The sequence below is a fragment of the Paraburkholderia sp. Tr-20389 genome, assembly GCF_017104565.1.
Taxonomy (GTDB): Bacteria; Pseudomonadota; Gammaproteobacteria; order Burkholderiales; family Burkholderiaceae; genus Paraburkholderia.
On record NZ_JAAGPD010000042.1, the window covers coordinates 1 to 56563 of the forward strand.

Below are 56563 nucleotides of genomic sequence, written 5' to 3' on the forward strand. Positions count from 1 at the left end.
GCGGGATATCGTGCAGCGCCTCCTCCATCGCCGGGTCCGAGAGGCTGAACCACTGTTGCATGAAGTGAATGCGCAACATCGTCGCGACTGGAAACGGCGGGCGCCCGGTCTTGCCTTTGGGGTAGTGCGGCTCGATGAGTGCAATCAGTTTCTGCCACGGCACCACGCGGTTCATCTCATCGAGAAACTCGCGCTTGCGCGTGCGCTTCGTCGACAGATCCAGACCAAGACCGAGCTGTGTCATCGCGCCACTCCTTGAATTCGACTGATCCCAGGATACTCCACCCGCGCGCTAACGCCAGGACTTTTGCAGAGATTCCTTAGCATCTTGTCAAACAAATGAAACGTGATCGACGACTTCTTTTAAAACAGGCGCTAGACAAGTGCCGGGCGCTCTTAGCCAAATATCCGGATAGTCGTGCACTTAGGTCTTCATCCAAGGGTTCTACCTCGCGAGCCGTCAAGACGCCGATCGCTTATAGGGCTTGGCTTGTGGTTTCGCGTTCAGCAGAACCGGATAGGTAAGCTTCATGGCAAGCTCCGTCACGGACAACTACCATGAACTTTACCTGCAATTTACCTGCAGAACCGATGGAAGCTGGCGGATTTTCTTGGCAGCGAGCGGATCTGCTGCCAGCCACTGGATGCGCCACCACAGTGAGACCATATCGCGTGAGCCATTCGCTGTAACCCTTGACTAGAAAGCCTCCAGAGCGTTTAGCATACTGCTGGCGGGAAGCCTCGTAGACTCTCCGAATTGCAAACCACGGCACATGCGGCAGGTCGTGATGCACGAGGTGATAGTTGTTGTTCAGAAACAGCAGACGCCAGAACCAGGCGGCCTCGTTGATGACGGAACGCTGTTCGTGCGAACCGGCCGCGCGATGTTCATGAAACGAGCGCACGGCGCTCAACGCCAGCGCCGGATATCCGACTCCCGCGATGAACAGCCACGGCGCAATCCCGCATACGCGATCGAGCCACACCATCAGCACGGCGAGCGCGGCGAAATGCGCGAGCCACGCGGGAACGTCCGACCAGTCGCCACGCAGCGGTTTGCGCAGCGCCTGAGTCGCCGTCGCCGCAATCGAAAACGCGGGGCCGAGCAGCAGGCGTCCGAAGAACGTGTTGCGCGCGACGAGCAACGCGCGCGTCAGCGGTCCCGCCTGCCGCCATGCGTCACTGCTGACGAAGTAGCTCTCGGGATCGATCTCGGGATGCGTCAGATGCGGGTCGTCGTGATGCTGCAAATGCAGGTCGCGATAGACGCGGTACGGAAACCACACGGCCAGCGGCGCAAAGCCGATCAGGCCGTTGACGAACGCGAAGCGCGTCGGGTGTCCATGCAGCAGTTCGTGCTGGAGCGACATGTACCATGCGCTGAACACGGCGAGCAGCGCAATCGCGACGCTCAGCCCGAGCACCCGCGCATGGCTCGCGACAAAAAACCATCCGCCGTAGATCGTGCCGATCAACAGCCACGTCGGCCATTCGGTGCACCAGGTGAAGCTCTTGCGTCGTCGGGCGAGCGTCTGACGCTGTGCGTCGTCGAGATAGAAGGACATCGGCGGATCGGTCGTATTGCAGTCCAACCGATCCTAAAGGCGAGCCCGCCGCCGCCGAACCAATTTGTTCGGCAAAGCATGTGAGCAAAGCGGATTTAGCCTGCGTTATGCGCGAAGCCTGAACAAATGCCCAGCGCCTTTACCGATGCATGCCGATTTCGCACGCGTGATCGAGCAGTGGCTCGGCCGAGCCGCTGCCGTCGTCGAGCTCCAGACCGCTGTTGACGACCAGCCAGCCGGCTTTGTCGGTGGGCCCGGCGCCTGTCACGAGAATGGTCTGTTGCGCCATCGCGTCGCTGCCCTGACGGTCGCGCGCGACGATCCGGAACGGGTCGTCGGCGCCCGTCAGCGACAGCACGCGCATCACGCGGTACCGGTTGCCGTCGAGCGTGGTCCAGTGCCATTGTCCCGGCTCGATCGTGCCGAAGCGCGCGAGGTCCTTGATGACGCTGTCGTGCATGCAGTCCATATGAATATGCAACTGCTGCTGCGAGCGGCGATACGCCGAATTGATTTCGAGGCCGAGCTGATTCGGCGGAAACGTCAGGCCGATGCGCGAGCCCACGTATTGCCGCGCGGCCCACGCGTCGGCCCAGTAATCGGGTGCGTTCGCGTCGAGCACGCTCGGGCTTTCGATGCCCGTCACGCGGTCGGTCGGAATCAGCAGAAATTGCGTGTTGCCGTTGATGTCCTTGAGGATCGCGTAGCGTTTCTGCAGATCGACGGACGTGCAGAAGCCGGGGCTGCCAGAGTCCCGCGCGGCGGGCACACATTGGTGGTCGACGATTTTCCAGAGAGCGTTGGGATCGGCTGTCGCGATGAGCGCACAGCCGGACGTCCACAGCGCGACGGCAAGCGCCGCCAGGTGCCTGATGCGTGGTCGGATCATGAAAGTTGTCAGATAGTCGGAGCGGGTACCGTGCCGAGCAGCGCTTCGAACGCGATGCCGATGGCGAGCAGCCGGCGGTCGCTGCCGAGCGGCCCATCCAGTTCAATCCCCACGGGCAGGCCTTCCTGCGTGAGCCCCGCGGGCAGCGAAAGGCCCGGAATACCCGCGTTGCTGGCGGGGTCGGTATTGCGCAGATAGGCCGTCATTTCTTCGATGGCAGGCGCACCGTCGATCGACACGATCGACGAGCCGTTCACTTCGTCGATGGGGACGGCGACGAGACGCGTCGTCGGGAACAACAGGGCGTCGAGCTGTTCGGCCGCGAACGTGTCCGCATAGTGCTGCTGCAATTGCGGACGCCAGCTATGCAGGGCGTTGGGATACTGCTGCGCTAGCGCGTCCGCCAGCACGACGTCGTAGATCTCGCGCACGTCGGGGCTCGCGATGCGCGCCGCGATCTCGCCGACCGTCTTGACGGGCGCATCGTTCGCGACGAGGTAATCGCGCACGTCTTCGAGCGCTTCGTGGATTGCGATCGGGCCGCCCGTCTGTTCATTCAGCCGCAGCAAGTCGGGCATCGCGACGGGTACGAAGGTGACGCCCGCTGCTTCGAGCTTCGCGAGCGCGCCGCGCGCGACATCTTCCGTCGCGCGTTCGAGTTCCGCCCACAGCGGTTCGGGCAAGCCGATGCGCAGCGCGGACAGTTGCACGTCGGGCAGCGCCGCATCGCCCGTGATCACGCCGTCGAGCAGCGCGACATCGGCGACGGTGCGCGCCATTGGCCCGACGGTATCGCGAGTATGGCTGATCGGGACGACCGCGTGCGGGTCGTGATAGCGGCGCTCGGCGCCGCCGTTGCCCACGGACGGCCGGAAGCCCGCGATGCCGGTCAGCGCGGCGGGAATGCGCGTCGAACCGCCCGTGTCGCTGCCGAGCCCGGCGGGCGAGACGCGCGCGGCGACGGCGACGGCCGTGCCGCCCGACGAGCCGCCCGCGATCAGCGACGGATCGTACGGATTGCGCACCGGACCCGCGTGCGGGGCCAGATTGGCGCTCGTGATGCCGAACGCGAGTTCGTGCATGTTCGTCTTGCCGAGCACGATCGCGCCCGCGGCGATGAGCTTGCGCACGGAGGGCGCGTCCGTCTTCGGCTTGAAGCCGTCGAGCGCGGGTGTGCCTGCCGAAGTGAGCAGGCCGGCCGTGTTGATGTTGTCCTTGATGACGACGGGCAGGCCCGCGAGCGGCAGACGGGCTCGTTCGTCGGGCGGCAGGGCGTCGATGCGTTTCGCGGCGGCGAGCGCGCCTTCCATGTCGATCGCCGTGAAGGCGTTGAGCGTGGCGAGTGCGGCGGCGCGCGCGAGCAAGGTCGCGACGTAGTCGGTGGCGCTGAGGCGTCCCGACTGGACAGCGGCGACGGCCTGGGTTGCTGTCAGCGCGAGTTGCTCATCGACGGTCCATTGCATGTGATCTGTCTCCCTCGATCAAAACGTGTCTTGAAAACGCCCGCGGGCGCGGCGTGCGGCACGTTCATGGGCGCTTTCAGCGGCGTGACCGGTTGCGTGGCAGGTCGCGTTACTGGGCGCGCATGAGCCGCAGCGCGAGGCGCGCGAGCTTCGGAACGAGTATCGGACGTACGAGCCGTTTGTCGTAGCCGGCCATCCGTTGGTCGTTTTCCTGAAGACAGAGTTCGATTAGTTGACGCGTCGAGAGTGCCTGGCCAATGGTCGCACTGTTGGCGGGCAGGAAGTTCGAGTCGTGTGCGACGCCGTTCGAGTCGATGCCCTTCGCGATTGCGACGCGGTCCCAGATCAGCTTGACCCAGATCGCGCCGACCCGCAACGAGTGCCACGGACGCCGCCACCACGGCATCGTGCGGCGGTACCACGTGACCCAGTTGATTAAAAAGAGGATATGGCGTGCTTCTTCCTGGATGACGGGCTCGAAGGTTTCGACGAGTTCTTCGGGGAAATAGCCCGACAGTTGCGCGGAGCGAAACAGGCCGAACGCGAAGAAGCTGTCGATGCACTCGCTGTAGCCCGTGAACATCCACGCCCATTCCGGGTCGCGCGGTGCCGGGTATTCGGGTTCGGGCGCGAGTTCGATGCCGTATGCGGCGACGAGGCGCGACAGAACGTGCTTGTGGCGCGCTTCTTCAGCGGCATCCATTTCGATCGCTTCGCGCACCAGCGGATCTCGAAGCTGTGCGGCGTAGGTGGAGACGCGGATCGACGCGCGGCCTTCCGTCTGCACGGCGATATCCCAGATGGGCAGCGACGTGATGCGCTTCAGCGCGTCGGGCTGCAGCCGGGGCCAGTCGATGACAGCGGGCTTGTACGGGTTATGCGTTTCGAGCAGCATCCGGCAGAACATCTGCTTGTGTTCTTCGGAGCCGATCCGCATGCGCGTGTGGCCATCGAAGGTCCAGTGGCGCATCGCATGATCATGAGCGGCTTCTGCTTCTGTGATCAGGGTGTCTGACATGTCAGGCGGAATCTTTGGCTAGTTGTTCCGGCTATTCTGTCATACCCCGTTATTTTGTGACGTCGAGCGGGCATGCGCCATGCTGACGCGCGCGTTTTAGGCGCGGTGCGGCGTCAAGAATTGCAATGCGTCCGGGCGCTTACTGATGGCTGTCGATCCACAGACGTCCCCATCGGTACGCATAGGCGAGCGCGTGTTCTTCGTCGAAGAAGTAGTCGAGCGCGTCGAACGAGTACGCATGGGCACCGCTGGCGGAGGTCGTTTTTTCGATGGTGAGGTTCGCGGCAAACAGACCGTTTGGCAGGCGCTGCGCAGCAGGCGCGACTTCGTAGCCTTTGTAGCGGAGATGCCGGTTCCCGCGCAAAGCCTTCTCTGGCTTCGGGTGTTCGGAACTTGTCCGGAAGTTGTTTGGATTTTTCATCGCACTGCTCCCTGCTGCTGATCGTCCCGCCAAGCGTAAGCGACCCCGTTCGACGACTGAACCAACGATTCGTCGGAAGCAAATCAGGCCGGGGAAGCTTTGAGTTTTCGCGAGGGATCTGTTCTGCTCAGGGAACCGCTAGTTACGGCTCGATTCTGACGCGCATCGGTGCGGTTGCCCGTGCGGTTTCGTACAGTGCGGAGAAGGTTCCGGAGAGATGGGCGGATGGCCGATGGCGCGAGTCCGCTAAGGTATGCGAAAGACCCGTCGCGGCCGTCACGCGATATCAGCCGCACACAAAAACGCCACGCGCCGCATCGAAGCAGCGCATGGCATTTGAATCGTCGTGAGAAATCTGCCGGTCAGTTCGCCAGCGCGAGCACCCGCGAGCCGCGCGCATCGTCGGCGTCATCCGATGCAGCGTGCGCAGCAGCGTGACCCGCATGATGCGAGCGAAATGCGAGCGCGAATTGCGCGGCCTGTTGCCCGACCGTCGCGAGCTGATCGACCACCTTCGGATCCGAGCAGGTGTCGGCCGTTTCGAAGCGCGTTTCGAGCGTGTTGATGCCCGCGCCGAACGGTGTCGGCCAGCCGCGCAGCGCGTGCACGATCGAGCGCAGCGACGTCAGCACTGAACCTGCCGCCTGCCATCCATACGCGGTAACGATGCAGCCGACCGCGCGGCCGTCCAGATAAGGGCGTTCGTCGGCACGCAGCTCTTCGAGCGTATCGAGTGCGTTCTTCACGAGGCCCGATACGCCGCCGTGATAACCGGGTGTCGCGATGATCAGCGCATCGGCGTGACGCACGGCCTCGATCAGTTCGCGTTGTTCGTCGGTGCGCTGCGCGCTTTCGGGTGCGTAGTGCGGCAGGCTATGCAGGAATGCGCCGCCGAACAGCCGCGTGCGCGCGCCCGCCTGTTCGGCGCCGCGCAGCGCGAAGCCGAGCGCGCGTTCAGTGGACGAGGCAGCGCGCGTGGTGCCGCCGATGCCGATCACGAGAGGGCGGCGGTTCTTGTCGAAACGGGTCAACGTCAAGCTCCTTGCTGCGGTGGCGGCCGGCCGGATGCATGTTCGTGCCATGCGGCATGTCTGTCATGCGAACGGGCGATGGGCCTGAAACGCCATGTTAGTGACCGATGGTAGCAGCGGGAAACGACTTTTTGTTCTAACGATATAACGGCGTCAGGGTTATCGGCTGCGTGCGCCGGCGTGGATTGCTTGTGCAAAAGGCTTCGTTGGAACGCACGCGGGATGGTGCCAGGATGGAACCGTCTCCTCCATGAGAACGCCTTGACATGGGATTAGCCCCGGTTTCGCAAGAATCCGGGGCTTTTTTTGCCTGCGGGAAGCGGAAGCGCGCGCCTGCTTACTGGGGCATGGCTACGATCCGTCTTGGGCCGAGTGTGTTGTCGTTGGCCGTCATGTCCCGCGATTCGGGCGTCACGCACACGACGTCGCCATCGAAGGCATTACGCCAGACGAAACCTGTCTTGCAGGTGTCTGGGCCATAGACGCCGCCATTGGGCGAGCGGTTTTCGCTTGCCGCCCGGTTTTCAGCGAGGATGCGCGTTTGCGTTTCCGGCGTCACGCACACCTTGTCGCCGGGTTGCGCCTGACGCCAGATAAAGGGCTTCACGCACGCGCCGCGCAAATGGGCGGACCGTTGCAACTCCTTCCTCGACACCATCTGGTCGCCGTTGCTCGCCGGTTTGGTCGGCTGAGCGGGTGCGATCTGCACGGGCTCCGACGCGGGCGGCGTATCCGCCTTCGCTTCGTGGCCGGGACCCGACAGCTTCAGCACGACAGCGCCCATCAGCGCGACGGCGGCGACGGCGCCGCCGATCGTCCAGATGTGCTTGCTGCCGCTACCACCGCTGCCGCGTTTGCCTTTGTTGCGGCCGTTGCCGCCCATCGCCTCCGTGGTGTGCGATGTGTCCGTCTCCGTGGAGTCTGACGTGTCATTGTCCGCGTGCTCACGCAATGCGTTGATCAGCAATTGCAGGTCGCTGTCCCAGCGCGCGTGCGTCAGTTCGACGGAATTGCGGTAAGCGAGATCCTTGATGTCGGCGGGCAAGTCCGCTTCCTGCGGCATCGTCGCGCCTTGCACCAGAACGGGTATCACCGTCACGCCGCGCTTGAGCGCCGAAGCGGTTTCGATGCGCACGAAGTCGCCCGGATTGTCGAGACGGCGTTTGCCTTCGCGATCGGTGATGGTGAGCCACGTCCGGCCGATCAGCGAAAGCAGCACGGCGCACTTGTCGATGTTCGTTTCGATCGCGCGCCGGAAATCGGCGCCGGGCTCGATCGTCGCGACGTCCATGAACACCGTGTGCTCGCCGAATACTTCGCGCAGCGATTCGAACAGGCGTCCCGCCTGGCCTTCCGAATCTTCGCGCCGGTAACTGATGAAAATGGGCCGCATCGAACGATTCCTCCCTCATCGGGTTGAACGGCGAGCCAATCCTGCAATTCAAACGCTCTTTCATTAAAGCAGAGCAAAGCGCGTCCTGTTAGCCTTGCGTGGCGGGCGACGATAGTCGAATGTGCGGAGGCACGACAGACCGTGCCCCATGGAGCCTGTACCCGTACCATCGCGGCGCGTGGACTCGACGGAAAGCGCCGCAAAACACGAGGTGAAGCATGATGACGGCCGACGCTGCAGACCAGGTCGTGCTCTTTAGCGGTCACATGATCGATGCGCCGGAGCGCGCCGTCGAACGCTTTCCTGCGCGGCTCGAAGCGGGCGTCGCGCGCGCGATTGCGGCCGAACTGGACGCGCTTGGCGCGGGCACGAACGATATCGGCGTGTGCGGCGCCGCGTGCGGCAGCGACCTGCTGTTTGCGAGCGCCGCGCTCGACCGCCGGATGACGCTGCGCATCTACCTGCCTTTCGACGAACCGACCTTCATCGAGCGGTCGGTCGCGACGGGCGGCCCACGCTGGATCGCGCTGTATCGCCGCGTGATCGAAGCGGCGGCGGAGTGCGTGCTTGCGGAAGATCGATGCGGTCCTTTGAAGCCGGGCGAAGATCCGTTCACCCGCAACAATCTGCTGATGCTGTCGGAGGCGCAAATGATCCGCGCACGCGCATTGCGGCTGCTGTGCGTGTGGGACGGCGAGCGCGGCGACGGGCCGGGCGGCACCTACGATCTCGTGAAAGCCGTGCGGGCGCGGCATGGCGAAGTGCGCAGAATCGACACGCGGGCGCTGCTGCGCGCAGCCGGCGCGTAAAAGCGGCTTTCGTCATGCCGCACGAAACGGTCGCACCCGATTGAGAACGTAATCGTTGACGGCCAACACGTTACGGCCACACACGCCCGACACCTCAACACCGACGCAAACCGGCTTCTGTTCGGCAGCGCTCAGAACGCACAATCTGGCCTTGGCAATGCGGCTTGCTTTGCTATTCTCGTTGAAGCCTCGACGAACCGGCCGATCTGTCAGGCACACATCCGCTGGCGCACACGCGCCTCATTGTTCGTGCTTGTCCGGAGTTCCCCCATGAGTGCTTTCGACACATTGCTCGCGCAAACCATCCAGTCTGCCGAACTGCTTTCCGACACGGGTTCAAACGAAGAACGCAAGACTTACGACGAGACCAACCCCACGCCGGTGCCCACCCGCCGCGCGGCGTTGCCACCCATTTCCGATAAAGCTGTCGAGTTGATCGTCACGTTCGAGGTCACGAGCGAGTCCGCATACAACCGGCTCTATACGCACCCCGTGTGGCCGCAAGGGCAGTCCGGCTGCACGATCGGCATCGGCTACGACCTCGGCTACGTCGACGCGCAGCACATGTCGACAGACTGGAGCGCTGCGCAGCTCGCCCCCGCCGACATTTCGACGCTCGGCGGCGTGTGCGGCCTGAAGGGTCCTGCCGCGCAACAGGCGCTGCCGCGCGTGAAGGCGGTGAGCGTGCCGTTCGCAGCGGCCAACACCGTATTCAGACAGGTCACGCTGCAACGCACGATCGCGCAAACCATCGCAAAGCTGCCGAACGCGGCAACGCTCTCGCCCGATTGTCTGGGCGCGCTGGTGTCGCTCGTCTATAACCGCGGGCCGTCGTTCGGCGCACCGGGCGACCGCTACACCGAAATGCGCGCAATCGCCGCCGATGTGGCGAACGGCAATCTCAGCGACATCCCCCAACAGCTCCGTTCGATGAAGCGGCTCTGGGAAAACCAGCCGAACATGCAGGGTCTCGTGCGCCGCCGCGAACTCGAAGCGCTGCTGTTCGAAGAAGGGCTCGGCTGATTCGTCCTCTATGGTGGGCTCACCGCCGGAGCCCGCCACCGGCGTGTCGGCTCGGGCGTCACGCCGACCCGCCGACCCGCCGGGCCGACCCAACGGAGTGAAGCGTGCAAAGCATCGAAACATCCGTGCCGCCCCAGGTGCTCGCGGCGCTTCCGCAGCCGCCGCAAGCATCCGCCACTGATCAGGGCAAGCGCCTGAAGATCAGCGTCGTCAACGGCAACATTCAGTTCGTCGAGGAAGCGCTGCTGCTCGGGCACTATCGCGATGCGACGCTGACGGGTGTGGAGCGTGTCGGCGACGAGCTGATCGGCGGCACGCTCAGCACTTCGATCCGGCTCGGGCGCTATCCGCAGCATATCGGCACGCAGCAGGTGTTCGTCAACGCGGGCTTCCGTTCGCCGCATCCGTTCCAGTTGCCGCGTCCCGCCGGCCTGATCGTGGTCGGACTGGGCAACGAAGGGCAACTGCGCGCCAGCGATCTCATCACGACCGTGCGGCTCGGCGTGATCGCGTGGTCGCAGCGGCTCGCGGAAAGCGCGGAGGGCCGCGCCGAATCATTCGTGCTCGCGGCGACGCTGATCGGCAGCGGCGGCTCGGGCATGGCGGCCGGCCAGTCGGCGCGGCTCGTCGCGGAGGGCGTGCGCGACGCCAACCTGCAACTCGCGGTGACCGACTGGCCGTCCGTCGGCCACTTGCGGCTGATCGAGCTGTACATGGATCGCTCGACGGACGCATGGCGTTCGCTGAAGCTGCTCGAACAGGCGAGTCCCGACTGCTACGACATCGACGAATGCGTGAGCGACGGCACGGGCGGTCTGAAGCGTCCGCTCGACAGCAGCTATCGCGGCGCGGACTACGACCTGATCAGCGCCGTCACGCAGATCGACGCGGCGGGTGAGACGAACATCGTCTATACGCTCGACACGCGCCGCGCACGCACCGAGGTTCGCGCCACGGCCACGCAAGGGCGTCTGCTCACGCAAATGGTGAAGGCGGCATCGAACGCGGACAACAACGACGCGAACATCGGCCAGGTGCTCTATCAATTGATCGTGCCGCGCGAAATGCAGCCGTTCCTCGCAGGCGGCTCGGAGATGCAGATCGAAGTCGACGGCGGTACGGCGGGCATTCCGTGGGAAATGCTCGACAGCGCCACGAATGCCTCGCTGCGCAGCGCCGAATCGCCGCGACCGTGGGCGATTCGCGCGAAGCTGTTGCGCAAGCTGCGCGTCGGCGATTTCCGTCAGCGCGTCGACGACGCGTCCCGTGAGGCGCAGATTCTGGTGATCGGCGAGCCGTATGTGAACGATCCGCGCTATCCCGCCTTGCCGGGCGCGCGGGCGGAGGCCGACGCCGTCGCGGGGATGCTGCGCGAGCGCGTCGGCGTCGCGGGCGTCACCGGGCTGGTCGCGCACACGGATGGCGAGCGCGGTCCCGACGCGCGCATGATCGTCAGCACGCTGCTCGAGCACGACTGGCGCGTGCTGCACATTTCGGGGCACGGCGAGCCGCCCGCCGACGAAGCCAATACAGTCGGCGACGGTGAAGATCGCTTGCGCGGCGTGGTGCTGTCGGACGGCATCTATCTCGGGCCGCGCGAGATCGGCATGTTGAAACGCACGCCGGCCCTCGTGTTCGTGAACTGCTGCTATCTGGCGGCACGCAGCGGCGATCAATTGCTGGCGCAGGCGGACGTGCCCGCGTACGACCGGCCGCGCTATGCCGCGAACGTCGCCGAGTCGCTGATCCGTATCGGTGTGAAGTGCGTGATTGCAGCGGGCTGGGCCGTCGACGACGAGCCCGCGCAGAAGTTCGCGACCACCTTCTATCGGCGGCTGCTCGACGGCGAACGCTTCCTCGACGCGGTGGCCGCCGCGCGCGACGCAGCCTGGCTGTGCGGCGGCAATACGTGGGCCGCGTATCAATGCTATGGCGACGCCAACTGGACGCTGGAACCCGCAGCGGGCAGCACGGGCGTGCGCGAACGTTCGCCCGACGAGCGCTATGCGGGCATCGCATCGGCGGTATCGCTCGTGCTCGCGCTCGAAGAACTCGAAACGGCCGCGCGCTTCGAAGCGCTGGAATCGACGGAGCGCCTGCAATACCTCGACGAACGGTTCGGCGAACGCTGGGGCGCGCGCGGCAACGTCGCCGAAGCGTACGGCCGCGCGTGGGCTGCCGCGAAGAACGACGACAAGGCCGTCGCGTGGTTCGCGCGGGCGGTGAGCGTCGGCGACGGCCTCGCTACCTTTTCCGCGACCGATCAGCTCGCGAGCCTGCAGGCCAAACTCGCTTGGACCGCGCTGAAAGCGAAGACGGCGCAGCCGGGCGGCGCGTCGGCGGCCGATATCGACGCGGCGCGCAGTCAGATCGACGCCACCTTGGTGCTGCTGCAGTCGCTGCTGGCCGTGCAGCGCACGGTCGATCGTCTGAGCATCTGCGCGGCGGCGCACAAGCGAATCGCGCTGATCGAGCGCGTCGCGGGAAATGCGGCGGCGGAGTGCGCAGCGATCGGCACGATGCTCGACCTGTACCGCGAGGCCGAGCAGCTCGGCGACGCGCGCAGCGACTCGGCGACGTTCTATCCGTTGATGAACCGGCTCGCGGCCGAATTGATGGCCGGCATGGGCGCGGACAGCGTGAGCGGCTTCGATGCGGATTCCGTCGCCAGGTTGAGACGCCTGATCGAACAGCAGGCGCGCGACGACCCGGGCTTCTGGAACATTTCGGCGGGCACGGAGTTGCGCATTTACGAAAGCCTCGCTGCGCGGCAACTCGAATGCAGTCTTCCCGCGATCCGCGACGATTTCGACGATCTGCACACGCGTGTGCCGGCGCGAAGCTACTGGAGTTCGGTGTTCGATCAGTGCGATTTCGTGCTGACCCGCTACGTGAATCAGGCTGCGGCGAGCGATGCCGAAAAGGCGGCCGGCGTGCAGTTGCTGGCGATGCTCAGGAAGTGGGGCGATTGACGAGTGACTGAGCCGGGCAGACAGCGTGCCCGGCGCGCACTGAAGCGCGCGCGGCCGGGCAGATGCGTTACGACAGATCGGGCAGTGCGCTCAGATAGCTGCTCGTGAAGCTCGCCACCTTTTGTTGCAGCGTGCCTTGCACGGCGTCGAGCACGGACAGGTTGATCTGTGCCGTCGTTGAAAAGCGCTTCAGACTGGCGTCGTTGTTGGTCACCTTGACGAACAGCACTTGCGTGACGGTGGTGCTCGCGGACAGCGAGAAAGCCATCAGCGACACGGTGAGGTTGCCGTCGGCGTCGGGCTCGGCGAGCGCGATCTGGAAGCTCGCCGTGTTCGCGCGCCGGCTCTCGCGATTGAAGAGCGTGATCCAGGGTGTCGACGTGTCCATCGACTGCAAGGCCTTGAGCGTCGCTTCGATCAGCGGCGCGGCGGCGACGGCGCCCGGGCCGAGCAGCACGGCCGCGACGGCCATGATCGCTTCGTGCACGTCGAGGCCCGCTTCGCCGGACACGTAGTCGGTCAGCTCGCAGGTCTGGACGAGCCAGCCGAGGTTCGCGAGCACGCTGCCGTAGCCGTGATACCAGTTCTGCGTGTCGTCGGGCGAGACGCCCTTGTTTTTGAGGATCAGTTGCGCGAGCAGCAGCGAGTCGGCGACGGCCTGCCGACGCGCGGCGGGAATTCCCGCCTTGAACGACACGACGCCCGAGCCGGCCACGACGGCCTGGTCCTTCGACGCATCGAAGACGGGCGGCGGGGCGTCGGGCTCGGCGCCGCGGCGGCGATGCGGCGCGGGCAGTTCGGCATCGTTCACGAAGGCAGTCGCTTGCGCGGCGGTTGGAGTGCTCATGGTGAAACTCCCATGCGGAATGAGAACGGTCGGGGGGAATGATTCGGCGTGGGGGGCGCGGGCGGACGCTGGCAGCAGCGGCGACGGGCGCATGGATCGGCCATCGGCTGCGGCCGCTGTGCCTGTGTCGGCACGTTCAATCAGGGTAGGTCAAGTGCGATCGATGTTTAGGCATTTTTCCGCGAAGCGTTCGGCAACCCACACTGACTGCGGCTCGCCGCGAGCGGGAACGCAGCGGCGCGGAGCGTCACGCGGAGGCGATGGAGGAAGTCATGTCGACCCAGATGAAAGTGTTTTCCTCGCAGCAGATGGGCACGCAGCACGCGCCCGATCTCAGTCCGTTCAACTGGCAGTTTCTCGCGCAGGGCGATTCGTGGTTTTCGATCAGCACGCTCAAGCCGTGGGCCGCGTCGCGGCTGCTCGATCACATGCAGTTTCCACAGCGCACGGTCACGGTGAATTGCGCCGATCCCGGCGACACGCTCGCGCATATGGTCGACATGCGGCGCGACCCGATGTTTTTCGCGTTGCTCGCGGGGCCGAGGGAGCAGCCATGGAACGCGATCCTGCTGTCGGCGGGCGGCAACGATCTGATCGACGCCGTGCAGGTGCCGCCCGTCGACGCGGACCAGGTGCCCGTCGCGCCGCACGAGCGTCTGCTGTTGACGCAGGAGGAATGGGATGGGCCGCTTTCCATCAATCGATACATCTCCCGTGACGGCTGGGCGAACTTCGCGAACCATCTGACGCTGCAGTTCAAGGCGCTGGATTTCATGCGCTCGAAGAGCCAGGGCAACCGCAACACGCCCATCTTCACGCACACGTACGACTACGCGACGCCGCGTCCGAGTCCCGCGATTCCGGGACTCGGTCCGTGGCTGATGCCCGCGCTGGTGACCTACAGGATTCCCGTGCAGGACTGGGACACGCTCGCCGACGCGTTCATCGACAAACTCGCCGACATCACGCTGAACCTCGGTTTGCCAAATGTGTACGTGATCGACACGCGCAAGTCGCTGACCCGCGCCCTCGACGATTCGACCGGCGTCAGCAACGACTGGGAAAACGAAATCCATCCGACGGGCGACGGCTACGACAAGATGGCGCCGCGTTATGTCGAACGGATCTGCTCCGTGCTCGGGATTGCGTAGACCCTTGCCCGTTTGTCCGCGTCTACGGTGCGCCTTGACATGTCCGCGTTCGTCCCCGTCGATCCGCTTTTGTTATCACCCCATCCAACAGTCGAATTGTTCCCGTATCGGTCACCGATTTATATTGCGTACACCGAGGGCCGTGCATCAGCCACGGTCCATAGAAAACGAATGCGCGGCAGCCACGCGCATCAGGAGCACAGGAGCGCAAGCATGAATCGAATCGATCTGGAGGGGCGTGTCGTCGTCATTACGGGCGGCGCGCGGGGCATCGGCTATGCGGTTGCGCAGCGCGCGCTGCGCTCGGGTGCCGCCGTCGCACTATGGGATCTCGACGCGGAGCGGCTCGCGCGCAGCGAGCGCGAACTCGCCGAACTCGGCAAGGTCTGCGCCGTCACCGTCGATCAAACGCAAGAGGCGCAGATCGAAGCCGCCGTCGGCAAGACGCTCGCCGCGTTCGGCGCGATCGACGTGCTGATCAACTGCGCGGGCATCACGGGTGGCAACGGCACGACATGGGAACTCGCACCGGACGTGTGGCGGCAGGTGATCGACGTGAATCTGATCGGCCCGTATCTCGTGTGCCGCGCGGTCGTGCCGCAGATGCTGAAGCAGGGTTACGGACGCATCGTCAATATCGCCTCGGTGGCGGGCAAGGAAGGCAATCCGAACGCGTCGCACTACAGCGCGTCGAAGGCGGGTCTGATCGGCCTGACCAAATCGCTCGGCAAGGAACTCGCGACGAAGAACATCCTCGTCAACGCCGTCACGCCGGCCGCGGCGAAGACCGAAATCTTCGATTCGATGAAGCAGGAACACATCGACTACATGCTGTCCAAAATACCGATGAACCGCTTCCTGCTGCCCGACGAAGCTGCGTCGCTGATTCTGTGGCTTGGTTCGGAAGACTGCGCGTTCAGCACGGGTTCGGTGTTCGATCTGTCGGGCGGACGCGCGACTTACTAGGCCGCTGAGCAGCGATCACGACGCGATCACGACAATGGCGGCACATGCATGCCGCCGGGGCCTTCGCATGAAGGCCACTGGAGACTCGATGAACCGGACCCTATCCGCGACGACGCTCGACGCCACCGTCAGCCAGGTCATGCGGCGCCTGCTGCCGTTCCTGCTGCTCATGTACGTGCTGGCGTTCCTCGATCGCGCGAACATCGGCTTTGCGCAGAAGGCCTTGCAGCACGACACGGGCATTTCGAACGCGGCGTTCGCGTTCGGCGCCGGCGTGTTCTTCGTCGGCTATGCGCTCTTCGAAGTGCCGAGCAACCTGCTGCTGCATCGCGTCGGCGCGCGGCTCTGGATGTGCCGGATCATGGTGACGTGGGGCCTCGTGTCGGCGGCGATGAGCCTCGCGCATACGGCGACCAGCTTCTATGCGCTGCGCTTTCTGCTCGGCGTCGCCGAGGCCGGCTTCTTCCCCGGCGTCATCTATTACCTCACGCGCTGGTTTCCGCAATCGGCTCGTGCGCGTGCCGTCGGCGTGTTCTATTTCGGCGCGCCGCTCGCGTTCATGTTCGGCAGTCCGCTGTCGGGCTTGCTGCTCGACCTGCATGGCGCGTTCGATCTGGCGGGCTGGCAGTGGCTGTTTCTGATCGAAGGCGGGTTGGCGTCGGTGGTCGGCGTGTGGGCGTTCTTCTATCTCGACGATCGTCCCGAGGATGCGCGCTGGCTCACGCCCGATGCACGCAAGACTTTGAGCGCCGCACTCGACGACGACGCGCGTGCTGCCGCCGCGCACGGCCCGCACAACCTGCTTGCGGCGCTGGTCGACCGGCGCGTGCTGCAGTTGTCGGCGATCTATCTGCTGATCCAGATGAGCGTGTACGGCGTGATCTTCTATCTGCCGCAGCAGGTGGCCGCGCTGATGGGCGTGTCGGTCGGTCTGCGCGTCGGTCTCGTTGCCGCCGTGCCGTGGATTTGCGCGCTCGCGCTGACGTGGTACGTGCCGCGCCGCGCGGACGCGGCGGGCACGCACCGGCGCTGGGCCGTCTTGCTGCTGGTGCTGGCGGGATGCGGCATCGGCGTGTCGGGTGTCGCGCATAGCCCGCTCGCCGCGTTGCTGGCGTTGTGCTGTGCGGCGAGCGGGTTCATCGCGGCGCAACCGCTCTTCTGGACATTCCCGACGCGCTATCTGACGGGCGCGGCGGCGGCAGGCGGTATCGCGTTGATCAACTCGCTCGGCAGCCTGGGCGGCTTCATCGCGCCGACGCTGCGCACGAGCGCGGAGCACGCGTTCCAGTCGGGCTCGGCGGGCCTGTTGCTGCTCGGTGCGGCGAGCCTGCTGGCCGCGCTGCTGATCGGCACGCTGATGCGCCGCGACGCGAGCCGCGATACCTCGGCATTCCCGCAACCCATTCATCGCGCCCGCTGACACGCGCGGCGCACGCAACCCACGAACGGAGCTTTAGAACATGGCGATGCCCACTATCCGGCACGTGCGTGCCTTCGTCGTCCGCGGCGGCGGCGCGGACTATCACGATCAGGCCGACGGACACTGGATCGACGATCACATCTCGACGCCGATGGCGCGTTACCCCGAATACCGGCAAAGCCGGCAGTCGTTCGGCATCAACGTGCTGGGCACGCTGGTCGTCGAAATCGAGGCGAGCGACGGCACGGTCGGCTTCGCGGTGACGACGGGCGGCGAGATCGGCGCGTTCATCGTCGAGAAGCATCTGGCGCGCTTCCTCGAAGGGCAGCGCGTGACGGACATCGAGAAGATGTGGGATCAGATGTACTTCGCGACGCTGTATTACGGGCGCAAAGGTGTCGTGCTGAATACGATTTCAGGCGTCGATCTCGCGCTGTGGGATCTGCTCGCGAAAGTGCGCAAGGAGCCCGTGTATCAACTATTGGGAGGGCCGGTGCGCGACGAACTGCAGTTCTACGCGACGGGTGCGCGGCCCGATCTGGCGAAGCAGATGGGTTTTATCGGCGGCAAGCTGCCGTTGCAGCACAATCCGGCCGAAGGCGAAGAGGGCTTGCGCAAGAACATCGACAAGCTGGCCGAAATGCGCAACCGCGTCGGCGACGATTTCTGGCTGATGTACGACTGCTGGATGAGTCTCGACGTGACATATGCGACGAAGCTTGCGAAGGCGGCGCACGAGTATGGGCTGAAGTGGATCGAAGAAGCCTTGCCGCCCGACGACTACTGGGGTTACGCCGAACTGCGCCGCAATGTGCCGCGCGGCATGATGGTGTCGACGGGCGAGCACGAGGCGACGCGCTGGGGTTTCCGGATGCTGCTCGAAATGGGTTGCTGCGATCTGATCCAGCCTGATGTGGGCTGGTGCGGCGGCATCACGGAGCTGGTCAAGATTTCCGCGCTCGCCGATGCGCATAACGTGCTGGTCGTGCCGCACGGGTCGTCGGTGTACAGCTATCACTTCGTCGTCACGCGCCACAACTCGCCGTTCGCCGAGTTTCTGATGATGGCGCCGAAGGCCGATCAGGTCGTGCCGATGTTCACGCCGCTGCTGCTCGACGAGCCGGTGCCCGTCAATGGGCGCATGAAGGTGCCCGACACGCCGGGCTTCGGCGTGCGGCTCAATCCCGAGTGCAAGCTCGAACGGCCTTATCAGCATTGAACCAGGAGACGTCTGTGCTGCTGAAAGACAAGTCGGTGATCGTGACGGGCGGCTCGCGCGGCATTGGCCGCGCGATCGCAGTGGCGTGTGCGCGGGAAGGCGCGGATGTCGCCATCAATTACTGGGGCGACAACGATGCATCCTATGACCGGCGATCGGCCGTCGAGGAGGTCGTTAGCGAGATCGAGGGGTTGGGGCGGCGGGTGATCGCCGTCGAGGGCAATGTCGCTTTGAGGGCAACGGGCGTTGAGCTTGTGGCGCGGACAGTCGATGCCTTTGGTAAGGTCGATGTGCTGGCCAGCAATGCGGGCATTTGTCCGTTTCATGCGTTTCTGGATATGCCTGCCGAGGTGCTCGAAACCACCGTTGCCGTCAATCTTAACGGCGCATTTTTTGTTACGCAGGCTGCGGCACAGCAGATGAAGGTGCAGGGCACGGGTGGGGCGATCGTTGCGACGAGTTCGATTAGTGCGTTGGTCGGCGGCGGCATGCAGACGCATTACACGCCGACCAAGGCTGGTGTGCATTCTCTGATGCAGTCATGTGCTGTTGCGCTGGGGCCCTATGGGATCCGGTGTAACTCTGTCATGCCCGGCACGATTGCCACCGATCTCAATGCCGAGGACCTTGCCGATGAAGGCAAGAAGGCTTACTTCGAGAAGCGGATTCCTCTCGGAAGGTTGGGGCGACCTGATGATGTCGCCGAGTGTGTGGTGTTTTTGGCCTCCGACCGGGCCAGGTATGTTACCGGTGCTGCTTTGCTTGTTGATGGTGGGTTGTTTGTGAATTTGCAGTAGTCTTTTTTGTCTGCGACGCAGTCGCCATTCTGGTTTTTTTTTGCTGGCGAGCGCCTTAATTGCGGTGGCATCCGCGATTTCGTAGTGGTTCTTCATGCGTTGCCCCTGTGCGGGGCGGCACCTACTTTTCTTTGCAGCGGCAAAGAAAAGTAGGCAAAAGAAAGCCGCTCACACCGCTAGCCCGTGTTCTTGCCTGCGGGCCCCCAGCCGGTCCCGCACTCCACACGGCAACACTTTGTTTTGCGCGCGTTGCCAGCGCCTCGAACAGGCGCATCACCCACTCCAATCACCCGCAGGCAGCCAGCGGCAGCGCCCCGTCCGCGCCGCCCAGGTGGCAAACTGTGTGTAGCTTGTCGCGCCGTCTGCGTTGGCGATACTACGACACCGATCCGCTTTTCAGTCCGGAGTGGTGCACTTCGATCGCGACGGCCTACACACAGTTTGCCACCTGGGCGGCCGCGAACGTCTGGTAACGCGGCCCGTGACGCGAGAGTGTGAAGCGGGTGATGCGTGAGTTAGCACGCTGGCAACGCGCGCAAACGGACGCGTTGCCGCGTGAAGCGTAAGAACTGTCGGGGGCCCGCAGGCAAAAACAAGGACTGGCGGTGTTAGCCCGCTTTCTTTGCTTACTTTCTTTGCGGCGGCAAAGAAAGTAAGTGCCGCCCCGCACAGGGGCAACGCATGAAGAACCACTACGAAATCGCGGATGCCAGCGAAAAAAAAAGCACTCGCCAGCAAAAAACCCAGAATGGCGACTGCGTCGCAGACAGAAAAGCCTACTGCACAGCTAGCGGTTCATCTTTAGAAAGCCTCGCAGAGTGCACCCTCAGCAACTCAACAAACCGCTGCGCAGGCTCAGCAAGAGCCTCATCCTTCCTTGTGAGGATGCCAAACCCGGCAAGGCTCTTGCCGATCTCAACCGGCAGCGCAACAAGCAGCTTGCCACGCACGTGATCCCTGACGACGGACTCGGGCAACATGGCGACTGCGTCATAATTTTCCAGCAACTGCAGGGTAGCGAATATCGAAGCACATTCAGTGAGATTGGCCGGCGTGCCAAGCCCGGCCCGAGCGAGTTCTTCTTCGAACAGAACCCGAGCCGGACTCGAAATAGGCTGAGCAACCCAGGGCCATTCCATCAGCTCGCGCAGCGAAATAGAAGACCGCCTCGCGAGAGGATGCACGGACCGAACCACGAGCGTCAGCGTCTCCCTGGCCAGCGGCTCAAAACTGAAATCATTATGCTGCAGCGGATCCGTCAAACGACCCAGCGCAAGATCAACCTCGCGGCGGTGCAGCAATTGCACCACCTGATCGCTGGTCTCGCCGAGAATGCATACATGCAGCAGCGGCCGCTCGGTCTTGAGCGCAGCGACAGCCATCGCCAGCAGATCGGGCGCGGCGCCCATGATCGCGCCAACCGTCAATTGCCCGTGGCCGCCCTTGCGCTTCGCATCGAGATCCTCGGCGAAACGAGTCAGCTCCGCCAACGCGCGCCGCGCATAGGCCAAGGTAACCACACCCAGCGGCGTCGGCTGCATCCCGCGCGCATTGCGCTCGAATAGCAGAAAGCCGAGCGCTTCTTCGATGTCGCCGAGCATGCGGCTCGCGCTCGGCTGCGCAACGTTGATGGCATCGGCAGCCTGATGGACGTTGCGGGCGTCGTCGAGCGCGACGAGCAAGGCTAGATGCTTGAACTTGAGCCGGTTGACAAGGGCGACGGTGGCGGCGTTCTGGCTCATGGAAGGTCGGCAGGTTGGGTCGGTCAGCGATTCGGTTTGGGTATCGCCCAATCCCAACAACGGATTGAGATGCTATCGACGCCCGAATTATAGTCGCATCAAGACGCTACCTTAGAGAGCGGCAAGAACAAGTGATAGAAGACACTGGAGACAAACCCGGCATGGAGACAATCGCTTTCCGGATGGTGCTGAACCCCGGCATGCGCGACGAGTACGAGCGCCGGCATCGGGAGATCTGGCCGGAACTCGTCGATGCGCTGCACAACGCCGGCGTGCGCGATTACCGGATCTTTCTCGACGACGACACGCATCATCTGTTCGCGATACTGACGCGCACGGCCGATCATTCCATGGAGCGCCTGCCCGAACTCGCCGTGATGCGCAAATGGTGGGACTACATGGCCGACATCATGCAGACGGCGCCCGACCATACGCCGCTCCAGCAAGCGCTCACGCCAGTGTTCGAACTGCAGCATCCCTCCAACTGATTCGCGACGCTCGCGGCGCACGTGCGCCGGCGACGAAGGACGCGCCATGAAAGTTGTCGACCCGCACATTCACCTGTGGGATCTGAAGACGCATCACTACCCGTGGCTCGCCAATCCCGGCGTGTCGTTCGTCGGCGATGCGCGCGCGTTGAAGCACGACTATCTGATCGCCGATCTGCTCAACGATGCCGGCGAGATCGAACTGCTCAAGTGCGTGCACGTCGAGGCCAATCACGATCCGGAAGATCCCGTCGAAGAGACGCGCTGGCTGCAAGCGGTAGCCGATGCGGCGGATTCGCGCGCGATGCCCAACGGCATCGTCGCGGCCGTCGATCTCTCGGCCGCCAACGCCGCAGACGTGCTCGAACGCCACGCCGCATTCGCCAATACGCGCGGCGTGCGGCAGATCCTCAACGTGCACCACGACAAACTCTACGACTACGTCGGCCGTCACTTCATGCGCGAAGCGACGTGGCGCGAGAACTTCAGGCTGCTGCGCAAGCACGGCTTGTCATTCGACGCGCAGCTCTATCCGTCGCAGATGGAAGAGGCGGCCGCGCTTGCCAACGAGCATCACGACACCCAGTTCATCGTCAATCACGCGGGCATGTTCGTCGATCGCAACAGCGTCGGCGGCTATCGCGCATGGCGCGACGGCATGAAGACGCTCGCGCAGTGTCCCAACGTCGCGGTGAAGATCAGCGGACTCGCGATGTTCGATCACGCGTGGACGGTCGAAAGCCTGCGGCCCTACGTGCTCGAAACCATCGACACGTTCGGCGTGGAACGCGCGATGTTCGCGTCGAACTTCCCCGTGGACCGGCAATTCGGCTCGTACGGAGACTTGTGGCGCGCGTATGCGGCGATCGTCGGCGCAGCGAGCGACGCTGAAAAAGACGCGCTATTCGTGCGCAACGCCGAGCGCTTTTACCGCATCTGAAACGCTATTCAGTCAAGCATTCGCCGAATCGCAAAACCCGCATTCGCAGCATGAAGGAGGAGAGGGTGCAGCAACAGCAACACACTCAGGACGTGCCGAGGCTCGAACTGCGGCACGCAAGCAAGACGTTCGGGCGCGTGCGTGCGCTGTTGGACGGCGAACTCGTGCTATGGCCCGGCGAAGTGCATGCGTTGCTCGGCGAGAACGGCGCGGGCAAATCGACGCTGGTCAAGATTCTCGCCGGCGTGCATCAGCCGGATACGGGCGAACTTCGCATCGACGGCATCGAGCGCCGCTTCGCGACGCCGGCCGAAGCACGCGATGCCGGACTCGCCGTGATCTATCAGGAACCGACGCTGTTCTTCGATCTGTCGATTGCCGAGAACATCTTCATGGGGCGGCAGCCCGTCGACCGCTTCGGCCGCATCCAGCACGATGCGATGCGCCGCGAAGTCGACGGCCTGCTCGCGTCGCTCGGCGTCGATCTGCGCGCGGACCGACTCGTGCGCGGGCTGTCGATCGCCGATCAGCAGGTGATCGAGATCGCGAAGGCGCTGTCGCTGAACGCGAACGTGCTGATCATGGACGAGCCGACGGCGGCGCTGTCGCTGCCCGAAGTGGAGCGGCTGTTCACGATCGTGCGCAAGCTGCGCGAGCGCGACGTCGCGATCCTGTTCATCACGCACCGGCTCGACGAAGTGTTCGCGTTGACGCAGCACGTCACGATCATGCGCGACGGCGCAAAGGTGTTCGACGCGCCTACCGCCGAAATGACGACGGAGTCCGTGGTCGCGAAGATGGTCGGGCGCGATCTGGAAACGTTCTATCCGAAGGCGGACGTGAAGCCCGGCGACGTGCGCCTGTCGGTGCGCAACCTGACGCGGATCGGCGTGTTCAAGGACATCTCGTTCGAGGTGCGCGCGGGCGAAATCGTCGCGCTCGCGGGTCTGGTCGGCGCGGGCCGCAGCGAAGTGGCGCGCGCGATCTTCGGCATCGATCCCATCGATTCGGGTGAAGTGCAGATCGCGGGCAAGCGGCTCGCGACAGGCAATCCCGCCGCCGCCGTGCGCGCGGGCCTCGCGCTCGTGCCGGAAGACCGCCGTCAGCAAGGCCTCGCGCTCGAACTGAGCATCGCGCGCAACGCGTCGATGACGGTGCTCGGACGACTCGTGCGCCACGGGCTGATCTCGTCGCGCAGCGAAACGCAGCTTGCGACCCGCTGGGGTACGCGGCTGCGCCTGAAGGCGAGCGATCCGTCCGCGCCTGTCGGCACGCTGTCGGGCGGCAACCAGCAGAAAGTGGTGCTCGGCAAGTGGCTCGCGACGGGTCCGAAGGTGCTCATCATCGACGAGCCGACGCGCGGCATCGACGTCGGCGCAAAAGCGGAAGTGTATGGCGCGCTGTCCGAACTCGTGCAGGAAGGCATGGCGGTGCTGATGATTTCGAGCGAACTGCCCGAAGTGCTCGGCATGGCCGACCGCGTGCTCGTGATGCACGAGGGCCGCATCAGCGCGGAGATCGCGCGCGCCGATGCAAACGAGGAGCGGATCATGAGCGCGGCACTCGGACAATCGGCGGCATTACTGGGGCGCGCAGCATGATCCGGCATTCGACTCATTCACACGCGGCGTCCATCGAACACGCGCCGCTGCAGCATGCACGCTCGGGTCCGGGCGGCATCGTCGGTACGCTGGCGAAGAGTCGCGAAACGACGCTCTTCGTCGTGCTGATCCTGCTGATACTCGGCACCTCGCTCGCGCGGCCGCAGTTCCTCAACCTGCAGAATCTGCGCGACGTGCTGCTCAACGTGTCGATCATCAGCTTGCTGACGGCGGGCATGACGGTCGTGATCCTGATGCGGCATATCGATCTGTCCGTCGGCTCGACGGTCGGCATCAGCGCGTATGCCGTCGGCAGCCTGTATGTGGCGTTTCCGCATATGCCCGTGCTGGTCGCGCTGCTCGCGGGTGTCGCGATCGGGCTGGTGGCGGGCGGCATCAATGCGTTGCTGATTGCCGTGGGGCGCGTGCCGTCGCTGGTCGCGACGCTGTCGACGCTCTACATTTTCCGCGGCGCGGATTACGCGTGGGTGCACGGCGGCCAGATCAATGCGACCAGTTTGCCCGAAGCCTACTCGCGGCTCGCGACGGGCACGCTGCTCGGCATACCGACGCTCGCGTTGATTGCCGCTGTCGTGCTGTTCGCGTTGTCGTTCTATCTGAAGCACTTCCGCGCGGGCCGCGAGCATTACGCGATCGGTTCGAACCCGGAAGCCGCGCGGCTCGCGGGCGTCAATGTCGAGCGCCGCGTGATGTCGGGCTTTCTGCTGTCGGGCGCGATTGCGGGCTTCGCAGGCGCGCTGTGGCTCGCGCGCTTCGGCACGGTCGACGCCAGCACCGCGAAGGGCATCGAGCTGCAGGTGGTCGCGGCTGCCGTGGTCGGCAGTGTGGCGATCACGGGCGGCGTCGGCACGATACTCGGCGCAACGCTCGGCGCGCTCGTGCTCGGCGTGATCAGCATCGCGCTCGTCGTGCTGCACGTGTCGCCGTTCTGGGAGCAGGCGATCGAAGGTGCGCTGATCGTCGCGGCCATCGCCGCCGATACGCTGCTCGCCCGCTCCGTCGCCAAACGCATGATGAGGAAACGCGATCATGGCTAAACCCGATTCCGCGCTGCTCACCCGCAAACGCGAAACGCCGCTGCGCTGGGAGACCTTGCTGGTCGTCGTGCTGGTTGCATCGCTCGGTCTGGGACGCGTGCTGTCGCCCGTGTTCCTGACGGGCGCGAATCTCAGCAACGTACTCGCCGATCTGACCGAGATCGCATTGATGGCATTGCCGATGACGCTCGTCATCGTCGCGGCGGAGATCGATCTGTCCGTGGCATCGGTGCTCGGCGCGTCGAGCGCGCTGATGGGCGTGCTGTGGCACATGGGCCTGCCGATGCCCGTCGTGATCGCGCTCGTGCTGGTATTCGGCATGATCGCGGGTCTGCTGAACGGACTCGTGATCGTGAAGCTGAACCTGCCTTCGCTCGCGGTGACGATCGGCACGCTCGCGCTGTTTCGCGGACTCGCGTATGTGCTGCTCGGCGATCAGGCCGTCGCCGATTTCCCGGCAAGCTATACGGCGTTCGGCATGGACACGCTGTTCGGCACGTTCATTCCGCTGCCGTTCGTGATCGTCATCGTGTGCGCGGTGCTGTTCACCGTGCTGTTGCAGGCAACAGCGTTCGGCCGCAGCCTTTATGCGATCGGTGCGAACTCGACGGCGGCCGCGTTCTCGGGCATCGAGGTCGCGAAGGTACGGCTGCGATTGTTCGTGTTGTCGGGTTTGATGAGCGCGCTCGCGGGCATCGTCTACACCTTGCGCTTCACCAGCGCGCGCGGCGACAACGGCGAGGGCTTCGAACTGTCGGTGATCGCGGCCGTGCTGTTCGGCGGCGTGAGTATCTTCGGCGGACGCGGGTCGATGGTCGGCGTGCTGCTGTCGCTGCTGATCATCGGTGTATTGAAGAACGCGCTGACACTCGACGACGTATCGAGCGAAACACTGACCATCGTCACGGGCGCACTGCTGCTCGCATCGGTGCTGATCCCGAATCTGGTCGCGCGCTGGCGCGCGATGCGCGACCGCAAGCTGATCGCCGCCCAGACGTTGACGAAGCCGACTGCATCGTGACATCACGCGTCATGCCGTGCAAACCCACCGGACACCAAAAGTCCGAACCACCACCAGGAGACAAGAGATGAACAAACCACTGCGTCACGCAGGAGCGATGATGCTCTGCGCGGCCATGCTCGGCGTCAGCGTCGCGGCGGCCGCAGCCGGCATCAAGCCCGACCTGAAGATCGCCTTCGTGCCGAAGCAGATCAACAACCCGTACGAAGTGATCGCCGACGACGGCGGGATGGCCGCGATCAAGGAGTTCAAGGGTCAAGGCAAGGTGGTGGGACCGTCGGATGCCGGCGCGTCGTCGCAAGTGTCGTACATCAACACGCTGACGACGCAGCGTCAGGACGCGATCGTGATCGCCGCCAACGATGCGAACGCGCTCGTGCCGTATCTTAAGAAGGCGATGTCGCAAGGCATCAAGGTCGTGACGTTCGACTCCGACACCGCGCCCGATGGCCGCCAGCTGTTCGTGAATCAGGCGAACGCCGAGAGCATCGGACGGGGGCAGATCCAGCTCGTGTCGAAGCTGATGGGTGGCGAAGGCGAGTTCGCGATTCTGTCCGCGACACCGAACGCGACCAACCAGAACACGTGGATCAAGTGGATGCAGGAGGAACTGAAAAAGCCTGAGTACTCGAAGATGAAGCTCGTGAAGATCGCGTACGGCAACGACGACGATCAGAAGTCGTTCGTCGAAACGCAGGGTCTGTTGCAGGCATACCCGAACCTGAAGGCGATCGTCGCGCCCACGTCGGTCGGGATCGCCGCCGCTGCACGCTATATCTCGACGTCGTCGAGCAAGGGCAAGGTTGCGGTGACGGGTCTCGGCACGCCGAACCAGATGCGCGCGTTCGTCAAGAACGGTACCGTGAAGGCGTTCCAGTTGTGGGATCCGGGCCAGTTGGGCTATCTCGCGGCTTACGCGGCGGCTAGCCTGGCGTCGGGCGCGATCACGGGCAAGGAAGGCGAATCGTTCGATGCAGGCAAGCTCGGCAAGCGCACGATCGGCGCGCAAGGCGAGATCATCCTCGGACCGCCCACGACCTTCGACGCAAGCAATATCGACAACTTCAACTTCTGACGCCACCCGCTGGCGGGATGCGCAAAAGGGCTGCTCGCGTGTTGCGAGCGGCCCTTTTCATTTTTTCATGCGCCGATGCGGCTGCAACGGCGCGCTTCAATCGCGTGAGATCACGTCAGGCCATTCTCCTGCGCGTACTTGACGAGATCGGCATTCGTTTGCAGAAGGAGCTTCTTCATTGCTGCGCTTTTTTGTGTCGCGACGGTCGAGATCGAGCGATTCACGTGACGCGCAATCTCGGTCAACGACGCACCCGACGCGAAGAGCCGGACCACCTCCAGTTCCTTCTTTGTCAGGATGGGCTTGCGGCCGTCCTTGCCGTTGCCGAAAGGCAGATGCTGCAGGCGCGCGCGGATTCTCTGGGAAAAATACGGTCGCCGGTCATGCATGACTTCGAGTGCGGCCGAGCGAAATTCCTCGACGCCCTCGCACTTATCGACGATGCCCGCGACCCCGGAACGCGACAGGCGCGCGAGCATGTCGTCATTGTTAAGCATAGTGAACACGACGACGGGAATGTGCGGGTGCTGTCTGCACAACTGGCCGATCAGGCTGAGGCCGTCGGTGTCGCTCTTGCCTGTGTCCATCGTGAAGTCGGTGATGATGAGATCCCAGTGGCCTTGAGACAGCACCCCGAGCAGTTCGGTGCCGGACTTGACGGCGGCATCGACGGTGAAGCCCGGTAGGCCGTTCAATGCATGGATGACAGCGTGGCGGATGACCGGGTGGTCGTCGGCGATGACAATCCTGAAGTCGCGGCTATGGTTCATGTTTGCAGCAAACGGACGTTGAGGCGTTGCTATTTTTATTGAGACGTGACGTATGAACATCGGAATCCGACGGGCCGACTAAGACGGACGTAAGGATCGGGCGGATTCTATCTCGCGAATCACTTACGAATCAAACCACAGTATGGCGAAGTGTTTGTTTGAAAGGAATTTTTAAACAATTTGTGTAGTGATCCGAATAAATCGAAAAAATCTGATACTAAGGCCGCACTTCGATGCGGATAATCGCTTTCTATGGTTGCAAGAAGCCGATCTACTCCAAAATCAATCTGAACAGAATGGCGGTACGAGGCAAATTTTCGTTGTTCTTTGTGACGCTGTGTCTGGTGTGCGACGCCGTGGACGCATTCGGGAGCAAGGCGTCCAATCGATCAGGCACGGATCGGAGCGGTGCTGAGAGCGGGGAAGCTTCCAGGTCGCAGTCCGTCACTGCCGGAAGCGTGACGGCGTCCAATCGTGCGAGCGGGTTGCCTGCGCGCTTGCATGCGAGGCGAGCGCGCTGTGCGGTCGCGCGATTCGCATGCAAGCCGCTTGCACGTCATTGTCGGCACGGATCGAGGGCGAGTGGCGGCAACGTCCATTCGCCATGTTCAGCGATACATCGGCAGCGGCGAGGACGGCAATATGCGCATCGGAAACCATCGATGCCTGGTCAGCCGGTCACCCGCGTCAATGCGCAAACTGTGGAGCGGCGTTGTACAAACGGATGCGACGTTCAGAGGGACGAGATTTTTTCACATGAGGTTGCACAGCCCGTCGACATCGAGCCGGCTGAGAAGTCATTCGACGTGCCGGACTTCGGTGGCTGGTTTGGGGGCGAGCGTCCTTTGACGGTCAGCGTGCGGGAAAGCGTATCCACCGTTGACGAGACGATTGCAGCGAACGTCGCGACCGCCAACCAGACAGACGGCGCGGCGAAGTTGATGTTGCTGGGCGCGGCACTGCCCGCTGCATTCCCGGTATCGGGAGAAGTGCGTGTTTACCCGTTGGCGGCTACGGCGCGATAGCAATGTATTGACGGGTGAAGTCGCTTGGAGAAGGAAAGAAAGCAGAAAAGGTTCTTAGTGGTCTCGTCAAGGAGGAGTGGTATGCAAAAGATAGAAAGGAACGCACTAGCGAAAGAGTGGCTTTCCGGAGGCGGAAGTTCGAGTTCGAGTTCCAGCTCCAGCTCCAGCTCAAGTACTAATACGAACACGATTACGATCGTGATTACAGGAGGCAGCAGCTCCTCGGGCGGAAAGTCCGGCGGTGGAGTCATTCCGCCGTACAGCAGGCATTGAGCGCCGGTGCACACAGTATTGAACATTGGGCGTCATCGACTGCAGGCGACGACGCGGCAGTGATCAAAAGCCGGCGGTACGTTTCCGTCGGGTTGAGATGCAGTAAGTTGATTCATTGATATCCATTGAGGAAGAAACAGATGCAAAAGATCGAACGTATGGCATTGGAAAAGGCTACGGTTGCAGGTGGTTGCTGCAAGTCGTCGACCGGCAATAGCACGCATACGAGCACGAGCAGCAGCACCAGCACGAGTTCGAACACCAACACGATCACGATCGTGGTCAAGAGCGCGTGATGCATCGGGCAGCGACGTCGCCGGCGAGCAATGACCATAGGTCGTCGTTGTAGCCGGCATCGACGGTACGTTGTCCGATGAGCCCCACGCCCAGGCGTGGGGCTTTGCGCTTCATGTTTCCGATACGTCCATGAACAGGTTGTCGCGATTCTGCACGCGGTTGCGCGCGCTGCGCGTCCTATGCAAGGGTACGCTGCGGCGCGCGCGGCTCGGTGCATGGTGCATGGTGATGTCACGTATTCCAGCCGTTGCGCTCCAGCCGATTGCCGTCGGCGCCGCGCTGCTACGCATGCTGTTCGACGCGAACGGCCGCGCACTCGCAGTCGAGCGCGCCGATTTCTGCCGCGAGGTGATGAAAGTGGCGAGTCCCGGAAGTGTCCGTCTGCTCGCGGCGCGCACGTTGGAATCGCTGATCGACCGGCGTCTGCATTTCGGGCGTCAGCGCCGCTTCGACGAAGCGTGGCCGGATCTTCAGCGGGTCGCTGGCTCGCTTGCGCAGGCAATCGGGAAAATCAGGCGGGAGGCGCCCGGATGTCCCGTTATCGTGTCGCCTTTCCACTATGTATCGCAGTACGCGAACATTTATGTGATCGACGAACTGCGCACGAGGCTGGGCCTCGCGCGAATCGGCGTCGTGTCCGGCGTGCCGCGCGATCTTTATGGCAGCGACGACGCGATGATTCCCGACATCGACGTGCTTTGCACCTACGACCAGAACAACCGCAGTGGCCTTGGACTGCAAGTGGCGCGCTCGCTCAGGCGCCACGGCGTCGTCGTCGTGTTCGCGGATGTACCGCCCTACACGCTGCATCGCTATCCGATGGAAACCGTCGGTGTGTCGATCTTCGGCAGTGCGGCGCGTATTCACAACGGCGTGTTCCGCATGGGGGCGCCTTTTGGCGCGGTTTTGCTGCCGTTCTATCTTGGCTTCGAGCGCGGCAGGTTTGGCGCAACGGTGCTCGAGCCGATTCAGCTCGCCGATAGAGACGCGCCGCAACGCCTTGCCCGGCAGATCGAGCAGGCGCTTATGAGCAACTTCGAATCCTCCCTCGTCACCGGTCACCCGTCGCTGTACGCGTTTGCGGCCGCGAAATAACACGCGATGCGTCACGCGGACCGCATCGATCGCGCAGAACATCATGGAACCTACCAGTCTTCCTCAATTCAGGGACGTGCCGTGGCGATGGATCGCTTATGGCGCATCCGTCATCGTTGTCGGGGCGGTCGCTTTCGGCTTTCTGCACGAAGTCGAACTCAAACAGGACGTCCAGTGCGAAATCGTCTCGCCTTCCGACGTGAAGGTGCAGGGTCTGAGCGGCCTCGTGTCATCCGTCTACGTGCATCCAGGCGAACGCGTGCATCAGGGCATGCCGCTCTTCAGCGTGCAGCGCGACCTGTCGCTCGCGAGCGATGGCCGTCGGCGTCCTGAGTTCGACGAACAGATGCGCGATGAGCAGATTCGCATGATAGATCTGCAGTACGAGCAGCGCAGGGCCCAGCTTGCCGCGCAACTCGATGCGTCGAACGGGACCGTCGCCATCCGTCACGCCGAAGCCCTCGCCCTCGATGAGCAGATCGCGCAGAACCGGCAGCTCGTCAGCGAGGCGCAACAGAAGCTAGGCAGGCTGCAATCGGTGTCCGACTATGTGACCGCCGATCGAATCGAACAGGCGAGCGCCGACACGCACCAGATGAAAATATCCGTCGCACAGGGTCTCGCACGGCGCCAGCAGCTGGAGGGCGAAATCGTGGCGCTGCGCAGCGCGCAAGGTAATCTCGCGGCGCAATTGAAAGAAAACGATGCGCGTCATGCCCGCGAGATACAGGATATCCGGATGCGCTTCGAGCAGGCGCGCCAGGATGCGACCATCTCGGCGCCGAAGTCGGGCGTTGTCGCGTTTTCGAATCTCGTCGCTGGGCGCACGCTCGATGCGGCCGATGTCGCGCTCGTCATCGCCACCGACGACAGGGGCGCGCTGCGCGCCGCACTGCGCATACCGTCGCGCCGACGCGGCTTCGTGCGCACGGGGCAGACGGTGCGTCTCAAGTTCGATGCGTTTCCGTATGTCAAGTTCGGCACGTACGACGCGCGCATCGACGCGATCTCGCCGACCACCATCCAGTCCGGTATGTCGGCCGTCCCTGTGTCTCCAACGGCGCCCAGGGAATCCGGCGACGGCGATTTCATGGCCTGGGCCGCCCTGCGTGGCAGAACATTCGACTACGGCAAACAGCGCTTCGACATCCTGCCCGGCATGCGCGCGACCGCGAGTATCGTCGTCGAACGCCGAACGATCGCCGAGTGGGTGCTGGAGCCGCTGTTTCGCACGCTCAGAGGATGAAGCCGATGCGCACGATTTTCCAGAATGAAGTCGCGGAATGCGGCTACGCCTGTCTCGCGATGGTGCTCACGCATCTGGGCAGAGCAACCGAAGTGCGCGAGCTGTCCGCGTATCGACCCATTTCCGCGAACGGACTGTCGTTGATGGACCTGTACGACATGGCCACGGAGTTCGGCCTCGCGGTACAGGCCTACCGCTTCGGAATCGAGGACATGCCGACCATCAGGCGCGGTTCGATCGTGCATTTCGGCGGCGCGCATTTCGTGGTGTTCGAGAAGTGCGGGCGCGGCTACGTTCAGATCCTCGATCCCGCGACGGGACGACGACGTATTGCGATGGACACGTTTTCATCGGCGGTATCGGGCTTTCTGCTCGAATGCTCGCCGACGCCCTCGATGCCGCGCATCCGCGCGAAGTCTCAGGTACCGCGCGCGCTCGCGCGGATACGGGCGCTGAACCCCGATTTGCGGGGTCATCTCGGCAAGCTGATGTTCGTGATGATCGGCAGTCAGTTCGCGATTCTCGCGGCGCCTTACTTCGGCAACCTGACGCTCGACTACGTTGTCGCGGCCGACAACATGAATCTGTTGAACGTGCTCGTGCTGACGTTCGCGGGCATTTTCGCGGTGGGCGCGCTGAGCCAGTACGTGGAGTCGCGTCTGATCGAACTCTTGCATCAGCGCGTACAGGTGAATGCAACGCAGGGCCTGCTGGGGCATCTGCTGCGCAATCCTATGTCGTGGTTCGAGAAGCGCCACGTCGGCGATATATTCGCACGCGTCAAGGCACAAGACGAAATCAGTCTGCAGGCAACGCGCACCTTCACGCATATGTGCGTCGACATGTCGGTCGGCATGCTCGCGCTCGCGTTGATGCTGGTTCAGAGCCCATTGCTCACGGGCCTCGCGCTGGCGATGTTCGCTCTTTATCTCGCGATTGCGCTCGGCATGTTCGCACCGATGCGCGACAATCACGCGCTCGTACTGGAGACATCTGCCCGTTGCGACGACGCGCTGATCGAAACGATCCGCGCTGCGTCGCTGATCAAGCTCGCGCAAGGCGAAACGCGACGCACAGCGATGTTCATGACGAAGTATCGCGAATACGTGGCGGCGTTGCTGACGGGCAATCGTTTGAGCAGCGCGCGCGATAGCTTCCTGAAGGCCGTCCAGTATGCCGATACGCTTGCCATCACGTGGGTCTCCGCGCGCCTCATGCTAGGCGGGAAGATCTCCGTCGGCGTGTTCTACTCGTTCCTGATCTACAAGTCGCTGATGTCGGACCGCTTCGCGAGTGTGGTCAACGGTGTGTTTGCGCGCTTCATGCTGAGCGTGCCGGTGGCGCGCGTAGACGACATCATCGAATGCGAGGAGGAGCGTTATACGCCCCCGGCCGACATTCGGCGCGCAATGGAAGTTCGCGAGTTCGAGCGCATCGAGGTGCGTGGCGTGACGTTCAGCTACGGCGTGTCGGACCAGCCTGTGCTCAGGAACGCCAGCCTCGAGATTCGCGCCGGAGACAAGATCGCGATAACAGGACCATCGGGCGCAGGCAAGTCGACGCTCTTCAAACTGCTGTCGGCGGCGGAGCCGTTGCAGCATGGGCAAATGACACTGAATGGCATTGCCTGGACGAACCTGACGGTAGACGAAATCCGCCGCCATGCCGCGCATATGCGGCAGGGCGATCTGATCCTGCATGGGTCGATCGCGGACAACGTGTCGCTGTTCTCCGGTAGCATCGACGAACAGCGGTTGCAGTCGACACTCGAAGACGTCGGACTCTGGAACGACGTGATGCGTTTGCCGATGCGTACGCGCACAATTATCAGCGACACGATCGCGAACATATCGGCGGGACAGCGACAACGCCTGTTGCTGGCGCGCGCGCTGTATCAGGAGCGCAGTCTGCTGCTGCTGGACGAGCCCACGTCGAACCTCGACCCTGTTTCCGTCAGCCAGATCGGCGAGCTATTGCAGCGGCTCCCATGGACGGTCGTCGTCATCACGCACGACATGTCGCTCGCGGGGAGCTTCAGCGAGCGCTACCGGCTCGTCGATGGCGAACTCGTACGGGAGTGCTCAGCTTTAACTCATCTCGATGTTGCCGATCCGTTGCATGCGTAGATTCAGCGCTTCAATTTTCGTCGCCGTGCTGTGCGCGGCAGGGACACCCGTTCGAGCGGCCGATCTCGTCACTGTCGTTCAGCAGGCGCTCGGCCACGACGCCGATCTCGCTCAGGCGCGCGCTGCCTACGTCGCCGCGCAAGAGGCCGTCCCGCAGGCGCGCGCAGCATTGTTGCCACAGGTTTCCGCCGGCTGGGGGCGCAGTTACAACAGCATCGACACGAATGGCTTTCCGCGTCAGTCGTACTGGCAGAACGGCTGGACGGTTTCCCTGACGCAACCGGTCTTCGACTGGACCCGATGGACGGCATACCGGCAAGCGGACTATGTCGAGGCGCGCGGTGCCGTCGATGTCGACGCCGCGCAGCAGGCGGCGCTGTTGCGGGCGGTGCGCGCGTATTTCGATGAACTTGCCGCGGAGGACGAGGTGAAGCGTGCGGCCGAGTACGGCGCAGCCGTCGATGCGCATTACCAGGTCTTGCAGCGCAATCGCGCGGCGGGCGAGGCGACCGTCATCGATATGCGCGAGGCCCAGACGACACGCGATCAGGCGACCCTGCAACAGACCGACGCGCAGAACGCGTTGCAGGCGAAACGCCGCACACTCGAACAGGCGACGGGCGTACCGTTCGACGCGCTCGCACGGCTGCCAGATGGGATCGCACTTCCGCGTCTCGCGCCCGAAGACGTCGAGGCGTGGGCTGCGCAAGCGAAGGAGCACGGCTACGGGGTTCAGCAAAAGCAACTCGATTGGCAGATCGCGAAGCTCGATGTCAGCAAGGCGGAGGGCGCGCACTATCCGTCTGTCTACGCGACGGGCACTTATACGCCGGCAGGCGCGGCATCAGGTTACGCGCGGCCGACCACGACCACCACGGGCATGCTGTCGATTTCGATTCCGCTGTACGCGGGGGGCGCGACGCAGTCCAGGGTACGCGAGACGCAGGCGTTGCAGGACAAGGCGCAAGAGGCGCTGGTGAGCGCCGTGCGCGCCGCCGACTCGTCTGCTCGTGACAACTATGCGCGCTACCAGCAGGGGCGCACGCGGGTCGAGATGCTGGCGCGTCTCGTCGCGTCGTGTCGCGAGACGCTCGCGGCCACGCGTATCGGGTACAAGGTCGGCACGCGCACGAGTATCGACGTGCTGCGCGCTATCGACACGCTGTATGCGACCCAGCGTGACCTGTTCGCCGCGCGCTACGACACCATCGTGGCGCTGATGCTGCTCAAGGGCGATACGTCGACGCTCAGCCTCACGGATGTCGTGCAGATCAACACTGTGCTTCATTGACGCCGTGACGGAATGAGGAATGGCGACGGGTTTGGGTAAAGAAGTGTCAAGAATGCGCCATGTCGAGAAACACGCGTCAACGCCTCGTCAGGCGGAGCGTTTATAGCGATGACCCCATCCGGTCGGGCGGCCAGCGAGCCGTCAGTGAACAACCAAAGGTTTTGAGGAATCGTCAAGCATGAACAAGCACATCATCGCTGCCGCTCTGGCAGGTCTGTTCTCGATCGCTGCATTCGCACAGGCATCGGCTCCCGCCGCTACGGAAGCCGCACCGGCAGCCGCATCGGCACCGGCACCGGCCGCCAAGCACCACGCGAAGAAGCATCACGCCAAGAAGCACCACGCACACAAGAAGGCAGCCCCCGCCAAGGCCGCGAGCGACGAAGCAGCATCGGCAGCACAGTAATTAGCGTATTGCGCTGATATCGAAGGAGGAAGTGCGGACCCGCGTCCGCCTTCCTCCTTTATTTTTTGCCTCAGTTACATGAACCGCGCTGGTCCGCGAAGAGGCCGAGTGCCGAAGCATGGCGGCGCGCGCATGCCAGACCGAATGCCGTCGGCTGCATGCCACGATCGTGTTCGACATCGAAGCCCATGCGCCATGCCGCGATGCGCTTGCCATAGCAGGTCAACGCATCGAGCGACTGCATCACGAAGACGATCGAAGGCAGAATCCGTTCGTAAAGCGTTTGCGCTTTTTGTTGATCACCTTCGACGAACGCGCCGTATATCGCGGCTTGCCAGTCGAATGAATCGGGCGCGACGATCAGCCCCGCACAGCCGGCGCGCAAATTGTCGACCAGTTCCTGTCCGCCGCGCCCGTTGAAAACGGGTAGCGCACTGCGTTGTTCGCGCAGACGTTCTATCGTCGATTGAATGACCGTCGCCGGGCCTTCGCCTTTGAGCCACTGGAATTGCGCGCATCGCGCTGCAAGCACCGCGAGCGATTCCACCGATAAACCGACACCGAGATATTCAGGCGCATTCTGAATGCCGACGGGCACGCGCACGCGCTGCATTACCTCGCTGAAAAAGTCGAAGTAGAACGATTCAGGTTGATCGCGCGACGACGGCGGTTGCAGGATCAGCGACGACGCGCCGTGATCGACGGCGTAGTCGGCGAGTGCGAGTTGCGTATCGACGCTATCGCCCGACACGGTGACGGCGAACGGCACGCGCTGCGCCACATGCTCGCCCGTGCACGCGATGAAACGCTGCTTTTCTTCGAGCGACAGACGGTTCACTTCCGTCGCGAGACCCAGTATCACGATGCCGCCCGCGCCTGCTGAGATCGTGTGGTCGATCTGCGCGTGAATGGCGCGCAGATCGAGCCTATTGTCCGCATCGAAGTACGCATAAAGCACCGGCCAGATGCCGCGTGGCGCGAACGTTTCGCTTTGATTCGCCATGCTCAGTGCGAGTCGCGCGGCACGGGCGCGCCGCTCGCGCCGACCAGGAAGTCGAGGTCCGCGCCTTGGTCGGCCTGCAGCACATGCTCGACATAGAGGCGGTAATAGCCGCGCGCGGGCAACTCGGGCGCTTGCCATGCGGCGCGGCGTCGCGCGAGTTCCTCATCCGGTACATCCAGATGCAGGCGCCGCGCGGCGACATCGAGTTCGATCATGTCGCCCGTCTGCACGAGCGCAAGCGGCCCGCCTGCTGCCGCTTCGGGCGACACGTGCAGCACGACGGCGCCATATGCGGTGCCGCTCATGCGGCCATCGGAGATGCGGACCATGTCGGTGATGCCTTTTTGCAGCACCTTTTTCGGCAGCGGCATGTTGCCGACTTCTGCAAAGCCCGGATAGCCCTTCGGTCCCGCGCCCTTGAGTACCATGACGCAGTGTTCGTCGATATCGAGCGATTCGTCGTCCACCTTCGCGTGCAGTTCTTCGACGTTCTCGAACACCACGGCGCGCCCGCGATGCTTGAGCAGCGAGGCCGTTGCCGCCGACGGCTTGATCACCGCGCCATTCGGCGCCAGATTGCCGCGCAGCACGGCGATGCCCGCATGCGGCTTGAAGGGCGCCTCGAAGGTCGTGATGACCTTCTGATCGTAGTTCGGCGCGTCGCTGACGTTGTCCCAGATGCTCTTGCCGTTGACCGTCAACGCGTCGCGATGCAACAGCCCTTGCTCGCCGAGTTGCCGCAACACGGCGGGCAAGCCGCCCGCGTAGTAGAAATCTTCCATCAGATACTCGCCGGAAGGCTGCAGATTCACAAGGCAAGGCACGTCCGAGCCGAGCTCCCAGTCGTCCAGCGACAGGTCGACGCCGATGCGCCGCGCGAGCGCGATCAGGTGCACGACGGCATTGGTCGATCCGCCGATCGCAGCGTTCGTGCGGATCGCGTTTTCGAAGGCTTTGCGCGTGAGGATCTTGTCCATCGTCACATCGTCGCGAACCATCTCGACGATGCGGCGGCCCGCGAGATGCGCGAGCACCTGGCGGCGCGCATCGACGGCGGGAATCGCGGCGTTGTGAGGCAGACCCATGCCGAGCGATTCGACCATCGAAGCCATCGTTGACGCCGTGCCCATCGTCATGCAATGGCCGCGCGAGCGGTTCATGCACGACTCGGCATCGATGAATTCCTGCTGGCTCATCGTGCCCGCGCGCACTTCCTCCGACATTTGCCACACGCCCGTACCCGAGCCGATCGTGCGGCCGCGAAAGCGGCCATTGAGCATCGGTCCGCCCGACACGGCGAGCGCGGGCAGATTGCACGACGCGGCGCCCATCAGCAGTGCAGGCGTGGTCTTGTCGCAGCCGACGAGCAGGATCACGCCGTCGAGCGGATTGCCGCGTATCGACTCCTCGACATCCATCGAAGCGAGGTTGCGAAACAGCATCGCGGTAGGCCGCAGATTCGATTCGCCCAATGACATCACAGGGAATTCGAGCGGCAGTCCGCCCGCTTCGCGCACGCCGCGTTTGACGTACTCGGCGAGTTCGCGGAAGTGGGCATTGCAGGGCGTCAGTTCGGACCACGTATTGCAGATGCCGACGACGGGGCGGCCATCGAATTCGTCGTGCGGAATGCCCTGATTCTTCATCCATGAACGGTGGATGAAACCGTCCTTGTCGTTGCGGCCGAACCAGCTTTGCGAGCGGAGTTTGCGCATGGGGTCTCCCGTTTCTGCGTCGTTTTTCATCCTGTGCTGCGTACGGTAGTTGCACGCTCAGCTTAGACCATTCATCGCACGACACGGTGTGATTCGGCGTGGCGCGAAAGATCATGACGCCATGCAGTTGCAGCGCAACAGATGCGGCCGGACAACCCGGGCTTACGCTAATGCCGACGCTTGCCTTGCTGCGCATGCCAGGACGCGCTGCGCATGCATCCCTGATCGGACGCCGACCTTCCAATAAGCGACACTCACCATAACCCATCTCGCATCGCAGCATTGCCACAAACCCTTGCCGCACAACGCTCGCACAGGTCCGCAAACGCCCGTTCGTTTTCGGGCGTGTCGCATTTCCGCAAGCGTCTGTCGCAATTAGTCGGCTAGGCGGGGTTTTTTCTGGCAACTATGTAGTCACACATGTGCGGGCCGGCGCCCGCACCACGAGGAGATGGACTCGATGAAATCCCCAAAGGTGGTGGTCGAAGGTTTATGTAAGGTTTTCGGGCCGAACCCGAAACTGGCGCAGGACATGCTCTCGCGAGGCGCATCGAAGGACGAGGTGTTCGCCAAGACAGGGCACGTGGTCGGCGTCCACAACGTCTCCTTCGACGTACAGGAAGGCGAGATTTTCGTGCTGATGGGCCTGTCGGGCTCGGGCAAGTCGACGCTGATCCGTCTCATCAACCGGCTCGTCGAACCGACGGCCGGCAAGGTCATTATCGACGGCCGCGACGTGGCGGCCATCAAGCGTTCGGAGCTGACGTCGCTGCGGCGCACCGACATGAGCATGGTGTTCCAGTCGTTCGCACTGATGCCGCAGCGCACGGTGCTGTCGAATGCCGCGTTCGGTCTCGAAGTGGCGGGCGTGGGGCGCAAGGAGCGCGAGAAGCGCGCGCTCGACGTGCTCGAGCAGGTGGGGCTCGCGACCTTCGCGGGCAAGCTGCCGGCGGAACTCTCGGGCGGGATGCAGCAGCGTGTGGGTTTGGCGCGCGCGCTGGCCGTGAACCCCTCGCTGATGATCATGGACGAAGCGTTCTCCGCGCTCGACCCGCTCAAGCGCAAGGAAATGCAGAACGTGCTGCTCGAACTGCAGAAGAACCAGCAGCGCACCATCCTGTTCGTCTCCCACGATCTGGAAGAGGCGCTGCGCATCGGCACTCGCATCGCGATCATGGAAGGCGGCCGCGTGGTGCAGATCGGCACGCCGCAGGACATCATCTCGAACCCCGCCGACGACTACGTGCGCGCGTTCTTCGAAGGCGTCGACACGAGCCGCTATCTGACGGCAGGCGACCTGATGCAGGCGAACGGCGTGCCCGTCGTACGCAATCTGGATCAGACGAGCGTCGCAGAGTCGCTGAACGGCAGTGCCGAATACGCGTTCGTGCTCGATGGGGAGCGCCGTATTCGCGGCTTCGTGACGCGCGATTCGATCGGCAGCGCGACGCCGTCGCTGAAGAAGGTCGAATGCATTTCGCGCGGCGCGCCGCTCGAACATGTCGTGTCGCGCGTGTGCGCGAGTGCGACGGCTCTGCCCGTGGTCGACGACGAGGACCGCTATTGCGGTTCCGTCGATCAAGCCGCTGTCCTGAAGGTCATTACACGCAACAGAGGTGCCGCCCATGTCTGAGATCATTCCACTCGGCCGTTGGGTCGACCAGTCCGTTCACTATCTGCTCGACCACGACGCGAGCACGTTCGATTCGATCGGCAAGGCGATCGAGAGCTTCGCTGCGATGATCGAGCATGGCTTGCAGGCCATTCCGATGTGGGCGCTGATGGCGTTGTTCATTGCAGTCGGCTTGTGGCGGGTGGGCTGGCGCTTTGCAATCTTCGCGACGGCTTCGCTGTTGCTGATCTATGCGACCGGGTTCTGGGACCAGACGGTCATTACCCTGGGTCTCACGCTGTCGTCGACGTTGATCAGTCTCGTGTTCGGCATTCCGCTCGGCATCTGGGCCGCGAAGAACAAGCATGTGCAGATGATCGTGCGTCCGATCCTCGACCTGATGCAGACGATGCCTGCGTTCGTCTATCTGATTCCGGCTGCGATGCTGTTCGGTCTGGGTCGCGTGCCGGGCATTCTGTCGACGGTGATCTTCGCGATGCCGCCCGCCGTGCGTCTGACGAGCCTTGGCATCAAGCATGTGAACCGCGAGATCGTCGAAGCGGGGCAGGCCTTCGGCTGCACGCCGTGGCAGTTGCTCTACAAGGTGCAATTCCCGAACGCGTTGCCGTCGATCATGCAAGGCGTGAACCAGACGATCATGATGGCGTTGTCGATGGTGATCATCGCGTCGATGGTGGGCGCGGGCGGCCTGGGTAACGACGTGCTCGCCAGTATCCAGCGCCTCGATATTGGTCTCGGCTTCGAAAGCGGTCTGTCCGTCGTGTTGCTCGCGATCATTCTCGACCGCATCACCGAGAGCTTCGGCCGCACGCCGGGCTCCGCAACGGCACCGCGTTTCGCCGGCCTTCGCAATGTGATGCGCGTGCGCCGCGAACAGCCGGCTGTCGCGCAAAGCTAGATCTTTGTCGCATTGAACCAGGCGCCGGATTTCCGGCGCGTCTGCAATAGAGCCTACCAATAGTGGTCGTCCCGCGAAGGCCTTCGGGTCTCCGCGGTGGCCAAACACATACTTCTTTGTGCATCACGGAGCGCGACGTGACGTCTACCCGGGCTGAAACGCCGTTGTCGGATCTTGCGCATGTGGGCTTTCTGACTTTGCCCAGTTTTTCGATGATCGCGTTCACGAGCGCGGTCGAGGTGCTGCGGATGGCGAACTATGTATCGCGCGCGCAGCACTATCGCTGGTCGATCATCACGCACGACGGTGTGCCCGTGCGGGCCAGCAACGGCCTCACCGTCAAGCCGACGTGCACGCTCGAAGAAGCGGGCATGCCGGACGTGCTGATCGTGTGCGGCGGCACGCAGATACGCAATGCCGTCGATACGAACGTCAAGACCTTGCTCGCCGACGCGGCGTCGCAAGGCGTGCCGCTGGGCGGTATTTGCACGGGCGCTTATGCGTTGATGGCGTCGGGGCTGCTCGACGGCTATCGCTGCTCGGTGCATTGGGAGGATCTGTCGGCGCTGCACAGGGAATATCCGCATGTGTGTTTCGCCGACGAACTGTTCGTGATCGATCGCGACCGCCTGACCTGCACGGGCGGCACCGCGCCGCTCGATCTGATGCTCGATCTGGTCGGTTCGCGGTTCGGACAGAACCTCGCGGCGCAGGTGTCGGAGCAGTTCATTCTCGAGCGCATCCGCAGCGCGAGCGACCCGCAGCCGATTCCCGTCGATGCGCGCGTCGGATTCTCGCGTGCCGAGCTGATCGAAGTGGTGCGGCTGATGGAGGCGAATATCGAAGAGCCGTTATCGCTCGAAGAACTCGCGCGGCTCGTGCAATTGTCGCAGCGTCATTTGCAGCGGATGTTCAAGGTCTACCTGAGCGTATCGCCCACGCATTACTACCTGTCGCTGCGTTTGCGGCGCGCGCGCGATCTGCTGCGCACGACGGACGCATCGATTGCGCGCGTGACGGCCGTATGCGGCTTTCATTCGCCGTGTCATTTCAGCAAGGCGTATCGCGCGCAATTCGGCCACGCGCCGAGTGTCGAGCGTCGCCACGCGAGCTAGCAGTCGAGCGAAGCCATCGACTGTGGCAAGAACAACCCTGAGGAGAATGTAATGAAACGCAAGCTGATGATGGCGGCCGCGCTGATGATGACGGCTGCCGCGACCGCGCAGGCCGCCGATCCCGCCGTGTGCCGCAACGTCCGATTCGCCGACGTCGGCTGGACCGACATTGCGGCGACGACGGGCCTCGCGTCGACGATCTTCCAGGGCCTCGGCTACAACCCGACGAAGACGATTGCGTCCGTGCCGATCACGTTTGCGGGCATCAAGAGCAAGCAGATCGACGTGTTCCTCGGCTACTGGGCGCCGACGATGGATCCGATCATCCAGCCGTTCGTGAAGGCGGGCACGATCAAGGTGCTCGCGACGCCTAACCTGACGGGCGCGAAGTACACGCTTGCGGTGCCGGACTATGTGTACAACGGCGGTTTGAAGAACTTCAGCGACATCGCGAAGTATGCGGACAAGCTGGACGGCAAGATTTACGGGATCGAGCCGGGCAACGACGGCAATGCGCTGATCAAGAAGATGATCGACGGCAATCAGTTCGGGCTGGGCAAGTTCAAGCTGGTGGAGTCGAGCGAGGCGGGCATGCTGGTGGAGGTGAATCGCGCTGTTCGCGACAAGAAGTGGATCGTGTTCCTCGGCTGGGAGCCGCATCCGATGAACGTGCAGATGAAGATCGATTATCTTGCCGGTGGCGATGATGTGTTCGGGCCTAATTATGGCGAGGCCAAAGTGTTTACGGCGACGCCGCCGGATTATGCGGCGCGTTGCCCGAATGCCGCGAAGCTCGTGTCGAATCTGCAGTTCACGACTGCAATCGAGAATCATGTGATGGTGCCCATCATGAACAAGGAAGATGCTAATAAAGCTGCGCTGGCCTGGTTGAAGGCTAATCCTCAGGCTTTGGATAAGTGGCTTGCCGGTGTGCAGACGTTTGATGGCAAGGACGGCTTGCCGGCCGTTAAGGCTTATATTGCGGCGCATTGAGGGTGCTGGTTTTTTTTGTCTGCGACGCAGTCGCTGGTCTTGCCTTCTTGGCGAGGGCTTCGCCGGTTTGGTTTTTGTGCTGTTGTCGCCGGCATCCGCGGTTTGCTTCTGGTTTTCTAGCGTTGCCCCTGTGCGGGGCGGCACCTACTTTTCTTTGCAGCGGCAAAGAAAAGTAGGCAAAAGAAAGCCGCTCACACCGCTAGCCCGTATGTTCGCCCAGGGGCTCTCAACGGCCCCGTCCTTCACGCGGCAACGCGCTATTTCATGCGCGTTGCCAGCGTTCCTGGATTCGCCTCACCCACTTCACACTCCCGCGTCACGTACCTCGTTACCAAACCTTCACCGCCGCCCAGGTGGCAAACTGTGTGCAGGCCGTCGCGACGGAAGTGCACCACTCCGGACTGAAAAGCGGGATCGGTGTCGTAGAAGCGCGAACGCGTAAGGTGCGACAAGCTACACACCGTTTGCCACCTGGGCGGCGCAGACGAATCGCTGCCGCTGGCTGCCTGCGGGTGATTGGAGTGGGTGATGCGCCTGTTCAGGGCGCTGGCAACGGGCGCAACACAAAGTATTGCCGTGTGGAGTGCGGGACCCGTTGGGGGCCCGCAGGCAACAACTAGCGCTGGCGGGGTTAGCCCGCTTTCTTTGCTTACTTTCTTTGCGGCGGCAAAGAAAGTAAGTGCCGCCCCGCACAGGGGCAACGCATGAAGTCCGAAGGCAAGACGCGGATGCCCGCGAAAAGCAGGCGCTTGCCAGCAAAAAACCCAGTTTTGCTGCAAAGAAAAGTAGGTGCCGCCCCGCACAGGGGCAACGCATGAACTACGAAGGCAAGACGCGGATGCCAGCGAAAATCAGGCGCTTGCCAGCAAAAAACCCCAGAATGGCGACTGCGTCGCAGACACCAACAAAAACCTCACGCCTTGATAGAAAACCCTTGCAAATAAGCAAGATCAAAATTCCCATCCCAACGACGCCCATCGATCAACCGCACCGAAGGTGCATCGTCACGAACAGCGACACCGACATTAGCGGCAGCCTGCCGATATAACTCAACCTGATTGACCTCACTAGCAAGACGAGCAAAGTCATCACGCGAATGCACCATCCCCCACCTCGCGTATTGAGCAAAAAACCAGACCCCCTCAGCAGGATGCGGAAAATTGACTGCGCCGTCAGCAAAGAACGCTACAGCACGACGAGTTTCGTCACATCCAGCAGAAACCAGCCGCGAGGCAATAGAATCCGCCGAGACACCAAGAAATTCATCACCAGCGAGCCTGCGAGCAATCTCCACTCGATGCTCGTCGTCATCGAGCCAGCGACACGCTTCGAGCATCGTCTGAACGAGCGCTCGCGCGGTATTCGGATATCGCGTGACGAAGTCGCGCCGGCTCGCGAGTACTTTCTCCGGATGATCGGGCCACACCTCGCTCGTGTACGCAATCGTCCTGCCGACACCCTGTTCCTGCGCCACGGCATTCCACGGCTCGCCGACACACAGCCCGTCGAGACGGTCCCGCGCGAGCGCATCCACCATCTGCGGCGGCGGGATCACCACACTGTCGATATCGCGCAACGGATCCACGCCCTGCGAAGCGAGCCAGTAATACAGCCACATCGCGTGCGTGCCGGTGGGAAACGTCTGCGCGAAGACAGGCTTGCGACCGAGCGTCGCGAGCGCCGCAGGCAACGTCTTGTGCTCGTCGAGCGCAGCGGCAAGACGGTTCGATACCGTGATCGCCTGGCCATTGCGGTTCAGCACCATCAGCACGGCCATGTCCGTTTGCGGTCCGCCGAGGCCCAGTTGCACCCCATAGACGAGGCCGTACAGGGAATGCGCGGCATCGAGATCGCCGGATAACAGCTTGTCGCGAATCGCCGCCCAGGAAGGCTGCTTCAGCAGTTCGATCGTGAGGCCATGCGCGTGGCCGAATTCGAGCAGCTTCGCGGCGACCAGCGGCGCGGCATCGCTGAGCGCGACGAAGCCGAGACGCAAGTGCGTTTTCTCGAGCGTGCCCGGGTCGGCGGAAAGAGAGGTGTTGGCGGTCGAGTTCATGAGCTGCACATCAATCTGGCAAGTCGGCTGCAGCGACGATCTGGCGCGCGACTTCGGCGAGCTTCACGCCCTGGTTCATCGCGCGCTTGCGCATCGTCGCGTAGGCGGCGTGTTCGGTCATCTTTTGCGAGTCCATCAACATGCGCTTCGCACGGTCGATCAGCTTGCGTTCGGCAAGCTCGTTCTCGGCCTGCGCGAGACGCTCGCGCAGTTGCGATTCCTGCGCGAAGCGCGCGAGCGCCACTTCGAGAATCGGTGCAAGGCGCTCGGTCGCGAGCCCCTCGACGAGATACGCCGTCACGCCCGCGCCGACGGCATCGCGGATCAACTGCTGGTTCGCGTCGTTGCTGAACATCAGCACGGGACGCGGCGCGGTTGCGTTCATCACGGCGAGCTGTTCGAGCGTGTCGCGCGACGGCGACTCGGTGTCGATGATCACGACATCGGGCCGCTCGCTTTCGACCGTCTCGTGCAGCGCCTGCGGCGAGGCCGTCGCGGCAAGCATGTCATAGCCGAGCCGCGCGAGGGCGTCGCGCAACTCGCCGATAGGCTTGTCGGTGTCGGTTACGAGCAATACACGCAGCATGGATTGCCCGGCATGAGGGATTCGGAGTTGCGCAAGTTCATTCGTCGGATTGCGGGAGGCCGTCATTCGTCCCCAACGGGACGTGGCAGTCGTTGCATGAGCGTGCTCAATACTCTGCAACTTATATGCCATCGGGCGGCAATCTCTTTGACGTTGATTGCGTGGCGTCAACCTTCTGTCGAACGCGGGCGTTTTGCACCGCAGCAGTGCGAAGTCGACCTCATTGCACCGGATTGGCGCGAGTCGAAGCACAGTGCACGTGGGGAATGCGCACTCCGCAGGCCGAGCTTTTTAGCGCGAGCCGAGCCAGCGTGCGTAGCTGCGAGGAGAAAACGCGAAGGTCAGCGCGATCATCGCGGCGATGCACACGGCGAGCATGATCCACGCGGCCGTGAAGCTGCCCGTGAGGTCGCGCAAACGTCCTGCGACGATGGGCGAGATCGCCGCGACGACGAACCCGACGCCCTGCACGAACGCGCCGAGTCTTCCGGCAACGCGATGATCGTCGGCATGGTCGAGCGAGGTCACGAGTGTCAGCGAGAACGTGCCGCCGAGTCCCGCGCCGGCGATCGCGACCCACGCAAGCGGCGCGGCATCCGGCCACGCGAGCAGGCCGACCATGCCGATCAGTTGCGCCGACAGCCCCGCCACGAGCCACGGGCGGCGATCGCGGAACGAGGCTGCCGCGAGCGGCAGCAGCAGTGCCGACGCGGCCTGGAAGACCGTCATCGCCGCGAGCAGCGAGCCGCTGTGCGCGACGCTTGCGCCGCGCTGCTGATAGTAAGCGGGCAGCCACGCGACAAGCGTCGTGTAGCCGCCGTTGACGAGCCCGAAGTGCAGCCCGAGCGCCCACGCGCGGCGCTTGCGCCACATCGCGACGTGCGGCGCGTCACCTGCATGAGCGCCAGCGGGCGAGGCTGCCCGTCGATCCGGCGATGCGCAGCGCTGCAACGCGAGCCAGCACGTGCAGGCGAGCGTGGCGGGGACGGCCCACATCGCGAGCCCTGCGTGCCACGAATCGAATGCCTTCGCGACGTATGGGCTGAAGCTCGCGCCGAGTCCGCCGCCACCCATGATCGACGCCGAGAACAGGCCCATCGCGAGCGGCACGCGCGCGTGAAAACGCTGCTTCATCACGCCGGGCAGCAGCGCCTGAATGACCGCGACGCCGATGCCCGCGACGAGTGCCGTCATCAGCAGCGCCGGGCCGCTCGACGCGGCGAAACGCGCGCCGCACGCGACGGCAATCGCCAGCAATCCCAACGCGACTCCGCGTGCTTCGCCGACCACGCGCGTCAACAAGCCCGCGCCGAATGCGCCGAAGCCCATCGCGACGACGGGCAGGCTCGTCAGCAGCGAGGCGCCCGAAAAACTGAGACCCGTTGCTGCGCGGATCGTCGCCAGCAGCGGGCTGATGGACGTGAGCAGCGGCCGCAAGTTGATGCCGATCGCGACGATTACCGCGAGCCAGAGCCCGTCTTTCCACGAAAGCGCGGCGGATGTCGTGGTGCGCGGAGTGGTTTGCGTGTCGATGCGAGAAGTCTGGTTCACGGCAATACCTTGCAAGCGGGCTCAAATGGTTAACCATAATAACTTAAAATGGTTAACCATTTTGGCGGAATCCGCTATCTTGCCTATTTGCTTGCCGGCGATGACGCAGCATGCAGCCGGACGCAAGCGTCGCTAAAATACGGCCGCTCGCGTCAATCTCACTCTTCACATATGGCCACACGCCCGATCACACCGCCGCCCGCCGCAGATGCCGACAACGTCGAGGACCGCATTTACGCGTCGATCACCACGGCGCTGCTCGAAGGGCGCCTGCGGCCCGGCGCGCAACTCGTCGAACGCGATCTCGCGGCTGCCTTTGGCTGCACGCGCGGCGCGCTGCGCAAGGTGCTCGCGCGGCTCGGCTTCGAAGGCAAGCTCGTGCTTGAGGCGAATCGCGGCGCGTTCGTGCCGTCGCCGTCGGAAGAGGACGTGCGGCAGGTCTATCGCGCGCGGCAGATCGTCGAGGCGGGTATCGTCACCGCGTTGTGTGGCGCGCTGTCGGCGCAGGACAGACGTGCGTTGAAGGCGCATGTCGCCAGCGAGAAGAAGGCGCTGAAGGACGCGCGCGTCGACGAGCAGGTGCGGCTCGCCGGGCATTTTCACGTGCTGCTGACGCAGATCGCGGGCGGTGCGGAGTTGCAGGCCTTTGTCGCGCAACTGGTCGCGAAGACGGAGCTGTACAAGGCGCTTTACGATCCGTCGAAAGGCACCACGTGCTCAGCCGACGAACATGCGCATCTGATCGATGCTCTCGATCAAGGCGATCTGAATTCGGCGCTGGAGGCAATGCGCGAGCATCTCGCGGAACTGGAAGAGCGTGTCGTCACGCGCATGCAGTCGGGCGCGAGCGACGATCCGGGTGCGGTCTTTCGGGGATGATGAGGTGAGAGGCAGGCGGCATGCGTTGCACATGCCGCATCTGTTGCGTGATCGACGGCCTTGTGCGTCGATCCATTCCTGCGTCCCGCCCGATTGATCGCGAGACGCGTCCGCTGCTTCTGCTGGATGCCGCTGCGTCAGCGGCGGCGCACCGGCGCACTGCGCGGGCCGCTGCTGCGTTCGTCCTTGTGACGGAAGTTGATGCGTCCTTTGGTCAGGTCGTAGACCGACAATTCGAGCGTGACGCGGTCGCCCGCGAGGATACGGATGTGATTCTTGCGCATGCGGCCCGATGCGTACGCACCCACGACGACGCCGTTGTCGAGCGTCACGCGGTAGCGGCTGTCGGGCAGTACTTCGTCGACGATGCCGTCCAGTTCGATGAGTTCTTCTTTCGCCATGCACTACTCCTGGTCGATGAGGGAAGGGTGCCGCGCGCGGCGCGCAGCGTGTCTTGCGCGGCAGCGTGAACGCTGCTGCGGAAATGCGGGTGAATCGTCAAACAGCGGTGAAGCAACGCGCCTCCTGCGGCGCGCCCGATCAGAGGTCGGAAACGGTTTGCCCGTCCACGCGACCGTCGATCACTTGCGACGCATGCTCGATGCACGCCATGCGCGCCTTGCCCGCGCCTTCGAACGGGCGGAAGTACGCGAAGCGGAACACGCGGCCGTCGGCGGAGGGATTCGCGCCGACGCGGCAGATGCGCACCGACGCGTCGTAGCCGCTGTCGATCGAATTGCGGTGTGTCACGCCGGCCGCGGTGCGTCGCGGATAAACCAGCGGATGAATCTCGTAGCCCTTGTAGGTTTTGACGCCTTGAGTCATGTGCAAATCCTGTCATGCGGGCCGCCGACACGCCTCTGCATCACGCAGGTACCGGCGAATGGGCAGCAGGCGGCGCAGCACCGTAGGGCGCACCGCAACGAAAAAGTTTGGCGCGAGCCAAATGCGTAGGCTCGAACACGGCCGCGATCAACGCGGAACGAATGGAGATAAATACGCTGATGCCGCGCAGGCACCGAACGTAGCAAGTGTCACCCGGTCGGGTTCAAGCGCGCAGCGCGTGGCCGAAGCGACGAAAACCGCCGGGTCGCCGCTGCATGCTGTGGCGCGGTGACGGGACGGCTGGGACGTAACGCAATCAGTGCAACGCGGTGAAGACGAAACAAGCGGAAAGACGTTGACGCGTTGCGGTTAAGTAGATGCCGGATGATGCTGGCAGAACGCTGCGTTCCACATATTATGCCCTAAAAACAGGGCTCTGTGTAGCAGAAACTTTCGTGGGGGCGCCTTAGCGCAGCACGCCGGCGGCGAAGATAGTGACAGAGCGGAGAGGCTGGGCGCGCTTACTCCGTCGTCTGCGTCATGCGCTTTTGCAATTCGCGCGTGGCGGCGAGCGGAATCCGCGCGTCGTCCCATTTCGCGAGCCATTCGACTTCCTTCGACGTGAAAATCTGGCCGTGATTGCGCAGCGCGTATTGCAGCGAATCGATGATGTGATTGCGGATGATCTCGGGCGTGCGTGCATCGTCGAGCACGGTACGAAACGCTTCGAGCGTAGCCATCGGTTGCCTCTTGTCGGTGAGCGCTTGTGAAAGACCTGACTCTTATCGCACATCAAAAAGCGCGCTGCCACGCGGTCAAAATTCACGCCGCTTCAATGGGGTCTCGGTCGCGCATGGTGGTGGGTATGCACTTTGCAACGCGCATCACGCTTGCCATTGCAGACGATACGAGGCACTTCATGACATTCAGAACGATTGCGCCGCTCGCGTTATGGACTGTCGCGCAGCTGGCCGTCGCCGCGACGGGCGATGCGTCGTGCGGCGTGCTGTCGGGTCCGGGCGGAGGGGCATCGGGTGCATCGGGCGCATCGGGTGTGTCCGTTGCGAGCGGCTTTGCGTTGCGCGACGGCGAGCCCGTCGATTTCATTGCGGGCGGCAAGACCGTGCGCGGCACGCTGCATGTGCTGACGGATGGCGGCATCTATCGTGCGTACTGGCAGCCGCAAGGCCGACCCGAACGCTACGTGCTGGCGAATGCGGGTACGGACGCCGTGCGGTTGATCGCGACGCGGGCGCAAGGCTCGCCAGCCACGGGCGGCATGCCGGGTACGACACTCAATCCGCAGCAGGTGCTGTCATGTCCGGCGTTCTGAGCGTCATGCCGGGCGGTGAGGCGCGGGCCACCATGTCCAGCCGCGCTCGTCGCGCCGTAGTTCGACGACGGCGAGCGGCGGTATTTCGACCCGCGTGAAAGTGGCGAGCGGCGCTTGCAGCACACGCATCAAGGCAGCGCGGATCACACTTGCATGCGTGACGGCGATCACGTTGCCGCGATGCTCGAGCGCATCGAGCCAGCCGCCTATGCGCAACGTCAGCGCATCGAACGATTCGCCGCCATGCGGCGCGGCGGATGGATCGCGTGTCCATGCGGCCAACGCGTCGGGCTCTTCGTCGGCCAGTTCGAGCAGACGGCGGCCGCGCCATCGTCCGTAGTCCGCATCGGCAAGCGCGGGCACGGCATGCGCCGCGAGTCCGAGCGCCTTTGCGGTATCCAGCGCGCATGCAGCGGGGCTGCTCAATGCCAGACCCGCATCCAGAAGAGGACCGTTCGATGCACGGAACGCCGCGGCGTCTTCGGCAGCGCGAGCATCCAGCGGGTCGTCGTCGGGAAACATGCCCTTGCGCTGCGCGGCCGTCGCCGGGTGGCTGATCAACAACAGACGTGTGCGCATCGGCGGCTCTTGCTCGGAAGGATGGGAAGAAAGTCGAAAGCGTGTCGCAGTTTAGCGCGTAGAATAGGCGCCACTCGAAGCGCGGAAGCCGGTGCAAGCCCGGCGCGGTCGCGCCACTGTAATCGGCAGTACATGTGTTCACCAACATGCAGTACGCAAGCCGGAAGCCAGACCCAAGCTTCGACTTCCCTTATCAATCGACTATCGGGGCGCGTTACCCCCTGGAGATATCCGTCATGAACGACACCGCGCTGCACCACGCCGGTCAGACCGATCAACCCGCTATCACGCCGATTCCGCTGCGCGAACTGCTGCCCTGGATCATCTTCGGCGGTTTGCTGATGCTGCTCGCACTCTACTTCGTCGGCGCCGAGCAAGGCGCGACGTCGCTGTTTCCCGGCATGTACGTGCATGAGTTCGTGCACGACGGCCGCCATCTGCTCGGCTTTCCTTGCCACTGATCGCGTAAGGGAGTCATCGCCATGGTTGGGAAGTTGTTGATGCGAGGCATGCTTGCAGGCATCGTCGCGGGCTTGCTCACGTTCGCGTTCGCGCGCGTGGCAGGCGAGCCGCTGGTGGACACCGCGATCTCGCTGGAAGAAAAACTGCACGCCGAACACGATCACGGTGATGCAGGCGGCCACGATCACGAAGAAGAACTCGTGAGCCGCGGCACGCAGGCGGGCCTCGGTCTGCTGACGGGCGTGGTCGCGTACGGCATGGCGTTTGGTGGCCTGTTCGCGCTGACCTTCGCGTATCTGCACGGGCGTGTCGGCAAGCTGGGCGCGCGTGCGTTGTCGGCGTGGCTCGCGCTCGGCGCCTATGTCGCCGTGGTGCTGGTGCCGACCATCAAGTATCCGGCGAACCCGCCTTCCGTCGGCGATCCCGAGACGATCGGCATGCGTACCGGGCTGTTCTTCCTGATGATCGTCACGTCGCTCGTCGTTGCCGTGTTCTCGATGAAAGTCCGCAAGCATCTGGTGCCGCGGCTCGGCGTGTGGAACGCGTCGATCGTCGGCGGCATCGTGTTCGTCGCGATCATTGCCGCGGTCCAGATCGCGCTGCCGACGGTCAACGAAGTGCCCGAAGCCTTCCCGGCCGTCGTGCTGTGGAAGTTCCGCATCACGGCGCTCGGCATGCAGGCGATCATGTGGGCCGTTATCGGTCTGCTGTTCGGCGCGCTGGTCGAGCGCAGCGAACGCATCGCGCGCGCGTCGAACGCCGCGGCGCGCAAGTCGGCCTATCTGTAACGCCTGCCTGTAACCCTTCAAGCCCGCGCCTGCGCACGATTGCGCGGGCGCGCGGCGCCCTCGTCTGCTTACCTCCAATTCGCCATTTCCAGAAACCGCGCCAGACACGGATTGCGGTTCGACGGCGACCACACGAGCAGCTGCGAAATCGTCGGCGCATCGGCAAGCGGCCTGAAGACGACGCCCGCCAGTTGCGCCTTGCTCATCGACTTCGGTACGAGCGCGATCCCGACGCCTTCATCGACGAGACTCAGCACCGTCTGTTGCAACTGCACTTCGAAGCGGACGTCGGGCGCGAATCCGCCTTGCGCGCAATGATCGACGATGGTCGCGCGCAAGCTCGGCGACACGGCTTCCGATGCCATCACGAACGGCTCGTGCGCGAGTTGCGCGACCTTCAACTGCCGTGCGCGCGCGAGCGGATGATCGCGTGACAGCGCGACACACAGTGGCTCCGTGAAAATCGCGCGCGTGTCGAGGCTCTTGCTGGGCGCGCCCGGAAACATGATCGCGGCGTCGATCTGTCCGCTCAGCACCTGTGACGCCAGATCGTTGGAGACCACCTCACGCAGGTTGAGCGTGACGTCGGGATACGCGTCGCCATACGCGCGTGCGTAAGCGGGCAGCACGCTGTACGCGGCGCACATCGTGAAACCGATGTTCAACTGCCCGCTATCGCCGACGGACGCCGCGCGTGCATTTTTCGCCGCCTGTTCGATCGACGCGAGGATCGCCTTCGCATCTTCGTAAAAGCGCTGGCCGGCCGCCGTCAGCGTGACGCTGCGCGGGCTGCGCTCGATCAGCGTGACGCCCAGCGATGCTTCCAGCGCCGACAACTGGCGGCTCAGCGGCGGTTGCGAAAGATTGAGCCGGGCGGCCGCGCGGCCGAAATGCCGGGTTTCGGCGAGCGTGACGAAATAGCGGAGTGGCTTGACGTCGAGCATGATGCAAAAAAGGTATTGTCGAGGGCTCTATTCTGCATTGGATTGTATGGATAGAAGCGCTTACGCTTGCGCGTCTTCGTCATTCTTTGCGTTCGTCGCCGCGCTCTCATGCTGTCCACGCTCGAAATCCTGCTGCCCGTCTTCGCGCTGATCTTCGCGGGCTTCTTTTGCCGCCGCCGCAATCTGCTCGGGCCGACGGCCGCTTCCGAACTGAACCGCTTCGTCGTGTGGCTCGCGCTGCCCGCGCTCCTGTTTGACACGATGGCGCATTCGACGTGGCAGCAGCTCGACCAGCCGGCCTTCATCATCACCTTTTCGATTGCCTGCGCGGGCGTGTTCATTGCCGTGCTGCTGGTGCGCGTCGCGAGCGGACGGCATCTCGCCGATGCGAGTGTCGACGCCATTGCGGCGTCATATCCGAACACGGGCTATATCGGCTTTCCGCTCGGACTGCTCGCGTTCGGCAAGGCCAGCCTCACGCCGACCACCATCGCGACGATCCTGGTTGCCTGCGTGCTGTTCGCACTCGCGATCGTGCTGATCGAAATCGGCTTGCAGACGGAGCGCACGCCGCACAAGCTCGGTGCGAAGGTCGCGTGGCGGCTCCTGAAGAATCCGCTGATCGCGTCGCCGATACTCGGCGTACTCGCGGCGAGTGTGCATCTGTCGTTGCCGCAGAGCGCCGAAACCTTCCTCAAGCTGCTGAGCGGCGCGGCCAGCCCGTGCGCGCTGGTGAGCCTCGGGCTCTTTCTGGCGGAGAAGCGCCCGGTCAGGGAGGAAGGGCGCGAGTCGCTCACGTCGTTCGTGCTGACGGCCATCAAACTGATCGCGCAGCCGGCGCTCGCGTGGTGGATCTCCGCGCGCGTGTTTGCGCTGCCCGCGCCGATGGTCGATATGGCCGTGCTGCTTGCCGCGCTGCCAACGGGCACGGGCCCGTACATGCTCGCCGAGTTCTACCGGCGCGAGGCGCAGATCACGTCGCAGACCATTCTGCTGTCGACGCTCGGCTCGCTGGTCACTTTGTCGATGCTGCTGTTCTACATGCACGCGCCGGGGTGACGGGCGTCCGCTGAACCGTTGTCGCGGTCTCGCAACGCGCACCGAATGAGCAGTGGTCTGCTCATTTTTTTCGTCTTACACTCGACAAAAGTTCCATATAAGGATAAGTGTTTTATATATGGAACATAAACAGACCGAGAGTGAGACCAGAAAACATGAAGAAACTGACCATCAACGCCCGGATCGCGACCACGATCGCGTTTCTCGGCGTGCTGCTGATCGCGACGGGTGCGCTCGGCATTTTCGGCATGGCCGAAAGCAATCGCGCGCAGCGCAATGCGTATGAGGTCAACTTCGCGTCGGTGGTGGCGCTGGGACGCTCGGGCACGGCGATGTCGCGGGCGCGCTTCGGTCTCGACTGGGCGATGAGCAATCCGCATTCGCCGCAACTGGGCGAACAGTTGAACCGCGCGAAGCGTCTGTTGGGCGATTCCGACAAGGCGTGGGCCGAGTTCCGCGCGCTGTCGAAGACACCCGAGCTGCAGCGGCTCACCGACGATCTCGACGCCAAGCGCACGGCGGTATTGCGCGACGGCATCGACCAGCTGATCCAGGCGATCGGCAGCGGCGACACGAGCTGGATGGACGAGAGCCGCGCGAATCATCTGATCGGTCTGTATTCGGCGATGAACGCGAGCCAGGGTGCGCTGGAAAAGTATCTCGACGACGCTGCGCAGGATGCCGCCGACCGCTCAACCGCGACTTTCAGGACGTTGCTGGCCGCGTGCGTCGCGAGCATCGTCGTCGGACTGGGCGTCGCGTTTTTCAGCTGGCGCGCGCTGCGCCGCGCGATCATGTCGCCGATGCGCGATGCGCTCGGCCAGTTCGACGCCATCGCGTCGGGCGAACTGCGCACGCGCGTCGAGATCCGTTCCGACGACGAGATGGGCACGCTGCTGCACGGCCTCGCGACGATGCAGGACAAGCTCGGTGCGACGATCACGACGGTGCGCAAGGGCTCCGATTCGATCGCGGCGGCGACGCAGCAGATTGCGGCGGGCAATCTCGATCTGTCGCAGCGAACGGAAGAGCAGGCGGCGTCGCTCGAACAGACGGCAGCCGCGATGGACGAACTGACGTCGACGGTGCAACTGAACGCCGAGAATGCGCAGCATGCGAACAGGCTCGCCGAAGACGCGTCGTCGATGACCGCGCGCGGGCGCGAAGCCGTGGGCACACTCGTCGAAACGATGCATGCGATCGACGCAGGTTCGTCGAAGATGACGGGCATCATCACGGCGATCGAAGGCATTGCGTTTCAGACCAACATCCTCGCGCTGAACGCGGCCGTCGAAGCGGCGCGCGCGGGCGAGGAAGGGCGCGGCTTCGCGGTGGTGGCGGGCGAAGTGCGCAGCCTCGCTCAGCGCTCGGCTGCGGCGGCGAAGGAAATCGGCCTGCTGATCGCGGACTCGACGGCGCGCGTCGCGCACGGCGCGCAGATCGCGACGGGCGCGGGCGACACGATACGCGAGATCGAGGCGTCGATTTCGCGCGTTGCGAAGATCGTCGGCGAGATCGCAACGGCGTCGCAGCAGCAGAGCGACGGCATCAAGGAAGTGAGCCTCGCCGTCACGCAAATGGATGAAGTAACGCAGCAGAACGCGGCGCTCGTCGAGGAAAACGCGGCGACGGCGGCTTCGCTGGCCGATGAAGCGAAGCGGTTGAGCGAGTTGACGGCTGCGTTCAGGGTGGAGGGGGAGTGAACCCGGACGCAAAGTGCGGAGCGCGGCGGCGCTCGATCGCGCATCCGCACCGCCGCTCGGTCAAGCGGCCCCGATGAGAACTTCGGCAGGAATATGCAGCCCCGCGTGCAACCGCCGGATCATTGTGAGACTCAGAGCGCGCTTGCCGTTCAACACTTCATAGACCCGGTTCGCGTTGCCGATGAACGGTTGCATATCGGGAACCGACAATCCCTGTTGCTCCATCCGAAACTTGATGGCCTCGATTGGATCAGGGCTTTCCAGCGGAAAGTGCTCGTTTTCGTAGTGCTCGACCAGCATCGAGAGAATTTCGAGCTCATCGCCTTCCGGTGTGTCAGGTGCCGGGTCGGTATCAACGAGTGTCGACACTGCCGCGAGAGCAGTCTTGTAGTCTTCCTCGGTGCGCAGCGGACGAATATCCATGTTCATTACTCCAGTTCCACTGTTGCCGCGTCGACCTTATCGTACTCAGCATGCGTTCCTACAAATTTCACGTAGACCACGCCGAGTTGATAAGCGACAGCGACGATCAATCGGAAATCGTTGCCCTTGATATTGAACACCACTCGGTTCTTTCCAACGAAACTGGCTGAAGCGTACAAATCCTTTATGTCTTGCGGGGTTTTCCACGTGGCTTTTGATGCTTCGGCATACCACGAAAGCAGTGCCTGTTCGGCTCGGGCGTGCTTATGGGTGAAATCCAGCAATGTCTTTCTGGCAACGATTCGCATAAAGCGCATAGTAGTCCCATTTCGGGACTATGTAAAGTGTCTCCCGGTATAGGCGCGGCACGACGGTAGCGCGCGCCCATTCACCCAAACCGCTCCACCCGATAAGCCCGCGGATCCGTAAAAGGCGCTTCCCCCGTCATCATTTCCGCCAGCAGCCGCCCGGTAACCGGCCCGAGCGTCAGTCCATGATGGTTGTGCCCAAACGCGAACCACAACCCGCGATGACGCGGCGCCGGGCCGATGACGGGACGCATGTCCGGCGTGCAGGGACG

At 63.5% G+C, this 56563-nt stretch carries 55 protein-coding genes, 1 pseudogene and 1 riboswitch (1 of these 57 cut by a window edge); of the genes and pseudogenes, 31 read left to right on the top strand and 25 right to left on the bottom strand.

Annotation, left to right across the window (positions count from 1 at the left end; all coding sequences use genetic code 11):
- The 8 genes from G3N95_RS30955 to G3N95_RS30990 form a co-directional block, all read right to left on the bottom strand.
- Positions 1-244: transposase (locus G3N95_RS30955; RefSeq protein ID WP_205973900.1), on the bottom strand; the 244-nt coding region annotated here is incomplete at its 3' end.
- 232 nt (positions 245-476) lie between these two features.
- Positions 477-1565 (bottom strand): fatty acid desaturase, encoded by a 1089-nt coding sequence (locus G3N95_RS30960; protein ID WP_205973901.1) that lies wholly within the window; start codon positions 1563-1565, stop codon positions 477-479.
- A gap of 139 nt (positions 1566-1704) precedes the next feature.
- Positions 1705-2454, bottom strand: a complete 750-nt coding sequence (locus G3N95_RS30965; RefSeq protein WP_205973902.1) for a CDP-diacylglycerol diphosphatase — start codon at positions 2452-2454, stop codon at positions 1705-1707.
- A gap of 8 nt (positions 2455-2462) precedes the next feature.
- Positions 2463-3917, bottom strand: a complete 1455-nt coding sequence (gene iaaH, locus G3N95_RS30970; protein ID WP_205973903.1) for an indoleacetamide hydrolase — start codon at positions 3915-3917, stop codon at positions 2463-2465.
- A gap of 109 nt (positions 3918-4026) precedes the next feature.
- Entirely contained in the window at positions 4027-4935 is a 909-nt protein-coding gene (locus G3N95_RS30975) for a ferritin-like domain-containing protein (RefSeq protein ID WP_205973904.1), read from the bottom strand.
- 139 nt (positions 4936-5074) lie between these two features.
- Positions 5075-5299 carry a transcriptional regulator gene (locus G3N95_RS30980; protein WP_205973987.1) on the bottom strand — a complete coding sequence of 75 codons (225 nt, stop codon included), beginning with the start codon at positions 5297-5299 and terminating at the stop codon, positions 5075-5077.
- A 419-nt stretch (positions 5300-5718) separates the two neighbouring features.
- Entirely contained in the window at positions 5719-6387 is a 669-nt protein-coding gene (locus G3N95_RS30985) for an NAD(P)H-dependent oxidoreductase (protein ID WP_205973905.1), read from the bottom strand.
- Positions 6388-6724: 337 nt separating this feature from the next.
- Entirely contained in the window at positions 6725-7780 is a 1056-nt protein-coding gene (locus G3N95_RS30990) for a toll/interleukin-1 receptor domain-containing protein (RefSeq protein WP_205973906.1), read from the bottom strand.
- Positions 7781-7998: 218 nt separating this feature from the next.
- Between G3N95_RS30990 and G3N95_RS30995 the strand changes: the two genes are divergently transcribed.
- The 3 genes from G3N95_RS30995 to G3N95_RS31005 all read left to right on the top strand — a co-directional run bounded on the left by G3N95_RS30995 (position 7999) and on the right by G3N95_RS31005 (position 12584).
- A complete protein-coding gene (locus G3N95_RS30995) occupies positions 7999-8589 on the top strand; it encodes a hypothetical protein (RefSeq protein WP_205973907.1) in 591 nt (196 codons plus the stop codon).
- A gap of 270 nt (positions 8590-8859) precedes the next feature.
- Positions 8860-9612, top strand: coding sequence for a hypothetical protein (locus G3N95_RS31000; protein ID WP_205973908.1), 753 nt, complete (start codon positions 8860-8862; stop codon positions 9610-9612).
- 104 nt (positions 9613-9716) lie between these two features.
- Positions 9717-12584, top strand: coding sequence for a CHAT domain-containing protein (locus tag G3N95_RS31005; RefSeq protein ID WP_205973909.1), 2868 nt, complete (start codon positions 9717-9719; stop codon positions 12582-12584).
- Positions 12585-12651: 67 nt separating this feature from the next.
- On the opposite strand, the gene G3N95_RS31010 is transcribed toward G3N95_RS31005, so the two are convergent.
- The gene (locus G3N95_RS31010; protein WP_205973910.1) at positions 12652-13431 is read right to left on the bottom strand and encodes a hypothetical protein; all 780 of its coding nucleotides are present in this window, start codon (positions 13429-13431) and stop codon (positions 12652-12654) included.
- A 272-nt stretch (positions 13432-13703) separates the two neighbouring features.
- Here G3N95_RS31010 and G3N95_RS31015 point away from each other — a divergent pair, with 272 nt between their 5' ends.
- The 5 genes from G3N95_RS31015 (at position 13704) to G3N95_RS31035 (ending at position 18984) form a co-directional block, all read left to right on the top strand.
- Entirely contained in the window at positions 13704-14582 is an 879-nt protein-coding gene (locus G3N95_RS31015) for a hypothetical protein (protein ID WP_205973911.1), read from the top strand.
- 213 nt (positions 14583-14795) lie between these two features.
- Positions 14796-15548: an SDR family NAD(P)-dependent oxidoreductase gene (locus G3N95_RS31020; protein ID WP_205973912.1), complete on the top strand. Its 753-nt coding sequence runs from the start codon at positions 14796-14798 to the stop codon at positions 15546-15548.
- 88 nt (positions 15549-15636) lie between these two features.
- Complete coding sequence (locus tag G3N95_RS31025) at positions 15637-16968, top strand: MFS transporter (protein WP_205973913.1); 1332 nt, start codon at positions 15637-15639, stop codon at positions 16966-16968.
- A 40-nt stretch (positions 16969-17008) separates the two neighbouring features.
- Positions 17009-18187, top strand: a complete 1179-nt coding sequence (gene rhmD / locus G3N95_RS31030) for an L-rhamnonate dehydratase (RefSeq protein ID WP_205973914.1) — start codon at positions 17009-17011, stop codon at positions 18185-18187.
- A gap of 14 nt (positions 18188-18201) precedes the next feature.
- Positions 18202-18984 carry an SDR family NAD(P)-dependent oxidoreductase gene (locus G3N95_RS31035; RefSeq protein WP_205973915.1) on the top strand — a complete coding sequence of 261 codons (783 nt, stop codon included), beginning with the start codon at positions 18202-18204 and terminating at the stop codon, positions 18982-18984.
- A gap of 776 nt (positions 18985-19760) precedes the next feature.
- Here G3N95_RS31035 and G3N95_RS31040 read toward each other — a convergent pair.
- Positions 19761-20726 carry a LysR family transcriptional regulator gene (locus G3N95_RS31040; RefSeq protein ID WP_205973916.1) on the bottom strand — a complete coding sequence of 322 codons (966 nt, stop codon included), beginning with the start codon at positions 20724-20726 and terminating at the stop codon, positions 19761-19763.
- Positions 20727-20887: 161 nt separating this feature from the next.
- On the opposite strand from G3N95_RS31040, the gene rhaM reads away from it, so the two are divergent.
- The 6 genes from rhaM to rhaS all read left to right on the top strand — a co-directional run bounded on the left by rhaM (position 20888) and on the right by rhaS (position 26909).
- The gene (gene rhaM / locus G3N95_RS31045; protein WP_205973917.1) at positions 20888-21214 is read left to right on the top strand and encodes an L-rhamnose mutarotase; all 327 of its coding nucleotides are present in this window, start codon (positions 20888-20890) and stop codon (positions 21212-21214) included.
- A gap of 46 nt (positions 21215-21260) precedes the next feature.
- The gene (locus G3N95_RS31050; protein WP_205973918.1) at positions 21261-22154 is read left to right on the top strand and encodes an amidohydrolase family protein; all 894 of its coding nucleotides are present in this window, start codon (positions 21261-21263) and stop codon (positions 22152-22154) included.
- Positions 22155-22204: 50 nt separating this feature from the next.
- Complete coding sequence (locus G3N95_RS31055) at positions 22205-23755, top strand: sugar ABC transporter ATP-binding protein (RefSeq protein WP_205973919.1); 1551 nt, start codon at positions 22205-22207, stop codon at positions 23753-23755.
- On the top strand, positions 23752-24813 hold the full coding sequence (locus G3N95_RS31060; protein ID WP_205973920.1) for an ABC transporter permease: 1062 nt from the start codon (positions 23752-23754) through the stop codon (positions 24811-24813). Before G3N95_RS31055 ends, G3N95_RS31060 begins: the two co-directional genes overlap by 4 nt.
- Complete coding sequence (locus tag G3N95_RS31065) at positions 24806-25834, top strand: ABC transporter permease (RefSeq protein WP_205973921.1); 1029 nt, start codon at positions 24806-24808, stop codon at positions 25832-25834. The genes G3N95_RS31060 and G3N95_RS31065 overlap by 8 nt, the downstream gene beginning before the upstream one ends.
- A gap of 67 nt (positions 25835-25901) precedes the next feature.
- The gene (gene rhaS, locus G3N95_RS31070; RefSeq protein ID WP_201653589.1) at positions 25902-26909 is read left to right on the top strand and encodes a rhamnose ABC transporter substrate-binding protein; all 1008 of its coding nucleotides are present in this window, start codon (positions 25902-25904) and stop codon (positions 26907-26909) included.
- Positions 26910-27019: 110 nt separating this feature from the next.
- Here the strand turns inward: rhaS and G3N95_RS31075 are convergent, their stop codons facing one another.
- Positions 27020-27679: a response regulator transcription factor gene (locus G3N95_RS31075; RefSeq protein ID WP_205973922.1), complete on the bottom strand. Its 660-nt coding sequence runs from the start codon at positions 27677-27679 to the stop codon at positions 27020-27022.
- Between the two features lie 662 nt (positions 27680-28341).
- On the opposite strand from G3N95_RS31075, the gene G3N95_RS31080 reads away from it, so the two are divergent.
- Positions 28342-28704: a hypothetical protein gene (locus G3N95_RS31080; RefSeq protein ID WP_205973923.1), complete on the top strand. Its 363-nt coding sequence runs from the start codon at positions 28342-28344 to the stop codon at positions 28702-28704.
- A gap of 413 nt (positions 28705-29117) precedes the next feature.
- Positions 29118-29273: a hypothetical protein gene (locus G3N95_RS31085; RefSeq protein WP_205973924.1), complete on the top strand. Its 156-nt coding sequence runs from the start codon at positions 29118-29120 to the stop codon at positions 29271-29273.
- Here G3N95_RS31085 and G3N95_RS40935 read toward each other — a convergent pair.
- Positions 29260-29388: a hypothetical protein gene (locus G3N95_RS40935; protein WP_277398049.1), complete on the bottom strand. Its 129-nt coding sequence runs from the start codon at positions 29386-29388 to the stop codon at positions 29260-29262. The two genes, G3N95_RS31085 and G3N95_RS40935, sit on opposite strands and share 14 nt — an antisense overlap.
- A gap of 15 nt (positions 29389-29403) precedes the next feature.
- Here G3N95_RS40935 and G3N95_RS31090 point away from each other — a divergent pair, with 15 nt between their 5' ends.
- From G3N95_RS31090 to G3N95_RS31110, 5 genes are all read left to right on the top strand, one after another.
- The gene (locus G3N95_RS31090; RefSeq protein ID WP_205973925.1) at positions 29404-30369 is read left to right on the top strand and encodes a hypothetical protein; all 966 of its coding nucleotides are present in this window, start codon (positions 29404-29406) and stop codon (positions 30367-30369) included.
- Between the two features lie 43 nt (positions 30370-30412).
- A complete protein-coding gene (locus G3N95_RS31095; protein ID WP_205973926.1) occupies positions 30413-31615 on the top strand; it encodes an HlyD family efflux transporter periplasmic adaptor subunit in 1203 nt (400 codons plus the stop codon).
- A gap of 5 nt (positions 31616-31620) precedes the next feature.
- Positions 31621-33741 carry a peptidase domain-containing ABC transporter gene (locus G3N95_RS31100; RefSeq protein ID WP_205973927.1) on the top strand — a complete coding sequence of 707 codons (2121 nt, stop codon included), beginning with the start codon at positions 31621-31623 and terminating at the stop codon, positions 33739-33741.
- Positions 33734-35032, top strand: coding sequence for a TolC family outer membrane protein (locus G3N95_RS31105; RefSeq protein WP_205973928.1), 1299 nt, complete (start codon positions 33734-33736; stop codon positions 35030-35032). Before G3N95_RS31100 ends, G3N95_RS31105 begins: the two co-directional genes overlap by 8 nt.
- 178 nt (positions 35033-35210) lie before the next feature.
- Positions 35211-35438 carry a hypothetical protein gene (locus G3N95_RS31110; RefSeq protein WP_205973929.1) on the top strand — a complete coding sequence of 76 codons (228 nt, stop codon included), beginning with the start codon at positions 35211-35213 and terminating at the stop codon, positions 35436-35438.
- Positions 35439-35508: 70 nt separating this feature from the next.
- Here G3N95_RS31110 and G3N95_RS31115 read toward each other — a convergent pair whose 3' ends face one another.
- Positions 35509-36441: a dihydrodipicolinate synthase family protein gene (locus tag G3N95_RS31115; RefSeq protein ID WP_241019050.1), complete on the bottom strand. Its 933-nt coding sequence runs from the start codon at positions 36439-36441 to the stop codon at positions 35509-35511.
- 2 nt (positions 36442-36443) lie between these two features.
- Positions 36444-38156 (bottom strand): IlvD/Edd family dehydratase, encoded by a 1713-nt coding sequence (locus tag G3N95_RS31120; protein ID WP_205973930.1) that lies wholly within the window; start codon positions 38154-38156, stop codon positions 36444-36446.
- Positions 38157-38496: 340 nt separating this feature from the next.
- Between G3N95_RS31120 and G3N95_RS31125 the strand changes: the two are divergent.
- The 4 genes and pseudogenes from G3N95_RS31125 to G3N95_RS31140 all read left to right on the top strand — a co-directional run.
- Positions 38497-39789, top strand: a pseudogene (locus G3N95_RS31125) (glycine betaine/L-proline ABC transporter ATP-binding protein); the annotation flags it as partial.
- Positions 39782-40687, top strand: coding sequence for a choline ABC transporter permease subunit (gene choW / locus G3N95_RS31130; protein WP_205973932.1), 906 nt, complete (start codon positions 39782-39784; stop codon positions 40685-40687). The pseudogene G3N95_RS31125 and the gene choW, both read left to right, overlap by 8 nt.
- Positions 40688-40824: 137 nt before the next feature.
- Complete coding sequence (locus G3N95_RS31135; RefSeq protein ID WP_205973933.1) at positions 40825-41802, top strand: GlxA family transcriptional regulator; 978 nt, start codon at positions 40825-40827, stop codon at positions 41800-41802.
- 51 nt (positions 41803-41853) lie between these two features.
- Positions 41854-42795 (top strand): choline ABC transporter substrate-binding protein, encoded by a 942-nt coding sequence (locus G3N95_RS31140; protein ID WP_205973934.1) that lies wholly within the window; start codon positions 41854-41856, stop codon positions 42793-42795.
- Between the two features lie 913 nt (positions 42796-43708).
- Here G3N95_RS31140 and G3N95_RS31145 read toward each other — a convergent pair.
- The 3 genes from G3N95_RS31145 to G3N95_RS31155 form a co-directional block, all read right to left on the bottom strand.
- Positions 43709-44851, bottom strand: coding sequence for a CmpA/NrtA family ABC transporter substrate-binding protein (locus G3N95_RS31145; protein ID WP_205973935.1), 1143 nt, complete (start codon positions 44849-44851; stop codon positions 43709-43711).
- Positions 44852-44861: 10 nt separating this feature from the next.
- Positions 44862-45437: an ANTAR domain-containing protein gene (locus G3N95_RS31150; protein ID WP_205973936.1), complete on the bottom strand. Its 576-nt coding sequence runs from the start codon at positions 45435-45437 to the stop codon at positions 44862-44864.
- Between the two features lie 291 nt (positions 45438-45728).
- Positions 45729-46988, bottom strand: a complete 1260-nt coding sequence (locus G3N95_RS31155) for a cyanate transporter (protein WP_205973937.1) — start codon at positions 46986-46988, stop codon at positions 45729-45731.
- Between the two features lie 171 nt (positions 46989-47159).
- On the opposite strand from G3N95_RS31155, the gene G3N95_RS31160 reads away from it, so the two are divergent.
- Complete coding sequence (locus G3N95_RS31160) at positions 47160-47867, top strand: GntR family transcriptional regulator (RefSeq protein ID WP_205973938.1); 708 nt, start codon at positions 47160-47162, stop codon at positions 47865-47867.
- A 137-nt stretch (positions 47868-48004) separates the two neighbouring features.
- Here G3N95_RS31160 and infA read toward each other — a convergent pair whose 3' ends face one another.
- From infA to G3N95_RS31175, 3 genes are all read right to left on the bottom strand, one after another.
- Positions 48005-48268 carry a translation initiation factor IF-1 gene (gene infA, locus G3N95_RS31165; protein ID WP_012402768.1) on the bottom strand — a complete coding sequence of 88 codons (264 nt, stop codon included), beginning with the start codon at positions 48266-48268 and terminating at the stop codon, positions 48005-48007.
- Positions 48269-48407: 139 nt separating this feature from the next.
- On the bottom strand, positions 48408-48692 hold the full coding sequence (locus tag G3N95_RS31170; RefSeq protein ID WP_205973939.1) for a hypothetical protein: 285 nt from the start codon (positions 48690-48692) through the stop codon (positions 48408-48410).
- A gap of 521 nt (positions 48693-49213) precedes the next feature.
- Positions 49214-49432, bottom strand: coding sequence for a hypothetical protein (locus tag G3N95_RS31175; RefSeq protein ID WP_205973940.1), 219 nt, complete (start codon positions 49430-49432; stop codon positions 49214-49216).
- 179 nt (positions 49433-49611) lie between these two features.
- Between G3N95_RS31175 and G3N95_RS31180 the strand changes: the two genes are divergently transcribed.
- Positions 49612-50025 (top strand): hypothetical protein, encoded by a 414-nt coding sequence (locus G3N95_RS31180; RefSeq protein ID WP_205973941.1) that lies wholly within the window; start codon positions 49612-49614, stop codon positions 50023-50025.
- 3 nt (positions 50026-50028) lie between these two features.
- Here G3N95_RS31180 and G3N95_RS31185 read toward each other — a convergent pair whose 3' ends face one another.
- Positions 50029-50604, bottom strand: coding sequence for a histidine phosphatase family protein (locus G3N95_RS31185; protein WP_205973942.1), 576 nt, complete (start codon positions 50602-50604; stop codon positions 50029-50031).
- Positions 50605-50687: 83 nt separating this feature from the next.
- A riboswitch (cobalamin riboswitch) is annotated at positions 50688-50777 on the top strand.
- 63 nt (positions 50778-50840) lie between these two features.
- Here G3N95_RS31185 and G3N95_RS31190 point away from each other — a divergent pair.
- Positions 50841-51065, top strand: a complete 225-nt coding sequence (locus G3N95_RS31190; protein ID WP_205973943.1) for a CbtB domain-containing protein — start codon at positions 50841-50843, stop codon at positions 51063-51065.
- A gap of 21 nt (positions 51066-51086) precedes the next feature.
- Positions 51087-51854 carry a CbtA family protein gene (locus tag G3N95_RS31195; protein WP_205973944.1) on the top strand — a complete coding sequence of 256 codons (768 nt, stop codon included), beginning with the start codon at positions 51087-51089 and terminating at the stop codon, positions 51852-51854.
- Between the two features lie 68 nt (positions 51855-51922).
- Here G3N95_RS31195 and G3N95_RS31200 read toward each other — a convergent pair whose 3' ends face one another.
- Positions 51923-52798 (bottom strand): LysR family transcriptional regulator, encoded by an 876-nt coding sequence (locus tag G3N95_RS31200; RefSeq protein WP_205973945.1) that lies wholly within the window; start codon positions 52796-52798, stop codon positions 51923-51925.
- A gap of 108 nt (positions 52799-52906) precedes the next feature.
- On the opposite strand from G3N95_RS31200, the gene G3N95_RS31205 reads away from it, so the two are divergent.
- Both G3N95_RS31205 and G3N95_RS31210 read left to right on the top strand, forming a co-directional pair.
- Positions 52907-53857 carry an AEC family transporter gene (locus G3N95_RS31205; RefSeq protein ID WP_205973946.1) on the top strand — a complete coding sequence of 317 codons (951 nt, stop codon included), beginning with the start codon at positions 52907-52909 and terminating at the stop codon, positions 53855-53857.
- A 155-nt stretch (positions 53858-54012) separates the two neighbouring features.
- Positions 54013-55560, top strand: a complete 1548-nt coding sequence (locus tag G3N95_RS31210; RefSeq protein ID WP_205973947.1) for a methyl-accepting chemotaxis protein — start codon at positions 54013-54015, stop codon at positions 55558-55560.
- Between the two features lie 60 nt (positions 55561-55620).
- Here the strand turns inward: G3N95_RS31210 and G3N95_RS31215 are convergent, their stop codons facing one another.
- The 3 genes from G3N95_RS31215 to G3N95_RS31225 all read right to left on the bottom strand — a co-directional run.
- Complete coding sequence (locus G3N95_RS31215; protein ID WP_205973948.1) at positions 55621-55983, bottom strand: transcriptional regulator; 363 nt, start codon at positions 55981-55983, stop codon at positions 55621-55623.
- A gap of 5 nt (positions 55984-55988) precedes the next feature.
- On the bottom strand, positions 55989-56291 hold the full coding sequence (locus tag G3N95_RS31220) for a type II toxin-antitoxin system HigB family toxin (RefSeq protein ID WP_205973949.1): 303 nt from the start codon (positions 56289-56291) through the stop codon (positions 55989-55991).
- 80 nt (positions 56292-56371) lie between these two features.
- Positions 56372-56563 carry the 3' end of an FAD-binding oxidoreductase gene (locus G3N95_RS31225; RefSeq protein ID WP_205973950.1) on the bottom strand. Its footprint extends 1053 nt past the window's final position, so only the last 192 of its 1245 coding nucleotides appear in the window; the start codon falls outside the window, past its right edge — the gene reads right to left on this strand; its stop codon occupies positions 56372-56374.

Excerpts from the sequence above, each read along its gene's own strand:
- G3N95_RS30960 (WP_205973901.1), bottom strand. The coding sequence starts at position 1,565 with ATGTCCTTCTATCTCGACGACGCACAGCGTCAGACGCTCGCCCGACGA.
- G3N95_RS30965 (WP_205973902.1), bottom strand. The coding sequence starts at position 2,454 with ATGATCCGACCACGCATCAGGCACCTGGCGGCGCTTGCCGTCGCGCTG.
- iaaH (WP_205973903.1), bottom strand. The coding sequence starts at position 3,917 with ATGCAATGGACCGTCGATGAGCAACTCGCGCTGACAGCAACCCAGGCC.
- G3N95_RS30975 (WP_205973904.1), bottom strand. The coding sequence starts at position 4,935 with ATGTCAGACACCCTGATCACAGAAGCAGAAGCCGCTCATGATCATGCG.
- G3N95_RS30990 (WP_205973906.1), bottom strand. The coding sequence starts at position 7,780 with ATGCGGCCCATTTTCATCAGTTACCGGCGCGAAGATTCGGAAGGCCAG.
- G3N95_RS30995 (WP_205973907.1), top strand. The coding sequence starts at position 7,999 with ATGATGACGGCCGACGCTGCAGACCAGGTCGTGCTCTTTAGCGGTCAC.
- G3N95_RS31000 (WP_205973908.1), top strand. The coding sequence starts at position 8,860 with ATGAGTGCTTTCGACACATTGCTCGCGCAAACCATCCAGTCTGCCGAA.
- G3N95_RS31010 (WP_205973910.1), bottom strand. The coding sequence starts at position 13,431 with ATGAGCACTCCAACCGCCGCGCAAGCGACTGCCTTCGTGAACGATGCC.
- G3N95_RS31015 (WP_205973911.1), top strand. The coding sequence starts at position 13,704 with ATGTCGACCCAGATGAAAGTGTTTTCCTCGCAGCAGATGGGCACGCAG.
- G3N95_RS31020 (WP_205973912.1), top strand. The coding sequence starts at position 14,796 with ATGAATCGAATCGATCTGGAGGGGCGTGTCGTCGTCATTACGGGCGGC.
- G3N95_RS31025 (WP_205973913.1), top strand. The coding sequence starts at position 15,637 with ATGAACCGGACCCTATCCGCGACGACGCTCGACGCCACCGTCAGCCAG.
- rhmD (WP_205973914.1), top strand. The coding sequence starts at position 17,009 with ATGGCGATGCCCACTATCCGGCACGTGCGTGCCTTCGTCGTCCGCGGC.
- G3N95_RS31040 (WP_205973916.1), bottom strand. The coding sequence starts at position 20,726 with ATGAGCCAGAACGCCGCCACCGTCGCCCTTGTCAACCGGCTCAAGTTC.
- rhaM (WP_205973917.1), top strand. The coding sequence starts at position 20,888 with ATGGAGACAATCGCTTTCCGGATGGTGCTGAACCCCGGCATGCGCGAC.
- G3N95_RS31050 (WP_205973918.1), top strand. The coding sequence starts at position 21,261 with ATGAAAGTTGTCGACCCGCACATTCACCTGTGGGATCTGAAGACGCAT.
- G3N95_RS31055 (WP_205973919.1), top strand. The coding sequence starts at position 22,205 with ATGAAGGAGGAGAGGGTGCAGCAACAGCAACACACTCAGGACGTGCCG.
- G3N95_RS31060 (WP_205973920.1), top strand. The coding sequence starts at position 23,752 with ATGATCCGGCATTCGACTCATTCACACGCGGCGTCCATCGAACACGCG.
- G3N95_RS31065 (WP_205973921.1), top strand. The coding sequence starts at position 24,806 with ATGGCTAAACCCGATTCCGCGCTGCTCACCCGCAAACGCGAAACGCCG.
- rhaS (WP_201653589.1), top strand. The coding sequence starts at position 25,902 with ATGAACAAACCACTGCGTCACGCAGGAGCGATGATGCTCTGCGCGGCC.
- G3N95_RS31075 (WP_205973922.1), bottom strand. The coding sequence starts at position 27,679 with ATGAACCATAGCCGCGACTTCAGGATTGTCATCGCCGACGACCACCCG.
- G3N95_RS31080 (WP_205973923.1), top strand. The coding sequence starts at position 28,342 with ATGCCTGGTCAGCCGGTCACCCGCGTCAATGCGCAAACTGTGGAGCGG.
- G3N95_RS31085 (WP_205973924.1), top strand. The coding sequence starts at position 29,118 with ATGCAAAAGATCGAACGTATGGCATTGGAAAAGGCTACGGTTGCAGGT.
- G3N95_RS40935 (WP_277398049.1), bottom strand. The coding sequence starts at position 29,388 with ATGAAGCGCAAAGCCCCACGCCTGGGCGTGGGGCTCATCGGACAACGT.
- G3N95_RS31090 (WP_205973925.1), top strand. The coding sequence starts at position 29,404 with ATGAACAGGTTGTCGCGATTCTGCACGCGGTTGCGCGCGCTGCGCGTC.
- G3N95_RS31095 (WP_205973926.1), top strand. The coding sequence starts at position 30,413 with ATGGAACCTACCAGTCTTCCTCAATTCAGGGACGTGCCGTGGCGATGG.
- G3N95_RS31100 (WP_205973927.1), top strand. The coding sequence starts at position 31,621 with ATGCGCACGATTTTCCAGAATGAAGTCGCGGAATGCGGCTACGCCTGT.
- G3N95_RS31105 (WP_205973928.1), top strand. The coding sequence starts at position 33,734 with ATGCGTAGATTCAGCGCTTCAATTTTCGTCGCCGTGCTGTGCGCGGCA.
- G3N95_RS31110 (WP_205973929.1), top strand. The coding sequence starts at position 35,211 with ATGAACAAGCACATCATCGCTGCCGCTCTGGCAGGTCTGTTCTCGATC.
- G3N95_RS31115 (WP_241019050.1), bottom strand. The coding sequence starts at position 36,441 with ATGGCGAATCAAAGCGAAACGTTCGCGCCACGCGGCATCTGGCCGGTG.
- G3N95_RS31120 (WP_205973930.1), bottom strand. The coding sequence starts at position 38,156 with ATGCGCAAACTCCGCTCGCAAAGCTGGTTCGGCCGCAACGACAAGGAC.
- choW (WP_205973932.1), top strand. The coding sequence starts at position 39,782 with ATGTCTGAGATCATTCCACTCGGCCGTTGGGTCGACCAGTCCGTTCAC.
- G3N95_RS31140 (WP_205973934.1), top strand. The coding sequence starts at position 41,854 with ATGAAACGCAAGCTGATGATGGCGGCCGCGCTGATGATGACGGCTGCC.
- G3N95_RS31145 (WP_205973935.1), bottom strand. The coding sequence starts at position 44,851 with ATGAACTCGACCGCCAACACCTCTCTTTCCGCCGACCCGGGCACGCTC.
- G3N95_RS31150 (WP_205973936.1), bottom strand. The coding sequence starts at position 45,437 with ATGCTGCGTGTATTGCTCGTAACCGACACCGACAAGCCTATCGGCGAG.
- G3N95_RS31160 (WP_205973938.1), top strand. The coding sequence starts at position 47,160 with ATGGCCACACGCCCGATCACACCGCCGCCCGCCGCAGATGCCGACAAC.
- infA (WP_012402768.1), bottom strand. The coding sequence starts at position 48,268 with ATGGCGAAAGAAGAACTCATCGAACTGGACGGCATCGTCGACGAAGTA.
- G3N95_RS31170 (WP_205973939.1), bottom strand. The coding sequence starts at position 48,692 with ATGACTCAAGGCGTCAAAACCTACAAGGGCTACGAGATTCATCCGCTG.
- G3N95_RS31175 (WP_205973940.1), bottom strand. The coding sequence starts at position 49,432 with ATGGCTACGCTCGAAGCGTTTCGTACCGTGCTCGACGATGCACGCACG.
- G3N95_RS31180 (WP_205973941.1), top strand. The coding sequence starts at position 49,612 with ATGACATTCAGAACGATTGCGCCGCTCGCGTTATGGACTGTCGCGCAG.
- G3N95_RS31185 (WP_205973942.1), bottom strand. The coding sequence starts at position 50,604 with ATGCGCACACGTCTGTTGTTGATCAGCCACCCGGCGACGGCCGCGCAG.
- G3N95_RS31190 (WP_205973943.1), top strand. The coding sequence starts at position 50,841 with ATGAACGACACCGCGCTGCACCACGCCGGTCAGACCGATCAACCCGCT.
- G3N95_RS31195 (WP_205973944.1), top strand. The coding sequence starts at position 51,087 with ATGGTTGGGAAGTTGTTGATGCGAGGCATGCTTGCAGGCATCGTCGCG.
- G3N95_RS31200 (WP_205973945.1), bottom strand. The coding sequence starts at position 52,798 with ATGCTCGACGTCAAGCCACTCCGCTATTTCGTCACGCTCGCCGAAACC.
- G3N95_RS31205 (WP_205973946.1), top strand. The coding sequence starts at position 52,907 with ATGCTGTCCACGCTCGAAATCCTGCTGCCCGTCTTCGCGCTGATCTTC.
- G3N95_RS31210 (WP_205973947.1), top strand. The coding sequence starts at position 54,013 with ATGAAGAAACTGACCATCAACGCCCGGATCGCGACCACGATCGCGTTT.
- G3N95_RS31215 (WP_205973948.1), bottom strand. The coding sequence starts at position 55,983 with ATGGATATTCGTCCGCTGCGCACCGAGGAAGACTACAAGACTGCTCTC.
- G3N95_RS31220 (WP_205973949.1), bottom strand. The coding sequence starts at position 56,291 with ATGCGAATCGTTGCCAGAAAGACATTGCTGGATTTCACCCATAAGCAC.